General features: G+C 58.0%; 40 protein-coding genes and 1 tRNA gene (1 of these 41 only partly in view). 22 read left to right on the forward strand and 19 right to left on the reverse strand.

Features of this window, described 5'->3' with window-relative positions:
- Positions 1 to 694, forward strand: partial view of an AAA family ATPase gene (locus tag RISK_RS17295; protein WP_047815547.1) — the 3' portion only. Its footprint begins 524 nt before the window's first position; only the last 694 of its 1,218 coding nucleotides appear in the window; its start codon lies beyond the left edge, outside the window; it ends in the stop codon at positions 692 to 694.
- 272 nt (positions 695 to 966) lie between these two features.
- On the opposite strand, the gene RISK_RS17300 is transcribed toward RISK_RS17295, so the two are convergent.
- Positions 967 to 1,257, reverse strand: a complete 291-nt coding sequence (locus RISK_RS17300; RefSeq protein WP_150122607.1) for a hypothetical protein — start codon at positions 1,255 to 1,257, stop codon at positions 967 to 969.
- Between the two features lie 306 nt (positions 1,258 to 1,563).
- On the opposite strand from RISK_RS17300, the gene RISK_RS17305 reads away from it, so the two are divergent.
- Positions 1,564 to 3,303 (forward strand): hypothetical protein, encoded by a 1,740-nt coding sequence (locus RISK_RS17305; RefSeq protein ID WP_047815549.1) that lies wholly within the window; start codon positions 1,564 to 1,566, stop codon positions 3,301 to 3,303.
- A gap of 8 nt (positions 3,304 to 3,311) precedes the next feature.
- A complete protein-coding gene (locus RISK_RS17310) occupies positions 3,312 to 6,290 on the forward strand; it encodes a GlcNAc transferase (protein WP_236696394.1) in 2,979 nt (992 codons plus the stop codon).
- 136 nt (positions 6,291 to 6,426) lie between these two features.
- Here the strand turns inward: RISK_RS17310 and RISK_RS17315 are convergent, their stop codons facing one another.
- Entirely contained in the window at positions 6,427 to 7,047 is a 621-nt protein-coding gene (locus RISK_RS17315; RefSeq protein WP_047815551.1) for a DUF937 domain-containing protein, read from the reverse strand.
- Positions 7,048 to 7,161: 114 nt separating this feature from the next.
- Entirely contained in the window at positions 7,162 to 8,001 is an 840-nt protein-coding gene (locus RISK_RS17320; protein WP_047815552.1) for a purine-nucleoside phosphorylase, read from the reverse strand.
- Positions 8,002 to 8,104: 103 nt separating this feature from the next.
- Between RISK_RS17320 and RISK_RS17325 the strand changes: the two genes are divergently transcribed.
- Positions 8,105 to 10,567 carry an ATP-binding protein gene (locus tag RISK_RS17325; protein ID WP_047815553.1) on the forward strand — a complete coding sequence of 821 codons (2,463 nt, stop codon included), beginning with the start codon at positions 8,105 to 8,107 and terminating at the stop codon, positions 10,565 to 10,567.
- Positions 10,568 to 10,743: 176 nt separating this feature from the next.
- Here RISK_RS17325 and RISK_RS17330 read toward each other — a convergent pair whose 3' ends face one another.
- Both RISK_RS17330 and RISK_RS17335 read right to left on the reverse strand, forming a co-directional pair.
- A complete protein-coding gene (locus tag RISK_RS17330; RefSeq protein ID WP_236696406.1) occupies positions 10,744 to 11,424 on the reverse strand; it encodes a glycine zipper domain-containing protein in 681 nt (226 codons plus the stop codon).
- A gap of 214 nt (positions 11,425 to 11,638) precedes the next feature.
- The gene (locus RISK_RS17335; protein ID WP_047815555.1) at positions 11,639 to 12,325 is read right to left on the reverse strand and encodes a DUF2293 domain-containing protein; all 687 of its coding nucleotides are present in this window, start codon (positions 12,323 to 12,325) and stop codon (positions 11,639 to 11,641) included.
- Positions 12,326 to 12,548: 223 nt separating this feature from the next.
- Here RISK_RS17335 and RISK_RS17340 point away from each other — a divergent pair, with 223 nt between their 5' ends.
- The 7 genes from RISK_RS17340 to purD all read left to right on the forward strand — a co-directional run bounded on the left by RISK_RS17340 (position 12,549) and on the right by purD (position 22,824).
- Positions 12,549 to 14,186, forward strand: a complete 1,638-nt coding sequence (locus tag RISK_RS17340; protein WP_083435019.1) for a sulfatase — start codon at positions 12,549 to 12,551, stop codon at positions 14,184 to 14,186.
- An 11-nt stretch (positions 14,187 to 14,197) separates the two neighbouring features.
- Positions 14,198 to 15,202: an AAA family ATPase gene (locus RISK_RS17345; RefSeq protein ID WP_047815556.1), complete on the forward strand. Its 1,005-nt coding sequence runs from the start codon at positions 14,198 to 14,200 to the stop codon at positions 15,200 to 15,202.
- Positions 15,203 to 15,275: 73 nt separating this feature from the next.
- Positions 15,276 to 15,995, forward strand: coding sequence for a zinc ribbon domain-containing protein (locus RISK_RS17350; RefSeq protein WP_047815557.1), 720 nt, complete (start codon positions 15,276 to 15,278; stop codon positions 15,993 to 15,995).
- Complete coding sequence (gene coaE / locus RISK_RS17355; RefSeq protein ID WP_047815558.1) at positions 15,995 to 16,648, forward strand: dephospho-CoA kinase; 654 nt, start codon at positions 15,995 to 15,997, stop codon at positions 16,646 to 16,648. The genes RISK_RS17350 and coaE overlap by 1 nt, the downstream gene beginning before the upstream one ends.
- A 614-nt stretch (positions 16,649 to 17,262) precedes the next feature.
- Positions 17,263 to 20,796, forward strand: coding sequence for a hypothetical protein (locus tag RISK_RS17360; RefSeq protein WP_047815621.1), 3,534 nt, complete (start codon positions 17,263 to 17,265; stop codon positions 20,794 to 20,796).
- A 29-nt stretch (positions 20,797 to 20,825) separates the two neighbouring features.
- Positions 20,826 to 21,518, forward strand: a complete 693-nt coding sequence (locus RISK_RS17365; protein WP_047815559.1) for a 3-keto-disaccharide hydrolase — start codon at positions 20,826 to 20,828, stop codon at positions 21,516 to 21,518.
- A complete protein-coding gene (purD, locus tag RISK_RS17370; protein WP_047815560.1) occupies positions 21,511 to 22,824 on the forward strand; it encodes a phosphoribosylamine--glycine ligase in 1,314 nt (437 codons plus the stop codon). Before RISK_RS17365 ends, purD begins: the two co-directional genes overlap by 8 nt.
- 131 nt (positions 22,825 to 22,955) lie before the next feature.
- On the opposite strand, the gene RISK_RS17375 is transcribed toward purD, so the two are convergent.
- Positions 22,956 to 23,540 carry a hypothetical protein gene (locus tag RISK_RS17375; RefSeq protein WP_047815622.1) on the reverse strand — a complete coding sequence of 195 codons (585 nt, stop codon included), beginning with the start codon at positions 23,538 to 23,540 and terminating at the stop codon, positions 22,956 to 22,958.
- Between the two features lie 125 nt (positions 23,541 to 23,665).
- Positions 23,666 to 24,700 carry a peptidylprolyl isomerase gene (locus RISK_RS17380; protein ID WP_236696396.1) on the reverse strand — a complete coding sequence of 345 codons (1,035 nt, stop codon included), beginning with the start codon at positions 24,698 to 24,700 and terminating at the stop codon, positions 23,666 to 23,668.
- A gap of 348 nt (positions 24,701 to 25,048) precedes the next feature.
- On the opposite strand from RISK_RS17380, the gene nadC reads away from it, so the two are divergent.
- The 9 genes from nadC (at position 25,049) to rpiB (ending at position 35,879) form a co-directional block, all read left to right on the forward strand.
- Positions 25,049 to 25,984 (forward strand): carboxylating nicotinate-nucleotide diphosphorylase, encoded by a 936-nt coding sequence (gene nadC, locus RISK_RS17390; RefSeq protein ID WP_047815562.1) that lies wholly within the window; start codon positions 25,049 to 25,051, stop codon positions 25,982 to 25,984.
- 57 nt (positions 25,985 to 26,041) lie between these two features.
- The gene (locus tag RISK_RS17395) at positions 26,042 to 27,550 is read left to right on the forward strand and encodes an undecaprenyl-phosphate glucose phosphotransferase (protein ID WP_047815563.1); all 1,509 of its coding nucleotides are present in this window, start codon (positions 26,042 to 26,044) and stop codon (positions 27,548 to 27,550) included.
- A gap of 24 nt (positions 27,551 to 27,574) precedes the next feature.
- Positions 27,575 to 28,150, forward strand: a complete 576-nt coding sequence (locus RISK_RS17400) for an NYN domain-containing protein (RefSeq protein WP_047815564.1) — start codon at positions 27,575 to 27,577, stop codon at positions 28,148 to 28,150.
- A gap of 153 nt (positions 28,151 to 28,303) precedes the next feature.
- Positions 28,304 to 30,373 carry a prolyl oligopeptidase family serine peptidase gene (locus RISK_RS17405; protein WP_236696397.1) on the forward strand — a complete coding sequence of 690 codons (2,070 nt, stop codon included), beginning with the start codon at positions 28,304 to 28,306 and terminating at the stop codon, positions 30,371 to 30,373.
- A 235-nt stretch (positions 30,374 to 30,608) separates the two neighbouring features.
- Positions 30,609 to 31,130 (forward strand): hypothetical protein, encoded by a 522-nt coding sequence (locus RISK_RS33095; RefSeq protein WP_236696398.1) that lies wholly within the window; start codon positions 30,609 to 30,611, stop codon positions 31,128 to 31,130.
- A 164-nt stretch (positions 31,131 to 31,294) separates the two neighbouring features.
- Positions 31,295 to 32,275 carry a DUF1559 domain-containing protein gene (locus RISK_RS17415; RefSeq protein ID WP_102017617.1) on the forward strand — a complete coding sequence of 327 codons (981 nt, stop codon included), beginning with the start codon at positions 31,295 to 31,297 and terminating at the stop codon, positions 32,273 to 32,275.
- Positions 32,276 to 32,972: 697 nt separating this feature from the next.
- On the forward strand, positions 32,973 to 33,956 hold the full coding sequence (locus RISK_RS17420; protein WP_047815565.1) for a lipase family protein: 984 nt from the start codon (positions 32,973 to 32,975) through the stop codon (positions 33,954 to 33,956).
- 10 nt (positions 33,957 to 33,966) lie between these two features.
- Positions 33,967 to 34,995, forward strand: a complete 1,029-nt coding sequence (locus RISK_RS17425) for an AAA family ATPase (RefSeq protein WP_047815566.1) — start codon at positions 33,967 to 33,969, stop codon at positions 34,993 to 34,995.
- Between the two features lie 410 nt (positions 34,996 to 35,405).
- Positions 35,406 to 35,879, forward strand: a complete 474-nt coding sequence (rpiB, locus tag RISK_RS17430) for a ribose 5-phosphate isomerase B (RefSeq protein WP_047815567.1) — start codon at positions 35,406 to 35,408, stop codon at positions 35,877 to 35,879.
- Positions 35,880 to 35,937: 58 nt separating this feature from the next.
- On the opposite strand, the gene xerC is transcribed toward rpiB, so the two are convergent.
- The 3 genes from xerC to RISK_RS17445 form a co-directional block, all read right to left on the reverse strand.
- Positions 35,938 to 36,840 carry a tyrosine recombinase XerC gene (gene xerC, locus RISK_RS17435; protein ID WP_047815568.1) on the reverse strand — a complete coding sequence of 301 codons (903 nt, stop codon included), beginning with the start codon at positions 36,838 to 36,840 and terminating at the stop codon, positions 35,938 to 35,940.
- 28 nt (positions 36,841 to 36,868) lie between these two features.
- Entirely contained in the window at positions 36,869 to 37,114 is a 246-nt protein-coding gene (locus tag RISK_RS17440) for a hypothetical protein (protein WP_047815569.1), read from the reverse strand.
- Positions 37,115 to 37,187: 73 nt separating this feature from the next.
- Positions 37,188 to 38,504, reverse strand: coding sequence for a hypothetical protein (locus RISK_RS17445; RefSeq protein WP_047815570.1), 1,317 nt, complete (start codon positions 38,502 to 38,504; stop codon positions 37,188 to 37,190).
- 748 nt (positions 38,505 to 39,252) lie between these two features.
- On the opposite strand from RISK_RS17445, the gene RISK_RS17450 reads away from it, so the two are divergent.
- Positions 39,253 to 39,339: transfer RNA gene (locus tag RISK_RS17450), tRNA-Ser, on the forward strand.
- A 78-nt stretch (positions 39,340 to 39,417) separates the two neighbouring features.
- Here the strand turns inward: RISK_RS17450 and RISK_RS17455 are convergent.
- The 8 genes from RISK_RS17455 to RISK_RS17490 form a co-directional block, all read right to left on the reverse strand.
- The gene (locus RISK_RS17455) at positions 39,418 to 40,359 is read right to left on the reverse strand and encodes a CNNM domain-containing protein (protein ID WP_047815571.1); all 942 of its coding nucleotides are present in this window, start codon (positions 40,357 to 40,359) and stop codon (positions 39,418 to 39,420) included.
- Positions 40,356 to 41,564 (reverse strand): CNNM domain-containing protein, encoded by a 1,209-nt coding sequence (locus tag RISK_RS17460; RefSeq protein ID WP_047815627.1) that lies wholly within the window; start codon positions 41,562 to 41,564, stop codon positions 40,356 to 40,358. The genes RISK_RS17455 and RISK_RS17460 overlap by 4 nt, the downstream gene beginning before the upstream one ends.
- A 35-nt stretch (positions 41,565 to 41,599) precedes the next feature.
- Entirely contained in the window at positions 41,600 to 43,483 is a 1,884-nt protein-coding gene (locus RISK_RS17465; protein WP_047815572.1) for an ABC-2 transporter permease, read from the reverse strand.
- A gap of 89 nt (positions 43,484 to 43,572) precedes the next feature.
- Positions 43,573 to 44,301, reverse strand: coding sequence for an adenylyl-sulfate kinase (cysC, locus tag RISK_RS17470; RefSeq protein ID WP_083435020.1), 729 nt, complete (start codon positions 44,299 to 44,301; stop codon positions 43,573 to 43,575).
- 178 nt (positions 44,302 to 44,479) lie between these two features.
- Positions 44,480 to 45,949, reverse strand: a complete 1,470-nt coding sequence (locus tag RISK_RS17475) for an SMI1/KNR4 family protein (protein ID WP_047815573.1) — start codon at positions 45,947 to 45,949, stop codon at positions 44,480 to 44,482.
- A 132-nt stretch (positions 45,950 to 46,081) separates the two neighbouring features.
- Complete coding sequence (locus tag RISK_RS17480) at positions 46,082 to 47,449, reverse strand: DUF1501 domain-containing protein (protein ID WP_047815629.1); 1,368 nt, start codon at positions 47,447 to 47,449, stop codon at positions 46,082 to 46,084.
- A gap of 44 nt (positions 47,450 to 47,493) precedes the next feature.
- Positions 47,494 to 50,601 carry a PSD1 and planctomycete cytochrome C domain-containing protein gene (locus tag RISK_RS17485; protein WP_236696402.1) on the reverse strand — a complete coding sequence of 1,036 codons (3,108 nt, stop codon included), beginning with the start codon at positions 50,599 to 50,601 and terminating at the stop codon, positions 47,494 to 47,496.
- A 226-nt stretch (positions 50,602 to 50,827) separates the two neighbouring features.
- A complete protein-coding gene (locus tag RISK_RS17490) occupies positions 50,828 to 51,931 on the reverse strand; it encodes an AAA family ATPase (protein ID WP_390173945.1) in 1,104 nt (367 codons plus the stop codon).
- Between RISK_RS17490 and RISK_RS17495 the strand changes: the two genes are divergently transcribed.
- Positions 51,843 to 54,443, forward strand: a complete 2,601-nt coding sequence (locus RISK_RS17495) for a DUF4159 domain-containing protein (protein ID WP_047815631.1) — start codon at positions 51,843 to 51,845, stop codon at positions 54,441 to 54,443. The genes RISK_RS17490 and RISK_RS17495 overlap by 89 nt on opposite strands.
- A 42-nt stretch (positions 54,444 to 54,485) precedes the next feature.
- Here RISK_RS17495 and RISK_RS17500 read toward each other — a convergent pair whose 3' ends face one another.
- Entirely contained in the window at positions 54,486 to 56,336 is a 1,851-nt protein-coding gene (locus RISK_RS17500; RefSeq protein WP_047815575.1) for a phospho-sugar mutase, read from the reverse strand.
- Positions 56,337 to 56,663: the final 327 nt, after the last annotated feature.

Genomic DNA, 56,663 nt, shown 5'->3' on the forward strand with positions numbered 1-56,663 from the left:
CAACTCGATCCCCGGTGGAGCGGTCGCCTTCGATGCAACCTCGCGACTGGCCCGGCCAACCGTTCGATCGATCTCCAACACACTCACCGAAACACGTCAGTCGGTCGACCGAGTGGGCAACCACCTGACCAAATGGAACGATCCCGTCCGCGCCTTCATGACCATGGACCAATCGCTCAGCAAGTTCGAAAAGAAACTCGCTCCCGCGGAAAAGACCGCCGCCAAATTGCAAAGGACGCTGGGCAAAAAACTCTCGATCAAAATCCCGTTCTCGAAGAAGACCGTTTCCTTCAGCATTCGCGAAATCTTGGAAAAACCGGGCAAGGTCCTCGGCGTCGTCTTGAAGCCACTTGAGAAGCTTGCCGACAAAGTGCTTCAACCAGTCCTGAAAGAATTGAAGCTAGAAATCAAAGCCCCCAGTGGCACTGCCAACTTGAGCAGCGAACTGAATCAACTGCCGTCGATCGAGGCCTCCCTGCGACGCGAAGCCAATCACTTGCAACAACAAGTCACCATGCGGTTGCAACAAGCCTTCCAAAATTGGAATCGCGTTCAACCTGGTCTGCCGCGGCATTTGACATCAAAAACTCAACCACCGAAGCGTCCCGTCGTTCAAGAACGCCCGGCACAAAATCCCCCCGGCTCGCGACCAGGATTGGTTCGCGAACTGCCAGCGATGTTCCTCCAGTTCTAAGGCAAAAACAGGTCAACGGCTGACAACGTTTGTGCTGCCCCATTCGTTTGGATGAAGGCAGCACTGGTTCGTGCCACACCAAGACCAGGCAGTCAGTCGCCCCAGTCGTCAGTCGGAGCGGCTTTCGCATCATCTCTTCGACCGATTGGGCTGCGAACGGCTAACGCCGCGAACGGCGAGCAAGGTACGCGGCGTACTCTTCGACCGTGATGATTCCATCATGATCGACATCCGCGGATGCGGGACTCATCAACATCGGCTGCCACTCTTGCTCAACGAGCCAACCGGAACCGATCGAATTCGTTCGGCAGCTGAGCACAGGCGATCAACGCGTTGCGACGGATCGAGTTCGATGGGTCACTGACGGCCATTTCGAAAAGCCGATCGACGATCTCGCTGGGGAACTGCGTCGCATCCGCCTCGACGTTCTGCTCCGCGGGCTCCTGCCCCTGGATCCCATTGCTAGACGTGGAAAGAGCCACCACAAAAACGACGGTGCCGACGATGAAGTGTTTCCACATGTCCAAGATCCCATGGGGCAAGAAAATGATCCATTGAGCCATCAGCTTGTCCCATTTGAAATCGCAACGACTGGACAACCAACCGTGGCGAAGCCAGGGGCTTGCTCGGATTGACCCGAATTTTCCTTGGTCAGCCCAACTTTCCCTGCTCGATTTGAAAGATCCTTCAACAGTGAAAAACACGGTTTTCAAACGAAACCGGGGTTCTTTTTCGCGTGGAAGTGACTCGCAAAAGCCCGTTTGGGAGTTTCCCCCCTCATCAGCTAGAATGATCCGGTGGTGCCCACGCGGTGTCTACGATCAATTGCTGATGATGATTCGCAATACATTGGACTTTTGGATGACGGCATGACGGGGAAGACCATTCACGAACTGCTGGAATTGCCCGAGCACGTCACGTCGCCGCATGCTTACCAAGTCTTTGGGCTGAATCCGGGGGAGTCCAATGCTGCCACGATTCACGAAGCCATCGCGCAGCGAATCAACCAGCTGAAAACAGCCAAACCCGCGACGGCGCCTGAAACCTGGTCCCGGGCGGCTCAGGTCTTGCAAACCGCTCAGCGGACGCTAACCGATCCCAAGAAGAAAGCCAAACTGGACGCCCGGTTCGGCATCGTCTCGATGGACGCCTCCACTTCGGCCCCCGCAGCCAACACCACTCCAAACTCCGCGCCCGCGGCACCGGTGGTGGATCCTTTGGCTGCATTGCTGCCGACCAGCCCTTCGCCGAGCGCTGCGACGCCACAACCGACTGCTCCGACCAGCGCTCCCGCTCCAGCGCCCGCCACCGAACCTGTGATCGCGGAAGTCGTGGAAGCCTCCGTTGTTGGTGGACCAGTTTCAAGCGCCCCCGCGGTCGATCAGGTGCGCGTCACTCCGGGGCCGGCCCCGGCTACAGACCTTGGCAACCTTTCGACGACGACCGCTTCTTCGCCCAACCCATCCCCAGCACCACTGGTCGTGCAATCTCGATCGCCGTCCGCTGCTCGTGCGCGTCGCCGCCAGAGTTCCGGCGGTTGGTTGATGGGCGGATTCCTGTTGCTGGGGTTTGTCATCGTTGGATTCTTGGCCGCGTTCTTCTTCTGGGGACCAGGCGAAGTCCAAGTCGTTCGCAGCAACGATGGCATCACGATCCGAACCAAGAACGACAACGCGAATCGCCCCGGACAATCTCAATCGACGGTGGTCGATCGAGCCGAACCAGCTCGGCAAGGCAAACCATCCAGCGACGGAATCATGAAACGACCGGGCGCCGGTCAAGCTGCCTCGGGGGACTCGTTGGGCAATTTCTTGTCCAATCCTGATTCGATGCCCGACGCTTCCATCCCTGATGCTGGGCCGACTCCCGGGATGGGGATGCAAGCCGACGCAACCGACAACATGCAACCCAGTGGTCCCCAACCAGGCGTTGGCGGCATGTCCCCAGCCACATCCGGCATGCAGCCCGAAGGGATGCAGCCCACCCCCGAGACATCCCCCCCAGATCCATCCCCACCGATGGGAATGACACCAGAGACACCTCCTGAAGCGACGCCAGAAAGCATTCAGGCAGGCGAAACCGCCATCACCGCCGCAGAAAACGCAATCCGCCAATCCGATTGGTCAACGATGAAGACCTTGGCGGAAACCGCTGAGAAAGCCGCGGCAAACGAGGAACAAGTGACGCGTGCCGAAACCGTTTACCAAATCACCGACCTGGCGACGTACTACCGCGGCGGCGTTTCTCGAGCGATGGCGAATCTGAACGCGGGCAACGAGTTCAACGTGACCGACGCGATTTCGCTGTTGGTGGTCGAAGCGAGCGCCGACCAACTGATCGCGCGCCGTGGAGCCCGCAACTACACCTACCCGCTCAACGAAGTTCCGTTTGTGGTCTCTCAAGCCTTGGCCGCGTTTCAATTGCCGATGGAATCCGAAACCGGGCAAGCCGCTCAGGCCGTCTACGAGTCGATCGCCTCCAAATCCACTCCCGAGGTCCGCGCGGACGCGGTGAGCATTTTGCGTTCGTTGCAAAATGTTGAGGGTGCCGACGTTCAACGGATCGCAGAGTGGATTGAAACCCGATACACCCCCAACACTTCGCAGTGACCATCACCTTGAGTACCAAGCTAGCGTTCGCAATCGTTGCCGGGTGCTTCATCGCCTGCATGACTCCCGTTCAGCTTGCCTGGAGTGTTGACCAAGAACCGTCCACTCCGGACATGCCCTCGCCCCAAACAGAGATGCTGGCCGCATCCGAATTTGATGATCGAGTCCAGACCACCCTGCGATGGTGGAGCGACCGCGATCAATGGCGATCCGATGTGATCCAGGCCACTCGCCATCCCGATCCCGAAATTGCAGACCGTGCTCGTTGGGTCCAATCGCAATGGCAGCGAGGAATTCTCACTGACACACCGACGAAACTGGTGAACGTCCTCGCGAAGGTCACTCCCGCCGAAGCAATCGAAGTGTTGCTCGAAGCGGGTCGCTTCAATGCCGCCACGGTGGCGATCGAAGAGGCCTCCGGGACAATTGAATACGAAGCGATTCTCGCGCGAGTCTCGTTGGTCGTGGAATCTCGTTACCCGATCTACGCTCGAATCGCGATCCTGCAGGATTCGTTGCCCGACTTGATCGCGTTTCTCAACTTGGCATCCGCCAACAAGAAAATGGCATTGTGTCGCGACGACCTGATTCGACGTCCAGGCGATTCGCCCACACTTCCCGCGTCCGCTGAAAACTGGCGTGAGGACCAACGCGCCGAAGCCTTGTGCGTGATGCACTTGCTGCGAGGCAACCACGACGCCGCCACTGAAATCGCCCAACAACACGACGAACTTGCCCAGCAAAATCTGGCCGGCACCGACGAAACGAACTCTTCACGGCACTCACTCAATCGAGTCGTTCGGATGGTGATATCCGATTGGAATGCGATCGCCGAAGAATCCTCTCAAGCAGCCAAGCGGCTCGAACAATCGGCTCAAAAAGGAACGCCCGTCAGCAAACTGAATGCGCGCGACGAAGCCATTCGACATTGGTCCGACACGTTGATCGCCGCGACACGATCCGGCAACACCTCACTGCGTCAAGAAGCCATCCAAGCCTTGACACGAGACAACTCGAAAAGCTTGTCACCATCCTACGAAACGCTGCGTTGGCGATCGTTGTTGATCCACGGCGAAGTCGACACGGCGATCGACATCCTGGAAAAACAATCCCCGCGTGAGGCAGCCTCAGTTGCAATCAAGACCTCTCGGCATGCACGTGGTTTGCAGTTGCTGGGCTTCGACGCAGAGCAACTGGACACACACCTGGAACAATGGCTCGATGAAGCCATCGGTCAACAACGCAGTGTCCCGGAAAAGGAACTGACCTCTGGTTCGGATGTCGCCCCCCAAGACAAAGTCTTGGATTGCCTCGCGTTGATGCGCGTGGCAATCGACGTGGGGCGGAACGACATCGCCTACCGGATCGCAACGCAACTCTCCGATTCACGGCTGTATGTCAAAGCCAGCCCCGGTCGCGAATCGGTCCTGACGCGGCACTTCGTTTTGGCAACGTTGGCTGCCACCGCGAAAACGGACTGGATCTTCGAACTGGCTGCACCAGAAAAACCCAGCCTCCTGTCGCGTTTGTCACTCCGGCTGGTTTCGCGGGTGGTGGATCCAACCAGCGAAGAACTCCTGTATTACCTGAACTGGTTTCTCTTTCAACATCGCCCGGACTGGTCCACCGAGCAATGTTTCCTCACAGCCTGCGAGATCGCGAGAGCCGAGCCGAAAGACGTGCGTCGACATCGTGAATGGATCGATTTGCTTGGCGAGCACCTTCGTTCGGGGGAATCCGAAAGCGATCTCCAACTACGCACCAAAGTGGATGAGTACACCTTGTCCGAATCGGATATCCCGTCGTCCGAACAATGGAAACTGCTCTTTGAAGCACACGGACGCCCCGACCTCGTCCGCGCGATCGTTCGCGGCCAAGCGAACAACGGCGACTTGCAGGCTCAACTGAACTTGCTCACCGATCGACATCGTGATGAATGGCATGCTCCCACCCCGGAAGACTTCGAAAGCATCTGGCAAGAACTGACCAGCGAACCGCAAACGGTTTTGAATTCGGGACTTCGCGATGACGCGATGATCGGCTTCGAGATCGTCCTGCAGCAATTCTTGTTCGCCCAGCGTGATGGCGATCAACCACTGGCCGATCAACTTGGAGAACAACTGCGGGTCATGGCAGCTTCCCCATCGACCGACATGCGACAAAAAATGGCGGACGCGTTGGCTGGCGCGGGCATGTGGGATCTGGCCGAAGATCTCTATCAATCGCTGCTGCTGGTCACAGCCTTCGAATCGGACGAAACGCTGGCCTTGATGGACATCGCCCGGGCCTACAACCGGTTTGTTTTGCGACGCACCACGGCCACCTCTCCCGACGAAGGCAACGCTGCCGAAGCGGAACTGGAACGCTTGCCATCCACCGTCATTGAAAAACGCCAGCGAGCCATCTGCTGGTACGACCTCGGTTTCGCGGGAACCTTGGCCGCCTCGGACTATCAAGAAATCAACTACGTCACTCTGCCCCAGTTGATCTTGAGGAATCAATTGGAACTGATTCTTCAGTCCGATCAGCAGCAATTGACCTCCGAGGAACAACAAGAAGTCAAGCGTCTCTTTGAGTTGCTGCTTCGCTTGGAACCCATCGACATCCACTCCGCGGAATTGATGCTGCCACGAATCAAGCAGTTGGGCATGACGGAATTGGCCGACGAATGGCTCAACCGAATCGTGGACGCGGGCCAGCAGCACATGCGTCAATTCCCGCTCGATGCGACCGCCGCCAACAATGTGGCTTGGTGTGCCGTTCGCAACCATTCGCGATTGGATGACGCGCTCGATCTGTCACGCCAAGCCGTTGCGATGGAACCGGACAGCGCCGTGTACCGAGACACACTCGCTGAAATCTTGGCTCAAAGGGGCGAAATCACCCAAGCCCTGCAGCTGGAACGAACCAGCCTCTTGGATGATCCGGGCCAATGGCACCTGCACCTGCAAATCGACCGCTTCGAGTCGATGAAGCAAGCTGAGTAGCGCCTCGCTCATCCCGTTGGGAAGCTGCGTCCATTGAGGCCGATGGTCAACGACCAAGTTCCCCCCACAGCCTCGTTTCAGGAGAGGTGCAGCGTACGCTTCCGCCGGATGAGACAGAAATGGAACGTGTCCTTCCTCACTTGCGACCGAACAACCGCCCCATGCCGAACTGGACGACATCCATCATGTCAAAGTCGCCGTCGCCGTCTTGGTCAAACATCCGGCCCAACATGCTTCCACCATCGGCCGATTGCTGAACCGACGCCTTTTCTTGCCGAAGCATGTCACCCAGGCCATCGGGCGACAAACCTTTGGACTTTCGCTGCTGTCCTAGCACGCCCATCAGGACCGGCGCCAACATCATCATCAACTTGGTGGATTGTCCCATCGAAAGTCCGCTCGCGGCGCTCACACCATGTTCGACGCGTTCTTTCTTGTTGCCCAGGATGTGATCCAAGATCGCGCCGCCAGCGGTGGTCTTGGACGTCACGCCCGAATTTTGCGTTGCATCATCGGATCCAAACAATCCGCCTAAATGATCCAGCACCGAACCGTCATGATCACGCTCCAACGCGTGATGCAGTTGAGCCGTTTGAGTGGGATCGTCGGCTTGACGCGTCACCGCGCCCAGCAAGGTTGGCAACGCGGCACTGACCGCATTGCGAACCGCAGACTCATCCGCACCCAGCGATCGACTCAGGCTTGAGATTCGCTCGGGTGTCATTTGTCGACCGACTTGTTCCAACAACTCAGACATAGATCAATCCTCGAGACGGGCTTTCAGAAAAGAATGGGGGGGTGCCTGAACGATTGTATCTTTCGCCACACCACCTTGGCACCCGTCACGATCACCCCATCGCGACTGAATCGATCAAGCGATCCGAACTTCGCCGCACTCTTCGACGATGCCTCGAACGATGGTTCGCAACTTCGGTTCGGCGGCATTTGCTGTCGCAATGATCTCAGACACATCAGCCGGTTTCAGAGCGTCCGGTAAACACATGTCGGTGATCACACTCAATCCAACCACTTTCATTCCGGCGTGCACGGCGACGATCGTTTCCGGAACGGTACTCATTCCAACCACATCGGCACCGATCTGACGGAGGTAGCGATATTCAGCGCGTGTTTCCAAGCATGGTCCCGCCACGGCCACAAAAACACCTTTGTGAGGATAGATATCATTGCGTCGAGCGATGGCCAACGTGCGGTCGATCCAAGTTTGGTCGTAGGGTTCGCACATATCGGGAAAACGTGGCCCCAAGCGGTCGTCGTTGATCCCGATCAAGGGATTGCCGCCCATCAAGTTGATCTGGTCCTCGATCACCATGATGTCGCCGTTGTTGAAATAGGGGTTCATCCCCCCGCAGGCATTGCTGACGACCAGCAACTCGGCTCCCATCGCCTTGAAGACACGCACCGGCAACGTGATGTCCTTCAAGTCATAACCTTCATAGAAGTGGAAACGACCCTCCATCGCCAACACAGGCACGCCGCCCATCCGGCCGATAATCAAGCGTCCCGCGTGGCTGGTTGCGGTCGACTTCAGAAAGTGCGGCACCTCCGAGTAATCCAGCGAGGCTTCGACTTCGATGTCCTCGACCAAACCTCCCAGTCCGGTCCCCAGGATGATGCCAACGCGCGGTGTGTCGCGGGTGTGACGACGGATTTCTGTGCAGGCTTCTTCAATTTTGTCGTGCAGATCGAGCATGGATCAGGTTGAGTTGGAGTGCCACCGATGATTGAAACTGCCGAACGTTGTATGTTACCAACCGCTTGGAATCCACTCGTCTGCTCGCAACATGATTCGTCGCATGCCTTCATCTTCTCCCTCTCAAACATCCGCCACACCGTCTCCCGACGTGTTTGAAAAGCTGGCCACGTTCTATTTGGGACGCGAGTACGATCTCGCAAACGGCAAAGCACTCGACAATTTGCTGCTCTACGATGCGAAGGACCTGTGCACGCATGCGATGTGCGTGGGCATGACCGGCAGCGGAAAAACCGGGTTGTGCCTGTCGTTGTTGGAAGAAGCCGCGATCGACGGCATCCCGGCGATTTGCATCGACCCCAAAGGGGATTTGGCGAACCTGATGCTCGCCTTCCCCGACATGAAACCTGATGATTTCCTGCCGTGGTTGGAACAAGGCGAAGCGTCTCGCAAAGGCATGACGCTGGAGGAGTACGCTGCGAAAACGGCAGAGACGTGGAAAAACGGCTTGGCCTCCTGGGGGCAATCCACCGACCGCGTCGCCCGATTCAAAGCCGCCGCCGACGTCGCGATCTACACCCCCGGCAGCAACACCGGGATTCCACTGACCGTCCTGAAGAGCTTTGACGCGCCACCCCCGGAGGTCCTCTCCGACACCGACGCGATGCGAGAACGTGTCACGGGTGCTGCCTCGGGATTGCTGACGCTGCTGGGAATGGAAGCCGACCCGCTGCTTTCCCGCGAACACATTTTGATCAGCTCGATCTTGGAGCATTGTTGGCGGGACGGACGCGGTGTCACGATTGGTGATTTGATCGGCTTGATCTCCGCACCGCCAATCACCCGAGTCGGTGTGCTCGACCTCGACACCTTCATGCCGCCCAGCGAACGAGCCAAGCTGGCGATGACGCTCAACAATCTGTTGGCCTCGCCCGCGTTCTCGTCGTGGCTGGAAGGGGAATCGCTTTCGATCCCCGACCTGCTGTACACCAAAGAGGGCAAACCCAAACTCTCGATCCTGTCGATCGCACACCTCGGCGATCAAGAACGCATGTTCTTCGTCACGATCTTGCTCAACGAAATCGTCTCCTGGATGCGAACGCAAAGCGGCACCAGTTCACTGCGAGCGATGCTGTACATGGACGAGGTTGCCGGTTACTTCCCACCGGTCGCCAACCCGCCCTCCAAACCGCCGATGCTGACCTTGCTCAAACAAGCCCGGGCGTTTGGACTGGGCGTCACACTTGCGACTCAGAACCCAGTCGACCTGGACTACAAAGGCTTGTCCAACATCGGCACCTGGTTCCTCGGCCGATTGCAGACCGAACGCGACAAAGCTCGGGTGCTGGATGGGCTGGAAGGCGCCGCCGCTCAATCCGGCAAACCGTTCAACAAGGCTGAGATGGAACAATTGCTCGCGTCACTGGGCAGCCGCGTGTTCCTGATGAACAACGTTCATGACGATGGCCCGACCGTGTTCCAAACCCGCTGGGCGATGTCGTTCCTGGCCGGCCCTTTGGCTCGCGACCAAATCGCCATGTTGATGGCGGACCGCAAAGCGGAACTCGCGGCTGAACAAGCTGGCGAACACGAATCCGTTTCCAACGAAGTCTCCTCGCCCAGCCGCCCGGTCTTGCCAACCGGAATCGGCGAAGCGTTCCTGGTTCCGACCCGGTACCCCAGCGGCGAGGGTCGCCGTGTTTACCGAGCGGCGCTACTGGGGGAAGGCTCCATGCACTTCGTCCGCAGCAGCGCCGGGGTGGACGAATGGGTCGACGCCCGCCGAGTCTTGCGATGCGGCCAGGGAGTTCCAGAGGACGTTTGGGAATCCAGCGAACCTTTGGATGTCGATGCCGAATGGGTGTCCGATCCAGAAGAAGGTTTCGACTTCACCGATTTGCCCGACGACCTTCGGGGAGCCAGCAAGCTGAAGTCGATTCAAAAGCGATTGAAAGACTATCTCTACCGACATCATCCCATGGAGCTTTTCAAAAGCCCCGCCCTGGGTGAGTACGCCCCCGCAGGGGCCAATGAAGTCGAAGCACGACTGCACTTCCAACAAGCCGCTCGTGAAGAACGCGACTTGCAAACGGAAAAACTGCGTGACAAATACGGCTCCAAGATGAAGTCACTCGAAAGCAAAATGCGAACGGCAGAGGAGCGAATTGCCCGTGAAGAAGGGCAATACGAATCCGCCAAGATGTCTTCCATTCTGTCCTTCGGCACCTCGCTGATTGGTGCGTTCATGGGACGCAAGATTGCCAGCCGAACGAACGTTTCCAAGATGTCGACGGCAGCACGCGGCGCGTCACGCGCCGCTCAACAACGCGGCGATGTCAAACGCGCTGAAGCGGCGTTGGAGCAACTGCACATCGACATGCAAGAACTCGAAGACGAACTGCGTCACGAGATCGATCAGCTCGGACAGGAATTCGACATCGAAAACCTGGAGCTCGAAACGGTGACGATCCCACCGCGAAAAAGCGACCTGAAGATCGGCGATCCCGTCATTCTCTGGACGCCTTGGCAAGTTGACTCCACCGGCGACGCCACCGCGTTGTTCTAAGCCCCGCGTTGTTCCTGGTATCGTGTTTGGTTGGGTTCCCGCAACAACCGCTCCTGAAACGAAGTTTGTGGAGAGGTCGAGCGACGCCGTTCAGGCGCACGCGAGGGTGAGGGCCGGGCAGGGATTCGGATTGCATGGCCCTCCCCGGTTAAGAGTCGGCCCGAAACCGCCTCGGATCAGCGGCCGTAGTGGATATGAAATCCGCTGCTGTGACCATGACGAGGTGGTGCACGGTAAACCGGACGAGCCCTGTAAACAGGCGCCGGCTGAACGTACACACGTGGCGCGGGCACATACACTGGCGTTTCGACCACCGCCGGTGCTCGGACGATGACCTGGTCACCGACGGGAGCGTTCTGCATCGCTGAGATCACCACTTCGCTGACGCCTTGTTGGTGCAACGTGATGATGTCTGAAACGACAGGGCGTCGCTGAACACCGCGGGATGCGATTTGATTCAGCACCACACCTTCGCTGACACCGCTGCGGCACATCGCAACAACATCGTTGAACGAAACTGCCCCGGCGGGAACCGGAGCCGGTGTGTAAGCGGGAGTGGTCTGGGCGTAGGTGGATTGCCCGTAGTACTGCTGAGCTCGCAGCTCTTTGTCTTTCGCGTTGCCCAGCACCCCACCAGCGACCGCGCCGACGGCGCCACCGATGGCGGCTCCGGCACCCGCTTCGCCGTTGTTGTCTCCGATGATCGCACCTGCGATCGCACCGGTGATGCCGCCCCAAGTTGCACCGCGTTGGGTATTGGCTTGGGCCATGGCACTGTTGGGGGAGAAGACTCCCGATGCCAACACGGCGGCACCGACAAGAATCAAACGGACGCTAAAGTTGAATTGGGTTTTCATATTCAATGCCACCTCAAACGGGGCAAACGAAGGGAACGCGAACGGAAAGGTTTGCTCGCCTCGGCTGCGACAGAAAACATCCGTCGACCATCTATGCTTTTAGATCGGCAGTCCCTTCAACGACAACGCCAATTTTTTGTATCCACTTCACAACCGCGCGCAATCACCCGTGAAACTGCTCTGTGAAACCGCGTGACGAAACTCTGCCGCGAAACTATCCCCGCAGCGCCTTGGCCAACGGGCAACCGACCATCGCGTTTTCCTCGCCGGAACGATACTTCTGCAGCAGTTCGCGAGATTTCGCGGCCAGCTCGCGACGAACTTCTCGGCGGCGGCCTTTGACACGTTCGATTTTCATGTTGTCGTAAGCCGTTGTTTGATGACGCATCCAAGCGATGACGGCGGATTCGGCTCGCCGCTCGATCGGAATCCGTTCGGTTCGAGCGACGGTGCCGCTGCCGACCGGTGTCGCGTGCTCGGTCACCGCCTTGGCGAGATGCTTGGCAACGGCGGAGTAATCCGGTGCAAATTTTAGAAAATCACAGACGGCTTGGAAGAAATCCTCCACGTACTCGCCCTGCTTCTCGTCTCGCCGCTTTTTCGCGGCCGCCTGTTTCTTCGCGTAGCCGGCCGTTGACCGAGTCGCTTCCATCGATGCCTTGGCATCCGCGATCTGCTTGGAATCCGCCCAGAGCCCCTGCGAAAACTCTCGCCGGCCTTTTTTCTCCTTGACCGTCCAGGTCGGCCCCGCGGCTTTGACGCGGCGAGTCACGCCCGCATCGCCTGGCGGTAACAATTCCCACCCGCTCGGGACTTCGCAGACCTCGCCCGACGGCAACCGAACCGTTCGTTCTTGTGGCCCCAGCGAACCGGTCAATGTTTCAGTGGATCGATCCGCCATCGTTGTCTTTGAATGGGGTGGTGACTGTCCTTCTACGAGCTCAATATCGGCATGCGATCATCCATCCCCCAGCCCAGTCATGGCACCTCGATTTCCGCCAGAATCGTCATAACTTCCCATCAATCGCGGCATCGGCTCCCAACCTGCATTCCTCCACAGGTTGGAACCCGATGCCACTGACAAGGAGCCGAACCACCACCGAGTGCCCGTGGATTGGGCTACAATGACGCTCAGTCCGATCCTCGATCCGGCTCTGCCAATCACTTCTTTGCTTCACTTCTTGTGCCGTCAAATGCTGCGATCTCTTTTCGCTGTCCTCTTGCACCCTCGTGCTTCATCGAACCTGGTGGCCACGACCCTCTGTTTGCTTGCAACGATCACCTCGTTCGCCAACCAGCCAACACTCGCCGCGGACGAACCTGCGCCTCAACCATCACGCCCCAACGTTTTGTTGTTCCTGGTTGATGATTTGGGGTGGGCAGACTTGGGATGCTACGGCAGCACCTATCACGAGACCCCACAAATTGATGCGCTGGCAGAATCGGGAACGCGATTCACCAACGCCTACGCCGCCTGCCCCGTGTGCTCTCCCACGCGAGCGAGCATCATGACGGGACGCCACCCGGTTCGTGTTGACATCACCGACTGGATCCCCGGCATGTCGACCGACCGCGCCCAGAACCCTCGGTTTCAGCACGTCGACGATCGTGAAAACCTGGCCTTGGACGAGGTCACGCTCGCCGAACACTTGCGAGACGCCGCCGACTACCAAACGTTCTTTCTTGGCAAGTGGCATCTGGGCGACGTCGGGCACTTGCCCACCGACCAAGGGTTCCAAGTCAACATCGGCGGCGGCCACAAAGGCTCACCACCAGGCGGTTACTACTCGCCTTGGAAGAACCCGTATCTGAAAGCGAAGCACGACGGAGAATACCTGACGACTCGCTTGACCGACGAAGCCATCTCGCTGGTCGACGCCGCCTCTCGTGAAGACAAACCGTTCTTCATGATGATGAGTTACTACAACGTTCATTCGCCCATCACCCCTGACAAGCGAACGATCGATCACTATCAAGAGAAGCAAGCGAACACGCCGGAACTGCAGGGCGACACACCGACGATTGCGGAACACGATGCGGTCACCCGAGGCCGCCAAGACAACCCGGCTTACGCGTCCATGGTCAAGGCCGTCGACACCAGCGTCGGTCGTATCCTGCAAGCATTGAAGGACCACCAAGTCGATGACAACACCCTGGTCGTGTTCTTTTCCGACAACGGCGGCCTGTCGACACTTCGCAAATTTGGGCCCACTTGCAACTCACCCCTGCGAGCCGGCAAGGGCTGGTTGTACGAGGGCGGCATCCGAGAACCGTTGCTGGTTCGTCTGCCCCAAACGATGGCCGGCAAAACAACGGTCCAGACAAGTTCCCTTGCACCGAAGACCGTCGACTCGATCGCGTGCAGCACCGATTTGTTCCCGACCATTCTCGATGTGGTCGGATTGCCACTTCGTCCCGAATTGCACGCCGACGGCATCAGCTTGCTCCCCGCGATCACTGGCGAGGAAGCCACCAACGCTGGTTCCTCCCCCCGCGAACTGCACTGGCATTACCCGCACTACCATGGTTCGCTGTGGCGTCCCGGTGCCGCGATCCGGCGAGGCAATTACAAATTGATTGAGTTCTACGAAACCGACACCGCAGAACTGTATGATCTATCCGTCGACATGGGCGAAACCACCGATCTGTCGCAAACCGAGCCAGAACGCTTCGCCGAACTGCGTGACGCACTTCGGCAATGGCAAACTGAAATGGGAGCCAAAATGCCCGTTCCCAACCCCAACTTCCACTCTTCGAACTGACACAGAAGCTTATGAGCACCACCGTCGATGCGATGCGAGCCGACGCGGAACTATTTCGCCAGCGATATGTCGCCGTCCGTGAAATGATTGGTCGCGTGATCGTGGGTCACGATGACATTGTCAGTGGGGTTTTGACATCGATGCTCTGCGGTGGTCACTGCTTGCTCGAAGGCGTGCCGGGCCTCGGCAAAACGATGCTGGTCCGGACCTTGGCTGAAGTCCTGGAACTGCAGTTCAATCGCATTCAGTTCACACCTGACCTGATGCCCGCCGACATCCTGGGCACCAACATGGTGGTGGAAGACGAATCCGGTCGCCGCAAATTTGAGTTCCAAAAGGGTCCGGTCTTCACCCAAATCTTGCTGGCGGACGAAATCAACCGAGCGACGCCAAAGACGCAGTCGGCCATGCTGGAAACAATGCAGGAAGGCACCGTGACCGCGGGCGGGCATCGCTACACGCTCGACCAACCTTTCTTTGTGTTGGCCACGCAAAACCCGATCGAGCAAGAAGGCACCTACCCGCTGCCCGAAGCACAGATGGACCGGTTCCTGTTCAAATTGGTGGTCGGTTACAGCAACCGGGACGAACTGGCGACGATAGTGGACCGAACCACACGAGGCGAACGCCCGGAAATCGAAAAGGTCATGGACGGCGAAGAAATCCAACGCTGGCAAAAGTTGGTTCGCGAGGTCATCCTCGCCCCACACGTCCAAGATTACTTGGTCCGACTGACCATGGCGACTCACCCGGATGGGCCTTACAGCGTGCCAATCACCAATGAATACGTGCGTTGGGGCAGCAGCCCGCGTGGTGCCCAAACCCTCGCATTGACGGCCAAAGTGCAGGCTTTATTGGACGGCCGGTTCAATGTTTCCTTCGAAGACATCCGGCGAATGTTCTTGCCCGCGATGCGTCACCGGGTGCTGCTGAACTTCGAAGCCCAAGCCGAGGGCATCGACACAGACCGCGTTTTGCTGGAAATTCTAGAGAAGGTTCCAGAAAAAGGCGATTGATCGGTGCTTGCATCCGTCTCACAATCCCGCCCCCACTTTTCAATTTCATTCTTTAACTTCTGCATTCTGCCTGATGGCTTCGCATTCCTCGACGATTAAATTTTCCAGCGTCCTGTTGCGTACGTTGCACAACACATTGCAACAACGCACCGATTTGGAGGGTCAGCTACGACGCGGCCCGCTTCAAATCAAGGCCGTCCAATCGATGGTCGATGAGGCTCAAGCCCAGGTGAATGCCGCAGCAAAAACGTTGAAAAAGACCCGCATGACCGCGGATGAAAAACAACTGCAACTGCAGTCCCGCGAAGCTCATGTGAAGAACCTGCAGGGCAAACTGAACACGGCAGCCTCCAACAAAGAATTCTCGCTGCTGAAAGATCAAATCGCCGCAGACGAACAAGCCAACAGTGTTCAAAGCGATGAAATCCTGGAAGTCCTCGAACGAATCGACTCCTGTGAGGCGGACCTGAATCGGTCCCAGAAAAAACTCGAACAGGCCCAGGAAGACCAGACCAAACGCTTGAAAGAAATTGAGGCTCGGCTCGAACAAGTTCGTCAAGACCTCGCTCGCATCAATGAACAACTCGCCGTGCACGAAACCGACATTCCCGCGGCAGTGAAAGCGGATTATCGACGACTGGTCGATGCCCGAGGCGACGAGGCATTGGCACCTATCGAACAGGACTCCTGTGGTGGTTGCTACCAAACCTTGACCACGCAAGTCCTCAACCAAGTGATGCTGTCGACCCTGACGCATTGCCCCAATTGCAACGCCTATCTGTACCAGGCTTGATGGGCCCTGAGACCAACAACGATTCGCAATCGGCGTCGCTCACGCCAATCATCGGCGTCATCGGCCCCCCGTGCAGTGGCAAATCAACCGTCGCCCGCCACTTGGAATCCTTGGGTGGCGTGTGGCTGAACGCCGATGAAATTGCAAAAAGCCAACTTCATGAACCTGAGGTCATCGCGGAACTGAGGTCCTTGTTCGGCGACTCAATCCAAACGACCGACGGTTCTCTTTCGCGACAGCGATTGGCGGACCTGGTCTTCGGCGACGACGAAGACTCACTGGCCCGCCTTCGACAACTCGAGGGTGTGCTTCATCCGCGAACGCGGACGATTTTGCAAGCGAGAATTGCCACTGCGAGGACGGAAGGAAAACCGTTTGTGATCCTCGATGTTCCGCTGCTTTTGGAAAGCGGTTACCGGGACACGTGCGACGAAGTGTGGTGTCTGCAAGTCGATCCGGAACGGCACCTTGAGTTGCTCGGGTCTCGCGGTTGGGACCTGGCCGAACTGGAGAGGCGAAGCGCCCGGCAGTGGTCCTGGGAACGCAAACGAGCGGCCAGCACTCGCGTGCTGTCCAACAATGGCACCCCGGATGATCTCCGTCGACTGGTGGAGTCCGAACTGGCGGTCCTTCAACATCGAGACGGAGGGTAGCCACAACCCAGGGTAGTGGACGAGGTCACGAGACCTTGGAAGTGGGTGAGAAACGAGGGACTCGCAGCCTCGTCCACCACCACGGCTCCTCATTCTGGGCGTTGACGCACCACTGGCGTATGCCCTTGGCTCCAGGTGACCTGTTCGCGGCGCCGAGGACTTGCCCAACCCGATTCGCCGGGTTTTCTTTCGCAGTCCGCGTGTTTGAAACGATTCAACCTTCGCTCCCCCGACTGACCCTGGGTCGCCCGACAGGGCAGTCTCTTCGCGTGTCCCAGCACAGCAAAGCGACTGACAACACCGCCACCCTAGAACTGAGAGGCAATTCGCAACATTAACCGCTCTTCCACCGGTCAGTCCAATCGATTCGGGCCCTGAATCTCGTTGGAGTTTGCCAGATCAAACGAATCGCGTCCGATTCAAATTCGGCCGTGATTTGCTAAGCTTCCATCCACCCAAGCCCGCCCTTGGTTCCAGCGTTCTTCGCGTGACAGTTGTCACGTGTGAATCGCAAGGTGCCAATTGCATTCCGTGGTCCTCAGCGTCACCGCTCCGCCATTGTTCCGGCTTGGATTTGCTGTCCCCTCATCCATGTTCGAACCGGAGAACTTGTCATGGCCTTGCTGCGAGAACCCACAGAACTTCAACGCGCCTTGAGCTGGGACCGGATGCTTGCCGCCACTCCGGAACAACGACAACGACTCCAGAACTATCTCTCGTTCCAATTGGCGCTGGCTGGATTGATGCCCCCGGGCGAAGAAGACCAGGAACGTCCCGACGCCGCGTTCCCACGCGAAATGCTGGACAGTTTTCGCGAACGCAACGCGATCCTTCGGCAGCATCAGCCGCCAATTGACCATCGCATCGAATCGTTTTTGGCGACCTACTTCGCGGACGAAGTCGGCAGCGAACCATTGACGCTCCCCAGTCGTTCGTTGAACCTCGACCGTCACGGGATGGCTCGCGAATTGAGTTTGCCACTGGGTGGCAATTGCTTCGAGAATGAACAAGTCAAATCGTACCGCTGCTTCAACGGTGTCTTGAACAACCCACGAGCCGACCGTCGCACCACGGCCGGAACGTTCCACGTGGTGGAAGGCGGATTGCCGATTCCAGGTGACAAACGCGTGGTCCCCAAGAACGTGTTTGTCAATCTGTTCCGCGCCGCGATGCAGCCCCCCGCTGCCGACATGGAGTTGCCCTACACCCACAACTCACCCCACCCCGCTGAATCGTGGGTGTCCTTGATGCTGCGACCGCTGGTTGCCCCGGGCGTTCCCGGCTACAGCGAATCCAAGTCAATGGAAACTCGCTTTTTCGTGCCGGGCAACGATGTCAGCAACCTGGACTTTGTCGAATCGATCTTTGGCAACGCGGGTGATCCGTTGATCGCCGCTTGCGACGCTGGCTTGGACGCCAAGCACTGGAGCGGTCACACCGGGTGTGTGATTTTGGCGACTCACCTGACTCAACTGACGAAAAAAGAACTCGGACTGCCCCACTACGATGATGCAACCGAGCGGCAACGACACGACCGGATGTGCTGGCAATCCGAAACAGAACTCTACAACGACGGAGGTGCGTTCAAGGCCACCTGCCGCAACAGCGATGGCGTGATCGTGACTCTGATCGCAGACAACTACTACGGTTACTGCAAAAAAGAAGTCAAAACCCAACTCAGTTACGCCGCGAACCTGATGGGCAACGCCGAGGAAGAGCACTCGGGCGGAGCCATCGCGTTTGCCTCGTATTCGTTGGGCGATGAATTCCAAGTCAACAGCCGCTTGTACAACGGCCAAACCTTTGCCGACGTCGCGAAACGCTATGGCGATTTCATCGACGTTCAACCGGCGGGCTACGGCATCGACCGCACTCATCCGAGCGTGATCTACATTCCCGAAGACGCCCTGGCAACACTTCGCGAACGCTGCATTCGCTGGACCGATGTGACTGGCAGACAGCAATCCATCCCGTTGTCGCCGGATGAAATCTACATCGCGCCGAGCGGTTACAAAATCCAACTGCAAAAACACCCCTCGGCACCGAGTTGGCGTTTGGTCGGCACGGTCGGCGAAGGTGTCTTCTGCCACAAACCCTGCACGGTCAGTGGCGGCGGCAAGAGCGAAATCAGCAAGAGTCTTCGAGATTACATGCTGTACGGACCGATCTTCGTCAAAGACCACGACGTCGATTTCCAATTGGTCGACGACATCTTCTCCAAAGACTACGGCACACGCTGGTCTGATTCCTACACCGGTCGCACGGACTACACCGAACGCGACAGCCGCAAGGTGCTTGATCCCAATCGCTCGCTGGGCAGCGTGATCAAGTTGCTGACCCCCAGCCCCGAGTACAACGACGACTACAACGCGTGGCTGAAGAGCATTCCCGAGCACGTTTACGCTCTGGCATTGATCATCAAACGCTTCGCTGCACCCGGCATGAGCGCCGATTGGCGAGAGACCTTTGGCGTCGACATCGTCAACGGCTCGCCGGGACACGAACTGAAAATGGGCAGCCGCCCGTTGGTGGGAACTTACCTGCGGGTGGGACTCGAAAACTCGCAGTGGCGGACCTTCAAACTCCGCCAGGACTTCATCGCTTCGTCCAAAGTCCAACGCGAAGATGACATTTCTGCCAGCATCGTTGTTCCCGCGGGCAGCATCGGTGACGTCGGGTCTGCGGTCGCAGAAGCGACCAGCTACAAGTTCGTCGAGAACTGCGAATACCGTTTGTTCCAACGTCCCGACGATGCCATCCATCGTGGCTTGGACAAACAAACCGAAGCGGACTTGGCTGCCCCCGGCAATTTCATCAGCAACTTCGAACCGCTGACCAGCAAGCAAGCACGCGACATCATGCGTGATGCAATCGAGTTCGACAAATTCACTGGCCCGATGGAAGAGTTGCTGCAAACCGCTGCCGAATCCGAAGACGGTTACGTCGTCAGCACCGCCAACCCGCGTTTGGTCGATGGCAAACCGACCAAGAACCCCCGCTACCTGCAGGATCGCCCTGACATGGCGTACCCTCGCGAAACGTACGTGGCGATGCGAGGGATCCAGCTGCATCGCAGACTGGCTGCCGACGAAGCCGTGCTGACACCGGTTGGCGCCGTGCTGTCCGGCCGTCGCAACAATCCACCAGACGCCGAAGCTGGCATCCGCTCGCTGGCGGTTTACTCGCCGCTTCACTACCAGGAACTTCCTGAGTTGGTGATGGACTACGTTTGCTCCCTGACGGGCAAAAGCCCCAGCACGACCGGTGCAGGCAGCGAAGGCGCGTTGACGAAGGGCCCCTTCAACGCCCTGCACCCCGCGATCGATTTGAACGCCGTGATTGTGTCGATGATCCTCACCGACCTGGGTGGCTTCAGCACGCCAGCCGGCCATATCGGCCCCAACCTGGAAGTCGGACACGACATCTCACTGTTGATCCCTGAGGTGTGGTGCCGGATGACCGCCGAAGAACGCGACCCCGGTTGCATGATCGAAGCGGGCATGCTGGAAAAAGTCGAGGACTTTGAGCAAGACGGTCAGAAGATTCCCGCCAGCCGACTCGGCTATCGAATCACCGACAAGTTTGTCCGCACCTACTTGGCTCGCGTTTTCGACAACCCGTCGAAGGTCTTCCCTGAACCGATTTTGCGTCCTGAAAAACAGGACCAAGAATCGTTCGCCGATGGCGTGTTGCAAATCGCGGAAGCACAAGCTCGCGTGGCGCAACATTACCTGAAAGACTCCGGGTACGAGTTGGCTTGCCCGCCGCTGCGTGCTGCCCTGGACATCATGGTGCATGGCAACCACAACGGGAAAACCATCGACCATCCGGACGTCCGTCATCTCTTCACACGCGAATCCTTGATGAGCAGCGAGTGGTATCGCCGTCGCCTGGACGCCAAGCAACAGCGTGACATCGCTCACTGGAAATCGATGCAGCAAAGTTTGCAGACGTTCATCGAAGATCCACTCAACGCCGATGCGACCGAACGACTGAACATGAAGGCTCAGTACGAATATGCCATCCAACAACGCCAATTGGCTGAGTCGGGAGACTATATTGCATCGTTGCAGGGAACTTTGGGCGTCGACCCGATGTCTCCCTCACCCAATGACCCTGTGATGCTGGACCGGTTGGCCAGCGTCTAGCCCGCCATCCCCGCCCGCTGAGTCAACGCATGTTCCGTCCCCGCCTGCTGATCCTATCTGCCGTCGCTGCCTTGTTTTCCGCCCTCTCGGTCACCTCGATCGCGATGGCGGATGACGCCCCCCAGAAACCGACAGCAGATGAAACGGGATTCGTTTCGCTGTTTGACGGCGAATCGCTGGACGGCTGGAAGAAGTCAACCGAGAATCCAGACAGTTGGAAAGTCGTCGATGGGATGCTGGTTTGCGAAGGTGAGCGATGCCACCTTTTCTACACCGGTGAACTGGCTCCCCTGAAGAACTTTCACTTCCAAGCCGACGTGAAATTGATGCCCGGAAGCAACGCCGGCATTTACTTTCACACCAAGTATCAAGCAACGGACTGGCCCAAGCATGGCTACGAATGCCAAGTCAACGTCAGCCACAAAGACCCCAAGAAAACCAGTTCGCTTTACGGGGTCGAGAATGTCGACGCGGAAACGTTGGCAGCCAACGGAATTCGCGACAACGAATGGTACACCCAAGAAATCATCGTTCGCGGCAAACACATTGAACTGAAAGTCAACGGGAAGACCCTGGTGGACTACACCGAACCGAGCGAACAAGAAGCGTTCTCGGATCGCTTCGAACGCCGGTTGGGCGAAGGCACGTTTGCCTTGCAAGCCCACGACCCACAAAGCAAAGCCTACTTCAAGAACCTGCGAGTCAAACCACTCGATGAGTAAATACAACGTGCTGATTGTCGGCTCTGGCGGACGTGAACATGCCCTGGCATGGAAAGTCAAACAGAGCCGTCACGTGCAAACCGTTTTCGTTGCCCCCGGCAACGCTGGCACCGGAATGGATGCGACCAACGTCGACTTGGATCCCGCCGATCACGACGCCGTGATCCAATTCGCGAAAGAAAACCACGTCGGTTTGGTCATTGTCGGTCCCGAGGCTCCTTTGGTTGCTGGCTTGGTCGATGCGTTGACCGACGCGGGACTGCGGGCGTTTGGCCCCAGCAAAGCGGCAGCGGAACTGGAAGGCAGCAAAGTCTTCTGCAAAAACCTGCTGCGGTCCGCCGACATTCCCACCGCGGACTACCGAACGTTCCGAAACGCCGACGACGCGTCGCGTTACATCAAGGATCGATTCAGCGAACCGACCGATCCTGTGAACGTCGTCGTCAAAGCCGATGGCTTGGCCGCCGGCAAAGGCGTCGTCGTTTGCGACACTCGCAGCGAAGCCCTGGAAGCGATTGATCGCATCGCGGCTCGCAAAGAGTTTGGTGCCGCCGGCAAAGAACTGATCATCGAAGAACGACTGACCGGTCCGGAGGTCAGCGTGCTGGCCATCACCGATGGCGAAACGATCGTCACCTTGCCACCGGCTCAAGACCACAAACCAGCCAACGATGGCGACACCGGTCCCAACACCGGTGGCATGGGAGCCTACTGTCCCGCGCCGGTTCTGGACGAAGAAACACTGGCCAAAGTGGAATCCAGCATCTTGGTCCCGATCGTGCACGCGATGAAGCGTTCACGCCGGCCATTCAAAGGCGTGTTGTACGCCGGATTGATGCTGACACCCGCCGGTCCCAAGGTCCTGGAATTCAACGTTCGCTTCGGCGACCCCGAATGCCAACCGTTGTTGATGCGATTGAAAACGGACCTCGTCGATGTCATGCAGGCCGTGGTGGATGGCAAACTCGAAGAAACCGGTCCCCTGGAATTTGATCCACGGCCTGCCATCTGCGTCGTCATGGCCAGCGAAGGCTACCCGGCAGACTATGAGAAAGGCCACGCGATCACGGGGATCGAAGCCGCCGATCAAATGAAAGATGTCAAGGTCTTCCATGCCGGCACTCAACGCGTCGATGGCGAAGTCGTCAACACGGGCGGACGTGTTTTGGGCGTGACCGCAATGGGCGATTCCATCAGCGCCGCCAAACTGCAGGCCTACAAAGCCGTGCGAGAAATACGCTGGCAGGGTGCCTGGTGTCGCAAAGACATCAGTGACAAGGCCCTGGTCACCGCCGAAAAAGCATAGCGTTTCGTCAACATCGAGACTGAGGGTAGTGGACGAGGTCACGAGTCCGTTCAAGTGAGTGAGAAACGAGGGACTCGTAACCTCGTCCACTACGACAAGTCCCTGGCTCCGGCAGCAGAGTTTCCCAACAATCAGTGGTTGAGCAGGCCAGGCGTGTCTTTCTGGGTGACGCGGCGAAAGATGTCCTGCAACAGGATTTGTTCCAGCGTCGTGTCTCGGCCCAAGGGAATCCAACCAAGCGTTTGCGGGTTGTCATCGAAGTCATCCACACGACTGGTTCGAGAACCGTCGTGTCGTTGGCCTGCGGTGGTTTCGGTGGCGTACTGCGTCCGATCCGTGTCTTCCAAGTCCTTTTGGACAATGATCTCGACCGCGTACCCATTGGAGTGCGGCCGAACATGCACAATCGCTCGACGGCGAATGGACTGCAGCGTGCTTTGCAAACGTTCAAAGCCAGGGGAACTGTCTTTTCGCCAGGGTTCCAAGATGGAACCGCCGACTCGGTAGCTGGTCTCGAGCCTGCCCTCCAGCACCGCACCGGGCTGATTGACCACCGGTTGCTCTCGAGAAATCCGAAAGACATCGTCGACTGAATCAACGACTTGCGACCAGAGAAAATCAGCCGGAACGGGCGGCAGATCCAGCGGATTGGGAACGTACTGAGACGGAAAATCGGTTCCGAGCCGATACGCGAGTTGACCGCATCCGGCCGACATCAATGCCAATCCACAAATGGCCATCCACCGCACCCCAAAACCGGAATGTCGAGGCGAGGTTCGGTTTCGAGAGACGTGCTGACTCCGAAGGGGGCGATGCCGTGCTGCGCAATCGGTCATGCCGTCTACCTTTGCATCGCCGGTCGAGCGGAAACCTGAGTCAACGGTTTTGCTCCAGGGAAGTCGTCGGGGTAATACGACCAAACCGGAACACGTTGCCGAACTTCCACCATCACGCTTTGTTGGGCTTCGAGGACCTTCTGTTGACGAAGTATCTTTGAAATTTTGTCTTGCAGTTCCCCGACGGGTGACACACCGGCGTCCTCGCGTTCCAAGACTCGAATGATGTGGAACGCGTCGGTGTCTTCGATGATTTCACTCATCTTGCCAGTTGGCAACGAAAAGATTTGCTGGTCGAGAATCGTCGATGCCAAGGAACCTTGATTGGTCCAGTCGTGCAGACCGCCTGAACTCGCAAACGGCTCTTCACTCTTCGCTTTCGCGACCGCTTGCATGCTGCCCCCGTACAAGGCTTCGCGGCCCATTTCAGAGACCGCTTTCATCGCGGCTTCGCGCGTTGGATGATTGCTGAACATGACCGTCAACTGCTCCCAACGAGCACGTGCCTTGTGTTCGTAATCCGAACGATGCTCTTGGTAGTACAGGACGATTTCTGCCAGCGAGATCGACGGGTCTTTGTTGACTTTGCCGCGGATGTACAAGTGCCCGAGCATTTGATCCATGAATTCTCGTTGGCGAAGAGCGAGCGACGAACCTTCCTTGCGAAGAAGCTCATCCAGCTCGGCAGTGGAATCCACTCCCGCCTTCTTTTTCAGGCCGGGCAACTCCGTTTCGAAGAACATCTGACGAGCCTTGGCGGCCATCGTCGCTTCCGCTTCCCGACGTTTGTCCGCTGCCTGGGTGCCGACTTGATCGAGCAAGAATGCTTCGCGAAGCATCCGGGTTTGAATGGTTTGAGCCAGCAGGCTGCGCGTCATCCGCAACTTCACGTAGTGCAGTTCAGCCTCCGGCACTTCGGTTTTGGCCTGGGCGAGCATCCGAGTGAGTTCCGAATCGACCTTGGGTTTCAATTCACCCAGCAGAATCCGTCCCTGTCCAACCACCGCCAACACGGTGGCCGGGTCGGTTGGAAGAGGCATGCTCTTCGCTGCTTCCACTTCTGCTCGGGAGGGCAACTGCGCATGCGCAGGCGGCAAAGCCATGACGGTCACCCCAATCACCAACGCAACCCAAGCGAAACAACGAGGGACGACGAGATGGCAGGGCGAAGGCATGGTGACCCCAATTCGCAACGGAAACAAATGAACAAGGTCGGCTTGTAAAGAAACCGAACCCACGTTGGCAACCGCGATTTGGTGACAATCAAGGGATGAGCCACGGTTTTCCAATCCCAAACCCCTGGTGACGCATTGCTGGCACCGCCGCCAGCCGAAACAATGCGGGAAACGCTTTCCGTGAAACTGCTCCGCTTCGATTGAATCAACGCCATGGATTATCGCCCCGTTCAACTCGACGACGCCCTGGAAAATGACCTGCGGCAATTGGTGCGTCTCTCAATCGCAGAAGACTTGGACATCGCCGTTGACTGGACCACCGTGGCGATGATCGCTCCCGAACGCCGCGGAGCATGCCAAATCGTCCCACGTTGCACCGGGATCGCCGCCGGAATCGCGTTGGCCCCGTGGATCGTCGATGAATTCGATGCCGACCTGAAAGTGGACGTTTTGATCGAGGAAGGCGCCCCGCTTGTTCCCGGCCAGCCGATCGTGCGTTTGTCCGGGTCCGCTCGAGATTTGCTGACCAGCGAACGAGTGCTGCTCAACATCCTTTCGCGTTTGTGCGGCGTGGCGACGCTGACGGGACAGTACGTTGACGCGATTGGCGAACACCCCGCCCGTCTGTATGACACTCGCAAGACCACCCCCGGTTGGCGTCGGTTGGAAAAGTACGCCGTTCGCTGTGGAGGCGGCCACAATCATCGAACGGGGCTCTACGACGGATTCCTCATCAAAGACAACCACCTCGCACTCGGACGCAGCGAGCACGATCCGTCATCGACGTTGACCGCTGGCGAAGCCGCCACCCGGGCCGTGGCGATGCGAGGAGCCAGCGTCAATCAGCTGGTGGCACCGTCGATGATCGAAATCGAAGTCGACACCCTGGAGCAGTTCGAGCAAGTCGCCCTGACCGGCATCGATATCGTGCTGCTGGACAACTTTTCGCTGGATGACCTGCGTCGCGCCGTGGCACGGCGAGATGAACTGGGGGTGGCGGTTGAGCTGGAAGCGTCGGGCAACGTCACGATCGATACGATCGGCAAGGTCGCTGCGACTGGTGTGGACCGGATCAGCAGTGGAGCTTTGACCCATCAAGCCACTTGGTTGGACCTGGGAATGGACTGGCTGGACGGGTTCGCAACCTAGTGTTGGGGAAATCAGGCCGTTGGTAGCGGTCATTCACTTCCTCTTTGTACACCGACCATGCCGTCACCTCACTCGGACGCCTCTTCCGCATCGTCGAACTCTGCGAATTCAGCTCAATCCGTTTCGATTTTGGGCAGTCGTCATTGGTACGACTTTGTTCAACCATGCCTGGATTCCGCCTCGATTTTGGCTTCCTTGGTGCTGGTCAAGTTCGCTGCACGAGGCCATGTCGACGACGCCTCGTTCGCAATGGGGTTGATTGCCGTGATCGTGTTTTTCCTGAGCAGCCAGCTCACGGGACTGCAACGAGGTGACCGTCGTGGTTGCACGGACAGCGAAATCATTCGCGTTCTGGCGACCTGGACGCTGACGATCTTGGTCCTGAGTGTCCTCGCCTTCGCAACCCGCTACGGCCCATACTTCTCCCGCTCTGTGATTCTGTCCTGGTGCGTGCTTTGCCCCGCGATGATTGGGCTGACTCGAATGTGCTTGCGAATCGTGCAAGTTGGCTTGCTGCACCGCGGTGTCGGCACGCGGCGTGTCGCCATTGCAGGCTGCAACACACTCGGACACCAAACTCAAACCAACATTGAATCGGACTCGTCACTCGGTCTGCAATTCGCCGGTTTCTATGACGATCGCAATTTGTCTCGGGACGCCAATGCTGCGGATGAAACTGTTTCCGTTGACAACAGCTCAAAGCAAGCCTCCACGGCGACGGTCGCCGCGAGCACCTTGCAGGGCGACCTCAACGACTTGATCGCAGCGGCGCGATCGGGCGAGGTCGAAACCGTGTTGGTGACACTTCCGATGCGAGCTGAAAAACGGATTCGTTTTCTCTTGGATGAGCTGAGCGATTCGACGGCGTCGGTCTACATTGTCCCGGACTTCTTCGTGTTCGAACTGCTGCATGCTCGCTGGACACAAGTCGGTGGTTTACCAGCCGTCAGCGTCACCGAATCACCGATGTTCGGCATCGATGGGGTCGCAAAACGCGCGGCGGATCTGATCCTCGCAACCGCCGGTTTACTCGCCATTTCGGTTCCCATGTTGATCATCGCCGCGGCCGTCAAGCTGACTTCGCCCGGTCCGGTGTTTTTTCGTCAGCGTCGATACGGGCTGGACGGCCAAGAAATTCGAGTCTGGAAGTTCCGCTCCATGACGACCTGCGACGATGGAGCGGTCGTCAAACAAGCCACCGCCAACGATTCGCGAATCACTCCCCTGGGAGCAATCCTTCGGAAAACCAGCTTGGATGAGCTGCCACAATTGTTCAACGTGATCGAAGGGTCGATGTCCTTGGTCGGTCCGCGGCCTCACGCCTCCGCCCACAACGAACAATATCGCGGTTTGATCCGTGGTTATATGATGCGGCACAAGGTCAAACCGGGAATCACCGGCTTGGCTCAAGTCAACGGCTGCCGCGGCGAAACAGAAACGGTCGACAAAATGGAACAACGGATTCATTTCGATCACCAATACATTCGCTCTTGGTCGCTGTTGCTCGACATCCGCATTCTGTTCCGGACACTGCTCGTCGTTTGGAAACAACCTGAAGCCTACTGATTCAACCCCTCGCATCGATGTCACATGTTCCCTTTGCTGCTCATCGATGGATACAACGTGATCGGGCCAGTGGCCCCTCCGTCACGTGGTGCGTCGGCGAATTGGTTGCATGACGAACGTCAACTGTTGCTGAACCGACTTTCGGAACATCTGACCGATCCCATCCGCAGTCGAACATGTGTGGTCTTCGACGCACGCAACCCGCCACACGGCGTGAACGATCGGATGTCATTTGCCGACATGGACGTTCGTTTCGCCGTCGGCTACCCCGAAGCCGATGATTTGATCGAAGAGATCATCTTCGCGCACCCCACGCCAAAGTCACTGACCGTGATCTCGTCGGATCACCGATTGCAGGCGGCCGCCAAACGCAAAAAAGCGTTGCCACTCGATTCCGAGGAATGGCTGGACGCTTTGCTGGAAGGGGAAATCCGCATGGTCAAAATCCCCAAGGCGACATCGAAACGCAAGTCGAAAAAGAAGCCCAGCAACCCATCGAGTGAACGACCGGACGCCGCGCCGCCGAGCGGCCCCAACTTGGATGCGATGCTCGACACCGATGAACTTCAGAAGTGGCTGGAGCAGTACGGTTCTGACTGAGAGCGAGGCGGACGCGACTTCCGTCTCTTTCACTCTGTGTATGCTGTTGGCTTTTGTGAACCGAAAACACTTTCTGATTTTGCACTCTTGGCGGATTTGGCTCGAATGATTCTGTCGTTGACTCGTGGACTTGCTGCGTGCGGATGCCTCGCGATGGCATCCGTCTCCCCTTTGCTAGCCGATGGACCGGCTGACAACCAAGCTGAAAACGTGCGTCCGATCCCACCACCCGGAATCGACCTCGACACCGATCCACTGGACTCGCTGCGATCCAAGGCAACCTTGGTTCGTGACCGTTGGCAACAACTGGTCGAGGCCGCAGCCTCCCCCAAACCAAACACCACCGAAATGGCCCGGTTGCTGGACCTCGAACCCGAGGTCTTGGTGTTTCCACGGGCGGTCGAGATGTCCATCGAGCAATCGATTTTCTACTCACCGAAAGCATTGGCCGACGCGGAGCGATTGCTAAACATGGCCAACGATCGCATTGATCGAATCGCGGCCGGTGCCTCCTGGGCCGAGGTGGTGGGACTGGAAACGAGCAACAAAAACCAACTGATTGCAGGTGGCTATCGATCCAAGATCGACGATTCGTTTCAACCCTACGGTGTCGTCGTCCCAGCGAACGTGAATGCCGTTGACGCGCTGCCCATCCGCTTGGACATCTGGTTGCACGGGCGAGGCGAAAAGTCGTCTGAGTTGGCGTTCTTGAGCAAACACAGCAACGATCCGGATCGCTACCGGGCCGGCAATGAACCGATGCCCGAGTCCGCGATCGTGGCCCATCCCTATGGTCGCTACAGCAACGCGTTTAAGTTTGCGGGAGAGATCGATGTCCTCGAGCTTCGCGATTATTTGCAACGCCGCGTTGCCATCGATGATCGACGCATCGCGATCCGAGGGTTTTCGATGGGTGGCGCGGGATGCTGGCAATTCGCGACGCACTATGCGGATCAGTTTTTTGCGGCCACGCCCGGCGCTGGTTTTTCAGAGACGCCATGGTTCCTAAAAGTGTTCCAAGGCGAAGACGCGGCCGGGACCGCTCCCTCCCATCAAAAAATGTTGTGGCAGCTTTACGACTGCCCGCCCTGGGCGAGCAACCTGCGGAATTTGCCAACGATCGCGTACAGCGGCGAAATCGACCGCCAGAAACAAGCCGCTGACGTGATGGAATCAGCGTTGTCAGAACAAGGAATCGACTTGGTGCATTTGATCGGTCCACAAACCGCTCACGAGATCCATCCCGATGCTCAACAAGAAATTGCCAGACGGCTGGATTTGATCGAACGACAGGTTGCACCTGGTGTCCCCCGCAACGTCCACCTGACAACGCTGACCTTGCGTTACTCGCGGATGCACTGGATCGAAGTCACTGGAATGGAGCAGCACTGGACGCCAGCAACGATCGATGCATCCGTGCTGACCAAACCCGCTGGTGACGACGATCAGATCATGATCGAGTGCGAAAAGGTGACTCGATTGCGAGTGAACTTTGATGCCGGCCAATGGCCGGGAAAACCATCTGGACGCATTGGCGTGATGATCAATGGCAACCAAGTCGTTGATACCAACACCGGTCCAATGGTGGGATCGGATCGATCGCTCGCGGCTGAGTTCATGTTCGACGGAACGTGGAAGGTTGCCACCGATGATTCCGCATCGATTCGCAAACGACCTGGTTTGCAGGGTCCCATCGACGATGCCTTGATGGATCGATTTGTGTTTGTGCTGCCATCAGGAACCTCTGAAGATCCCGTCGTCGAGCAATGGATCCAGGATGAATCCAAGCACGCGATGGACCATTGGCGACTGCACTTCCGCGGCGACGTGCGTGTCGTCCAAGACACCGATGTGAACGCAGAGATGATGGCGGATCAAAACGTGATTTTGTTTGGTGATGCCAGCAGCAACCAAGTGATCGCCAAACTGTTGCCTCAACTGCCGCTGCAGTGGACCAAGGACAGAATCAGCATCGGCACCAATCAGGTCAGCCGTGCTGGACATGTGCCAGTGATGATCTATCCCAACACAGAAAGCCCGAATCACTACGTCGTGATCAACAGCGGATTCACGTTTCGCGAGTACGACTATTTGAACAATGCTCGCCAGACCCCCAAGCTACCCGACTGGGCGTTCTTGGATGTCAGCGAAGGTTCCACGTCCCGCGACCCTGGCAAGGTGATCGCGGCGGGCTTCTTCGATGAATCATGGCAACCGAAGTGACGCGCTGCAGTGTGAGGGTTTGATGACCATCTCGTTGGGAACGCACGAAAAACCGCTCGTTCGAGGCCTCCCGATTGGCGTTCAAAACCCCAGTGAGTATGGTGACTGCCGTCCCCAGATTCACCTCCCAATGCCTGTCGGTTGACTCACGGTTTCTTCGTTGCACGTTCATCACACCTTCATCCGGTCTCCATCTCGCTACTGGATGGCGTTGGGATTGGTGATGCTTGCATGGGTGAGCGTCGGACTACAGTGGGGTGAGCATCACAGCCACCCGATCGCGCCGTCGACCGATTCGATTCCACCTCCATTGGAATCCAACCTTCCTGCGTCGCGTCTCGCTGAATTGCCTTCTCATCCACATTCGCATGGCCACGCTCATTCGCATGCTGGCGGGCACTCGCATCACGGCGGGCATTCGCATTCACACGATGCCTCCCATTCTCACGAGACGGAAACGTCGCACGTCGAAGGCGAAATCGTTGGCAGTCATCTGCACTCGCACATTCGTTTCTTCGGCATGGAATTCATCGTGCTCACGACGACGGAGCAACACGAACGAGACTCTGTCTCCATGGGACTCCACCAACGCACGAAGAACCTCGTTCTTCGGGTGCTTCTGATCCGAAGTCCGCTGCCACCGACTGGCGATCATTTTCTGCGATCACACCAGAGCGATTGGATGTTGCTTGCCAATTCGCTCGTCCCAGGATGCGAACACGCGGAACCCTTGGTTCCGCCTCCTCAAGCGATTTGACTGTCGCTTTCTTTCGTGTCCCTTGGGGTTGATGGCATTCGATTCGTTGATGCCTCAATCTCACCCTGCGTGTTCCGTGTTTTTCGCGATCCGATGCCGCATGCTCTGTGCGTTGTCTGGGTCGGCGTGCGCGAGCGTGCAATCTCAAACAAGCACTCAAATACATGTCCTTCTTTCACCGAAACCACTCTCGTCTCCGCCCCCGCAGTCGATTCCATCATGGCAAGCAAACCGGATTCACCCTGGTCGAATTGTTGGTCGTGATCGCCATCATTGGCATCCTGGTCGGGCTCTTGTTGCCAGCCGTGCAGGCTGCCCGCGAAGCTGCCCGGCGAATGTCGTGCAGCAACAACCTGAAACAACTCGCGTTGGGGCTCCACAACTACGAATCGAGCTTCCAACAGTTTCCGCCGGGATACCTGCACAAATTCGGCGAACCAGGAGCGATGTATCTTGCCAACCACCAAGGTTTTTCTTGGGGAAGTGCGATCCTGCCCCATATCGAACAAGCAGCCCTGTACGACACGATCCACTTCGATCGACCCACCTTTGACATCGAGAACTTGTCTGCACGAGAAACATCGCTTCCCACTTTCCTATGTCCGTCGGACACCTATTCCGAAGGAGAGTTTGTCGTCCGTGATGACACCCTGACACCGATCCTTCAATATGCCGGTGCGTCGTATGCGGCGAACTGGGGTCCATCCACTGCAGCGGTCAATTTGGACGACACGCCGCTGGAAAGTGACGGGGTGTTCTTTCGCAACAGCAACTTGAGGCATGCGGACATTCTTGATGGGCTGTCCAACACGTTGGCGTTGGGGGAACGAACCAACGGCCCGCTTCCCGTCAGCACGCCATCCCCCGGCGGACACAGCCATTTCGAAACCGCCTGGTTCGCTGCCGTGCACGACCGAGATGAGTTCGAAGACGACCATGGTCACATGGTACTTTTCGAAACTCAATTTCGTCCGAACCAACTCGATGGCGATGACAAGGGGCTCTCGGCTCCTCATGTCGGTCTCGCTCAGTTCGCGTTGTGCGACGGCAGCGTGCGTGCGATCACGCAAGAAATCGATGCAGAAATCTATAACGCCCTCGGCAGCCGGAATGGGGGTGAAGTCATCGATTCCAACGGTTTCTGAATCGTTCTGCGAATGGTTGGGATTCGTTTTCATCCGATTCGAATGACCAGCCAAGCAGGTACGCAGGAATGATTGGGCATAATCATGTGAGCCGTTTGGGCGTTAGGCTGGGCTGCGAAATGTTTGATGTTGGCGTTCGGATAGCGAATGCAATTTTTCTTCCGGCTCGCTGTCTTTCTTCATCCCGGTAGGGATGTCAGATGGTAGCCGGGGGTTGCTGCGTAGCAGCGTACCCCCGGAAACCGAGCGTCCCCAAAAACACTCTCCATCCCGCCGTGGCCATCGGCCACGGCGGGATGGAGAGTGGCGGCGTGGGCTACAGGTCCGTCGGTGGCGCGATCGCTTACCGACGGCTACCATCTGAAATCCCTACCGGGATGAAAACTTGCGTAAACGAATGCGTTCCGTCACACCAAATATTTCGTAGCCCAGCGTCAGCCCCGGTTTTGCGTGGGAACCGTGGCGAACGCCAAACGGCTCACTTGCCCGATGACACCTGCGTAACTGCTTAGGGTTTTCTCAACCCGTGTGCTGAAAACGAAGCGAATGGGACACTCGGTGGAATCAAGTCCGCGACAGCGTCGTCGATTCGATTTCGCTCTCGCGCCGGATGGCGGGCCCACGATTGTCAGCGCAATGTGAAATCATCCGATCTGAGCTGGTTGCCATTTGAAAGCCTATCCCGCTGGGCGAATCCATGTGGCACAATGAGGACGCTGATCTTTTCATTCGAAATGGAGTTTCTCAGATGAGCGAACCATCTGATGCACTGGAACTGAAGCCTATCGCTGGCGTTGTCCAGGATCCCAACGAAGTCCCGGTGGTCGTCCACAGCGACGTCAAAGGGGCAATCGAGGACATGACGTTTCTCCAAAAGTCACTGCTCTTCGCTGAGCTTGCGATGGTCGCTTACAACGATCGGCGTGAAGCCACTGTCGCAGCGGCGATGATCGGCTTCCCCGATGTCACGTTCTTTGATCACGACGGTTCGCAGGCATACCGCTTTCGCAACGATCAAGATTGCGTGATTGCCTGTCGCGGCACCGAACCGAACGAATGGAACGACATTCGAGCGGACGCAAACGCCGCCTCGGTCTTGGCTGAAACAGCTGGCAAAGTTCACCGCGGGTTCAAAACCGAGGTCGACGACCTGTGGCCGATGCTCGAGACTGCGTTGGTCGGCAATGAGCAACCGGTTTGGTTCTGCGGCCATTCGCTGGGTGGTGCCATGGCAACCATCTGTGCGGGGCGATGTTATCTGTCCCACATCCAATCGGTACCACGAGGGTTGTTCACCTACGGGAGTCCCCGTGTCGGTGACAAACGATATATCAATTTCGTTCAGTTGCCCCACTATCGCTACGTCAATAACAACGACGTTGTGACCCGCGTCCCACCCGCTTGGATGGGTTATCGGCACTGCGGCACGGAAGTGTATATCAATCGAAACGGGCGGATCGGTCACTTGGGGATGATCCGAAAACGACGGGACCGCTGGCACGGGTTCTTGCGTGGCCTGAGGCGGTTTCGAATCGATCACTTCAGCGACCATCCGCTGCACAACTACATCGATCCCATCTTGGAAGCCGTTCGCGACGAGCAGGATGCGATGGGGCGTGGCGAAAGCCCCGTCGATGCTTCAGACTTGACGGGACAAAAATCTGAAACCGAAGCCTCCTGACGGACACCCCATGAATTCGCCTTCGCCGAATCCATCCGAAAACCGCCCTTCGCAACCATCCGCCTCCGATCGCTTCGCACGCGAACCGGAGGTCGTTCAAATTGGCGGCGTCGAACTCAAACTGGCTCATCCCTATGAGGCGGCCAGTGACTGGATTGGCCAGCACGAACTGCTGATGCAGTTGCTGGCGTGCTGGTTGACGGTGGACGAATCGGATCTCCCGCTCACCCCTCGCTTGATCGGTTCCCCAGGGGTCGGCAAGACTCAGCTGGCGATTGCCGCCACCAAACGCCAGGGGCTGCCCCTGTACATCTACCAGTGCACCGCGGACACACGCCCCGAGGATTTGCTGATCACCCCCGTGCTCAGCCGCGGTGGCGAGATCGCCTACCACGCATCGCCACTGGTCACCGCCATGATCACGGGCGGCGTTTGCATTCTGGACGAAGGCAACCGCATGAACGAAAAGTCATGGGCCTCGCTGGCACCGCTTTTTGATAGTCGCCGCTATGTCGAATCAATCGTTGCGGGAATCACGATCCCCGCCTCCGACGAATTCCGTTCGGCCGTGACGATGAATCAGGACGAGTCGACATTTGAGATTCCCGACTACATCCTCAGTCGGCTGCAACCAACGCTGCAGGTAGGGTTCCCTAACAAGCAAGACGAGATGGCGATCCTGCAGTACCACCTGCCGTTCGCCGAGCCAGAAATGCTCGCATTGACCGTCGATTTCTTGCAGCGGTCCCACGAGCTGAAACTGGATTTCTCTCCGCGAGACGGCATCAACCTGCTGCGATTCGCGATCAAGCGGATGAAACAAAACCCATCGCACCCGGTCGCCCACGATGCCGCCTGGCAAGAAGCCCTGGAGAAATGCCTGGGCGACGAAGCCGTTGACTTGGAATCCCTCGCAGAACGCCGCAAACGCACCCTCGGCGGCGACGCCGTCCCCTTGGGGCTCGCAGACCTCTTCTTCGACGCCGACGACCCACTGCACCCCGATCGCGAAGACGAGGACGACGACGACCTGATTTAGCTAGGCGACGTTCCCCACGACGGCCCCGTCCGGGACCGTCGTGGGGATGTCGATATAGTCCCTCGCTCACGGCGTCGGGTTGCGATTTCGCCGGGCTTGGCAGCCCATCTGTCGTGCTCGACTGCCGACATCGCCCCGGACGGGGCCGTCGTCCTTAGCTCGGGGCGGAAGCCCCGAGATGGATGTCAAAAAAACAAATGGTCGCCCCGGAGGGGCCGTCGTGGGGATGTGGTCTGGTTCCTCGTTCACACGTCGGGGTCCATTCTGTGTGGACGAGCACCTTGAACGAACCGACCTGCCTCAACCACCTCGCCCCCAAGCCCCGGTTACGAATCGCCGCCGAATGACTATCTTGTGGCGTCTTCAAGACTTCTCTTTTTTGGCTCGTTCTTTCGTCGGTGTCTGGTCCTATGTCGCAAAATGCGGAATCCGTCTCGCCCATTCGCCTGGCTGTTGGTGGCGACCATGCCGGTTTCGCTCTGAAACAACTCGTTGTCGAGCGTTTTGGATCGCAGGTCGCCAGCCTGATCGACTGCGGGACCGATGACGAGACCTCCTGTGACTACCCCGATTTCGCCGTCGAAGTCGCGGAGCGAATCAACAGCGGAGAAGCCGACCGCGGCCTCCTGATTTGTGGCAGTGGTGTCGGCGTCAGCGTCGCCGCCAACAAGATCACTGGTATCCGGGCCGCCATCTGCCACGACACCTATTCCGCTCACCAGGGCGTGGAGCACGACGACATGAACGTGCTGTGCATCGGCGGCCGGATCATCGGCAGCGAACTGGCCTACGAGATCATCTCATCGTTCCTGAAGGCCAACTACACGCCCGAAGAACGTCACCAACGTCGCCTCAACAAAATCCTGGCACTCGAGTGCGACTGATCCGGACTGGAGCGAGACGTCGCGAACAACTCCAATGCGAGCGTTCGCGAACGAACCGTTATGCCGAGCGAGGGTGAGCCTTCTCATAGACCTGCCGCAGATTCGTCGCGCTGACATGCGTGTAGATCTGCGTGGTCGTCAGCGACTTGTGGCCAAGTAGTTCTTGGACACTGCGAATGTCCGCGCCGCGATCAAGCAAATGAGTCGCGAACGAATGACGCAACGTGTGAGGACTGGTTCGGGCATCCAACTCCGCCTTGGCGATGTATTTCTCCAGCATCCGCCCCACGCTGCGAGTGGTCAGGATGTTGCCAAACCGATTGACGAACACCGGCGCTGATCGGCCCAGCTTCTCCGACTCCGGCGATCGACTGCGACGACCGGCATAAGCCTGGATCGCCTTGATCGCGAAAGATCCCAACGGGCTGATGCGTTCCTTGCGACCTTTCCCGCGAACCCGCGTGATCCCTTGCGAGAAATCCAAGTCACCATCGCGCAGCCCCACCAATTCGCTGACCCGCAGGCCTGACGAATACATCGTCTCCAGGATCGCTCGGTCGCGAAGTCCCGCTTCGCTGATTGCCGGTGGTGCGACCAACAATCGCCCCACCTCGTCACTGGTCAAGACATGCGGAAGCTTCCGATTGCTGCGTGGATTCCGCAGCGGCTTGGCCGGGTTGCTGCTCGCCAGCCCTTCCCGCATCGCGAACTTGAAGAAACTTCGCAGCGAAGCCAGTTTTCGAGAGATCGTGCTGCGAGCGTAACCCGCCTGCTGAAGCGCTGCCTGAAATTTCCGCAACTGCTGCGGTGTCAGCGAGTCCAGCTGGACCCGACCGATGTCTGACTGACCGATCCATTCCGCGAAGGCGAACAAGTCTTCCCGGTACGCTTTGATCGTCAAATCTGACGCGTTGCGTTCGGTCGCCATGTGCTGCAGAAATCGAGTGATTGCCGTGCGCAAAACCGAGGCTCACTGCTGACGGAAAGAATCAAACAAAGTCATCGATGGAAAGCGAATCGAACTCGGCACTGGCCGACACTTCGTCGTCCACCACAACGGTTTCGCGAATTTTGCGAGACAACATTGCCGCGTCGTACCACGAAAAGTCCAGCTCGGGGTGGGCAGCAAACCGCGCCAACTGGCGCAGGGTCTCGTCACGGTTCTCGTCGTCGAACAAGAAGATGAAACGTTCTTCGCCTTTGACCAAGGCCAACACGTTGACTTCCTTTTCCATCGTTTGATCGTCCTGAGTGCGAATGTCGCGGGTCCGGAGAAACTTCCGTTGGCGGAGTTTCCCGCGATGCTGCTCAGTATCGGCTCACGGGCCAGCGCAGAATGAGGTCGCTTTGGTCCCGACCGCCCCGGGACTCCAACATTTCGACGATATGCAAGTGACAACAGAAACGAATGAAATCATCGCTACGTTTGACATAACCCTGCCAAGCCATCCCGCGTGCGTCATCCCCCGTCTCAACGTAGTCTTCCAAACGCTGCGTGAAGTACGGATCATCCCCGCGATACAACCGAGTGTGTGAGAGCACCGGGTCATGCTGGGCGATCATCGGAGGTGGCGTCATGGCGGGCGGATCCGGAATCAAATCGGTCGGATCAGGCCAAGCCGGTGGCAGTGGAGCAACGCTCGCAAAGCCTTCGGAACCGCACGACTCTTCGAACATCATTCCATTGGGATCCATGACGCTGAGATTCATGGCACTGCCATCCACGATTCCATCGCCTTCCCAGTCCAAGTCCTCTTCCCAAACAACGTTTCCGTCGTTGATCGATGGTGCCAGGTTGGGACTGACCACCTGATGCTCAGCCACTTCGGCCTGGTACGAGTGATGATCGACCAAGCGAATCACTCCGGCTGATTCGGGGTCTTTTGACAAATTGTCCTCGCCGAACGGATCCACGCCCTTTCTCAGTGGGTTGGAATTCGCAAATTCTGGCTCAGCCGAAGCGTCTGACTCCGTCGTCTGCTCAACCGGTGAAGCTTCCGAGATCCGCTGGGGCGTTTGCGTTTTCAGTTGGCTGCGAGCCAGTTCGAATTCCGCTTCCCGCACAATCCGAGCTGGAATCTTTTCTTCGCCTTCCGTTCCCCAAGGCAAACCGTAGCCGGGCGGGATCGCGTGAAACCCTTCGTTGGCAGCGTACCAATGGACGGTCATTCCCATTCGCGGTGGGTAATACGCGTCGAAGTCCGTGATCGATCCAACCACAATCGCTTCGACGTCCATCATCTGGGCCAATCGTTGGAAATCCGCTCCCACACGAGGTTCGCCGTACTGCATCGAATAGGCACGGTACTGCGTCGAGGTGACGCCCACCGGCAACACTTCAAAACCGGGAATCGCTTGCAAAGCCGCGTAGTACGAACGAGCAACCTCGTCACCATCCACGTTGGGTTGGTGGCTTTGGTTGTAGAACGGCAGCACCGCCACCCGCTTCATTTGCGGAAACGGATTGTGCAGTGTGTCTCGCTGGCGCGTTTCCGGAACCAGCGTGCAGCCACTCAGCAGCGAAACGCTCAGGCACACGCACACCGTGGTGATGCGAGTCCAAGCGGACGCGAATAAGAATGTCATTTGGCGAGCCATGTGTTTCACGATCGACCCCTCGGTCATCGCGCAATGTCTCCACCCCCACCACTCTTATCGGCCCACTGCCCGCCCTCTCTTCACCCCAATCCGAAAATTCCACGCATTTCCCCTCACCGGTCGATTTCGCGGATCGGAGCCGAGACTCAACCGAGGCGTCGTCGCTGCTTTCCAATGAGTTCATTCGCCCCTCGTCCCCAGGCTCTGCCTGGGAACGCACTGCCCTCGAGGCTCCCGCCTCGCCACCCCACCACTCGCCAGGCAGGAGCCTGCCATTCATCGGGTGCCCAGGCAGAGCCTGGGAACCAGCCAAAAAGCCCTCATCCCTCGTCCCCAGGCTCCCGCCTGGGAACGCACTGCCCCCGAGGCTCCCGCCTCGCCACCCCACCACTCGCCAGGCAGAGCCTGCCATTCATCGGGTGCCCAGGCAGAGCCTGGGAACCAGCCGAAAAGCCCTCATCCCTCGTCCCCAGGCTCCCGCCTGGGAACGCACTGCCCCCGAGGCTCCCGCCTCGCCACCCCGCCACTCGCCAGGCAGAGCCTGCCAATCATCGGGTGCCCAGGCAGAGCCTGGGAACCAGCCGAAAAGCCCTCATCCCTCGTCCCCAGGCTCCCGCCTGGGAACGCACTGCCCCGAGGTTCCCGCCTCGCCACCCCACCACTCGCCAGGCAGAGCCTGTCATTCATCGGGTGCGCAGGCGGAGCCTGGGAACCAGCGAAGACGCTCAACCTCGTCTGGGCGAAGTCGCGGCGGCCTGCTAAAATCCGCCTCGCCGGATGGGTGGCCGAGTGGTCGAAGGCTCTAGTCTTGAAAACTAGCGTAGGGGAGACCTTACCGTGGGTTCGAATCCCACCCCATCCGCTTCTTCTCTCACCGCTCGCGGCGGACAAACGGCCGAGACTGTTCTCGGCGGGTCACGCGAACCGCATCGGTTGCGAATCAGACCAGCAGCGGCTGCAACAATTGCCGCCGGGTCACCACGCTGCCAATCTTGCCACTTGGTTCGTACAGCACCGCGACGTCGCTGTGAGCGTCGTACAAACGCAGCAGCAACCCCAAGTGCCGGTCCGTCAAGGAACCGCGAACGATTGGCAGCGGCGTGGGAACCTGATCCTGGTGCACCAAGTCCGCGTAGCGATAAAAGCCGATGATCCGCCCTTTCCGACGCACCAAGATGATCGGGTGATTCTGCCGGCGAGCCTGACGACGAGCAAGTTCCAAATCCACCGGGGAATCCACCACCGCCAAACGCTCCGGCCGCACACCGAACTGAACCGCGGAACCGTTGCCAACATCAAACACGTTCTGAGCCAAATTCCGTTGACCCGCAGCGAGAATCCCGGCGTCCTGGCCCGCTTGCAACACCTGGTCCAAGTCACCGCGAGCCATCGAGAGCCGCAATCGAAACGGTGTTTCGCCCGTCAATTTCTGAAGCGCAGTCCCCAGCAAACTCAACAGCAGCGAGATTGGCGCGAACACGATCGTTGCCAACAACAACAACCACCGCGTGCCTCGAAGCAATCGATACGGCGCCTGATAAAACAGATGCTTGGGAAGCAACTCCCCAAACACAAACACAACGGGCGTCATCATCACCGTGGCCGCCAATTCAATCGCTTCCCCGCCACCAACCAACGTCCCGACGAACATCACGATCGCCAAACTGGTCAAGTAATTGGCCAAGTTGTTCCCCACCAGCGTCGTGGCCACGAAGATCGCAGGATGATTGATCATCCACACCAGCCCGCGACCCGCGAAGGAACCACTCAGTCCATCCAGCACCAACCGTGTTCGCGAAACACGATACAGCCCGGTCTCGCTTCCACTGAAGAAGGCCGACAGTGCCAACCCGATCAAAAAGATTCCCATTGCCATCATCATGAGGAAGGTCGCTCCGATTCGGGACCCAACCAAGCTTCGATCCAAATCCCGTCTTCGTCCTCCTCCGTGACCACCAATTCAAACTCCGCCAACGGAGCCACATCGCCAGCCCGTGGCACACGTTCGTTGTGACGTTGGATGTGCCCGCCAACCGTCGCGGTGCGTTCCTCCGGCAGATCAATCCCCAACGTTTTCGCGAGCGCTCGCAGGCTCGTCGAACCTGGCATCCGAAAGTGATTGCCACCCAAGCGTTTGATTTGGTCTTCCGCTGCGTCCAACTGATCCGTGCTGGCCAGCACACCTCGCAAGATGTCATCGACGGTGAGCGCTCCGACAACCTCGCCGAATTCATTGACAACGACCGCCACACTGATTCCCTGCTCGTCCAACTGGTCGTAAACCTGCGCTATTTTGGCGGACCACGGGACGTGCAACACCTGCTCCACTGCAGAAGGCAAATCATCGATCTGCTGTGGCCGCAGCAACCGCACTGCGATCGAACCAAGAATCGTTTGCCCCGAAGTGTCCTCTGGATCCGCCACCATCAGATAGCCTCCCGGGGGCGAACCTTCACCCAACAACGAGGTCTCCAAAGGTGGCGAAACAATCATCAGTTTGCTGCGTGGACGCATCATCTCATCGGCTTGAATTTCCGCCATCATCACCAAGGAACGCAGCGCCAAACGTTCCCGCCGAAGCAGCGTTGCGTCATCGGTCCCCAACTCAATCGCGCGTTCGATGTCCGTCAGCTCTATCTCGGGCTCTGGTTCAAAGGATGGCCACAGCAAACGGCCCGCCGCCTCGTTGGCCCATTTCACAAACGGCAAAATCGGCGACACAATGCCCACCGCAATCGTCATCGGCACGCCCACTGACAGGGCAATGCGAGCTGGCGTCATCACCGCAAAACTCTTGGGCAACATCTCACTGAAAAAGATGATCGTGAGCAAACAGACCAACGTGAAAACCCCCGGCCGCGACAGGTCCGCGGAGACGATCGCAACCAAGGTGAAGTACGTCATGTTGATCAGCAGATTCCAAAACAGAATCGCTGCCAGCAATCGATCCGGCTGGGAAAGCAAATGAGTCACCACTCGACCCGAAGCCCCATTCCGCCCAATCCGCTTGCGGTCGCGTTCCTTCAGCGAGAAGAGCGCCGCTTCACTGCCACTGAACAGTCCGCTGGCCACAATGAGAATGAGCATCGCAGCCAAAAAGGGCCACTTCGACACCAGCTCGTTCAATTCGTGGACCCCGGCAACGCCTCGGGGGGATCACCCGTCGTCCGCGTGGTCTCGTTCCCGCGGTCCGGTTCCAAGGAGACATCAAATTCGCTCAGAGCTGGAATCATCATCGCCGCGGTCGTGAACCCATAACCAGCCAACAAGCTGAACACGACCCACAGGTGATCGGTCTGCAGCAGAAACTGCGTGATCGCATAAAAGGTGATCAACGGCAACGCGAACGATGCGGCAAAGATCGCGGACGATGGATTCCGCCACCCCAGAGCCGCGAACAGGGCCAGCCCACCCCCCAGGATCATCACCAAGAACGGTGCCAACTGAAGCTGAAACGCCCCGCGAAAACTCACCATGATCGTCATGCAAATCGCGATGCCGACACACAGAAAGAACACTGTTCCGAGACTGGCCAGCGTCGCCGTTCGGCCCGAAACATAGTTCAGCCCCGAGTGAATTCCCAGCATGGCCACAAACACCACCAAAGCGAAACCGCCCACCAACGCGTAGACCATGTTCTCGAGCGTCATCACACCGGACAGCCCCAAGTAGATCGTCAACAACATCGGCAAGATGATCATCTCCTTGGCCGCGTACATGACTCCCCACAATTTGCCAAACACAAACTCGCTGGGACGAAGGTCCGTGACCAGCAACAGATCCAGTGCCAGCCCATCACGCTCGCCAGTCACCGCGTTGACGGCCAACGCGTTGACCAGCACCAAGCTGATCACGCCCAAAGCTGCCATTGGAATGGTGACCGCTGGCAAAGCACGTCCGATGCGACCGGCGGGCTCCATCGCGACGCCGCTTTCCACCTGCAAATAGATCGCTGTCGCAATGATTGCAAAGATCAAGACAAAGACCGCCCGAATGAGGATGATCTTGCGACCATAGGCCCAGGTTCGGATCTCTCGCCAAAGGATCGGATTGTCCCAAACCGGGCGTGGCTGACGGACTTTCCAGGACGTGGGGTCTTTCTCGCGATCACGCTGAAAGGCTTCGCTGGCAAACTCTTCGCTGGTCTCTGGATCCGGTGCCTTCAAACGAACTTCCCGCGAAGGGTTCCAAACGCGAACCTTCGCGATTCCGATCGCCAAGATCACTGCCGACAACACACTTCCGACGAACACAAACAGCCCACCGCCGTCGCTCAGAAAAGCTCCCCATCCAGCGTCCGCGTTCGTTGCTGCCAACAACGCTCGTGGGGCACTGATGGCGATGGCCCATCTCGAGTCGTCCCCGCTTATCGACGCCGCGATTTCCCCCGCCGCAACCAACAGCAACAACACCAAGACCGTCAACGCGATCGACTGAAACGTTTTCTCGCGCCACAACGCGACCACCACTCCAACCGCGGCGGACACGACCACACTGACAATCGTGACCGCAAAAACGGCAAAGACTTGCCCTGGTGCGACCCCGCCCAACAACGGCAACGTCAGAAACAAAGGCAGCGAAATGACGCACAAGGCGAAAGGCGACAGCAATGTGGCAGCCGCTTTTCCCCCCACGATTTCGAAGCCAGACAATCGAGTCATCAGCATCAGGATCAGCGTTCGGCGATCCTTTTCCTGAGCCACGCTGCTGGCTGCTCCCACCGCCGCCAAAGCCGACAAGATCACCAACTGAAGCGGAGCGAGCAAACGAAACATCCAGCCGCCAAACTTGGCCGCGTCCGCGTTGGCTGCCAGAGAACGCGAACCGTCCAGCACCAAATAACCCGTGCACAGCAACAAAAACAGTGCCATCAAATAGACACTGCGAGTGACATAGGTTGCCGGTCGCTTGGGAACGACGGAGGCTTCTCGTTGAAAAACGGGGCCGAGCATGACTGGGATCAAACCGTGAGGCGATTGCCGAAAGAGGGTGCCGAGTGGATTCACGTGCGGACGCAGTCTAATGCATCACCACCCAATCGAGAATCAAGTCGGTATGCATTCACCCCGAGAATGGTTCGATTCGGCATCGAAATTCACCCCTCCGTGGACTGCAGGACGCCGCGCCGCTCCATTTCAGCGATGATCTGAGACGCCTGATCATGCGGCGTCTGGTCTGCCTGCCATTTCAGGTGGATCTCGGGCGAGGGAGGCACATCGTAAGGATCGCTGATCCCCGTGAAATTCTTGATCTCGCCAGCCATGGCTTTCTGATACAGCCCCTTGGGATCTCGCTGTTTACAAACGTCTAGCGGCGTGTCGACGAAGACTTCCAAGAAATCACCAGCCCGACCGCTGCTCTCAATCGTCTTCCGCACCCGATCTCGATCCCGTTGGTAGGGACTGACAAAGGCAGCCAACGTGATCACGCCCGCGGACGCGAACAGTTCCGTCACCGCTCCGATTCGGCGAATGTTTTCTTCCCGATCCGTCGGACCGAATCCCAACCCAAATCGATCCGCGAATTCCTCGCCATGCTCGCTTTTCAAAACCGCAGGAGGCGCACACAAACCATGACGCACATTGTCGCCATCCAACAGCGTGCAGGTCGCGCCACGCTGAATCAACAATCGATCCAACTCATTCGCGATCGTGCTCTTCCCACATCCGCTCAGCCCAGTGAACCAAACCACCACCCCTCGTTGCCCCAACTTCGATTCCCGGTCTTCGCGAGAAACGGTCTGCGTGTGCCAAACGATATTCTTCTGAACATCATCCTTGGCGTCGCTGGTGGCGGAAGGTTGGTCCGTGTTGGGCTGGCTCATGAATCGGTTCGGAAAGTTGGATCGATTTGGAAAGAAAGGCGAGTCAAGCAGCTCCAATTCGCTGGGGGCTATTGCGAGCCGGCACGTCAACATCGCCTTCGCATGCGTTGGACGCCGCCCCCATCTTAACTGGACAGCGATACTTTCGTGAGCGGCGAGACGTGAGCCGCTGGATGAATCAAGTGCCGTAACGCTTTCGGAAGCAATCACGATGCATCCGAGCCAGAATTTCATGGGATGTCCACCCGGCAACCTGAGTGAGATTGACCAATCGCCCCAGCAAATCGGCGTACAACGTCATCGGTTCTGTCCCCAAATCCCAACCCGCCGCGTACAGACATCGAACCGCTTCGGCATGCTGACCGCTAGCAGTGTTCTGGTCCGCACGCTCCAGAAAGAAGGTGGTCAAACGACTCCGCACCGAACCACCCTCCCGGTTCTGCAAGCAGTCGAGGTACTCGGACATAGAAACCGACGCGGGCACAGCATTGGCAGGTGGTTTGGCCTTGGACTGATCGATCGATGTGTCCCCTGACTCGGGCCGCAACTTGCTCTCGTGAGACATCCAATAGGCACCAAACTTGGCCATCCCTTCGGCTCCCGACGTTGCCCAGTGAGTCCGCAACCGGACGCTCTGGTCAGTGAACACACTGCACCGCATCGACGCCCAAAACGCCACCGCCGCGCCACTGAAATCCTCGCGTTGCATGCGGCAATACCCCAGCAACTCGGCCGCCCAAGCCAACTCCGGTGCCAACGCGTGAGTGCGTTCACAAAGGCTCTCGATCCGCGACCAATTCTGTTGGGCTGGGTCCATCGCGCCCGGCTGAACGGCCCCTTCGTCTTGCAACCGATTGGCGATCTCCACGGGCAACGTCCGTAAATCAAACCCCCACCGCATGATGTCATTCCAGGCGAGACCCATTCGGTTGGCATCAGCCGGCATCAAGTGCCGCGTCAATTCGTTGCTCAACTCGTCGATCACCAACTGGCAACCGATCGCAACACCGCACACACCCGCGTTCAACAAATCGTCGATCCAGCCCGTGCCTTCGGACTGCCAGCGTTGCTCCTGGGCGATCGGACGCACCCCCTCCGGCAACCACCGTGTCATCCAATCCTGCCAAGCATTCGTTCCCGGCTGAACCGAACGAGCGTTGTCCATCGGCGAAGGAATCGCGTGCCGATGATCGCTGGCAGGCAAAAACGGCAAAATCTGATCGAACAACAAGGCCTCGGCCAGAGAGTTCCCCCAGGGCAGCCAATCGCCGCCACCGTGGTACCAATGACACAAATCGTAAGCAGCTCCCCCCGCCGCGTTTTCCCCGTCAGACAGTCGCAAGCAGAGCCAATCCCCCGCATGACTTCCCACCAAAGGCAGAAAATTGGGAGGCATCAAGGGCGGCCAGACCGGATCAGGAACGGACTTGAGCAACGTTTCCGGCGAAACGGCCACGACGAATTCGCCATTTCCGGGAGACCGCCACACCTCGTCGTCAAACCAGGACGCCAAGTCCGGCTGCAGCGTCACCGCAAATCGTTCCTGCAGTTGATCGGACCATTTCGGCGCAGCATCAAGCGACTGACCTGATTGAACCGAAGCGTTCGGGCCAGAGGGTGTCTCGGCATCATCCAAAGGATCAGACACAGATTGCGGAGTGCGACAGCAGAAAAGAGGAGAAAAGAAAGGCAATGCAAATTGTAAAGCATCTGGCCTTCGCCCAAACACTAACGCTCGACTGGAAGTCACCGCAAGAGCGTCGGAGCTAGTTCGGCCCCACTACCCCTGCAAGACGGCCTCGATCACGTGTCCCTTCACATCGGTCAATCGCATGTCGCGACCGCCAAACCGGAACGTGGATCGCGTGTGATCGACGCCCATCAAATGCAACATGGTGGCGTGCAGATCGTGAATTTCCGTTCGGTTTTCCACTGCTTTGTAACCGAATTCATCGGTCGCCCCGTAAGTCATCCCCGGCTGAATCCCGCCTCCCGCCATCCAAATGGAGAACCCAAAGGGGTTGTGATCGCGGCCATTGGCACCTTGCGCAAACGGCGTTCGCCCAAATTCCCCAGCCCAAACGACCAACGTCTCATCCAACAAACCTCGTTGCCGGAGATCCTTCAGCAATCCCGCAATCGGTTGATCCACCGCCAGGGCGTTGTTCTCGTGCCCTTTTTTCAGGTTGCTGTGTTGGTCCCAACGATCGGCACCGACATTCGGGCAAGTCAGCTCGATGAACCGCACGCCCCGTTCGATCAGACGCCGGGCGATCAAGCATTCCGCGGCATAAGTCTGCGTGGGTTTGTACTCCGCATCCAACCCGTACAATTTGCGAATGTGCTCCGGTTCGTCCTCGATGGACATCAAATCCGGGACCGCGGCCTGCATTTGAAACGCCAACTCATAATTTGAAATCGCAGATTCGATCGCGTCATGCCGAAGCCCATGACGCATCGCTTCGGAATCCAACTCGCCAATCAGATCCAAATGCGCTCGTTGGCGTCCAATGTCCGGCTCCGGGGACTGGATGTTCGCGACCGCGGTGCCATGTGGCTGGAAGACCGATCCCTGATAAGTCGCCGGCAAGAACCCGCTGCCAAAACAATCCAGACCGCCAGGAGGAATCAGGCCTCCGTTGAGTGCCACGAAACCAGGCAGGTTGTCGCATTCCGATCCCAGGCCGTAATTGACCCAGGCCCCCATGCTTGGTCGTCCCTGCAAACCACTTCCCGTGTGCAAAAAGTAGTTCGCAAACGTGTGCTCGGAAAACTCCGAGACCATCGAACGAACCACCGCCAATTCGTCGACGCATTCCGCGACATGCGGGAACAAACTGCTGACCGGAATCCCGCTCTCACCGTGCTGTTTGAACTTCCAAGGGCTGCCCAGAACCTTTCCGTTGTTGTTGAACTGGGTCGGCTCGACGCGAAACAAATCGCCCGGATCACGCCCGTCCATCTTGGTCAGCAAGGGCTTGGGATCGAACGTGTCGATCTGCGACGGCCCCCCATCCATGTAAAGGAAGATGACGTGCTTGGCCCTGGCTGGATGATGCACCCCATGGCCGGCATGCTCCGCAGCGGCTTCGTTCATGAGCGCCGCCAAAGCCACGCCACCGAACCCCATCGAGGTCTGAGCCAACATCTGCCGACGACTGATGGCCTGACGACCCAAAGTTGAAAAACCACTCATGGCACAAACACAAATTCTTTGGTGTTGACGATGGCATGAGCCACATTGGCCCACAACGAAACATCTTCCATGGTTGCCCCCGAGGCCTGCCCCCAGGCCGTCAGGTACTGACGAATGGATTGCAACTCAGACGGTTTCGCAGGGCGTCCCAACGCATTCCAGATCATCCAATCGATTCGGCGGTCCACCGTTGTCTCCCCAGACAAACGAGGTGACTCGCCCATCCCGGATCCCGGCTCGCGAGGCACCTCCCGCATTGCACGCTCGGCAAACAAGTGAGCCTGCTCTCGCACAAAGGGATCGTTCAGCATCACCAAGGCTTGAGCTGGAACATTGGACGCGTTGCGACGGCCCATCGTGCTGAATGGAGTCGGCGTGTCAAACACGCTCATCATCGGCGACAGGAAATTACGACGAACCGCAACGTAAATCGAGCGTCGCCGGTCACCATCCATCGGACCACTCTTCGCTGGACGACCTCGCCCCTTCATGAACGAGGTCAAATGAATCGGCACAGAACCGCCTTCCGAAGATCGGTCCAGCTGTCCCGAAATCGCAAGCAAGCTGTCACGAAGGACTTCGCCCTCGAGCCGTTGCAGGTTCCGTTGATGCAGCCGTTCGTTCTTCGGATCGACCGTGGATGCCAACGCCGAGATCTCATCCGATGCTCCCTGCATTGACATCTGATAAGTGCTTGTCAAAGCGATTCGCCGGATCATCCATTTCAAATGCCGACCGTGACGATCAAAGTCCGTGGCCAAGTGATCGAGCAATTCCGGGTGGGTGGGCCGCATCCCCAAAACGCCAAAGTCATCCGTCGTCGGCACGATGCCGCGTCCCATCAAATGATGCCACAACCGGTTCGTGATCACCCGAGAGGTCAGTGGGTTGTGCGGGTCATTGATCTCGTCGGCCAATTCCAAACGCCCGCTTCCTTGTTCATCGCCAAGGCGTTCGCCGCCCGTGATCGCGGTCAGGAAATGTCGCGGCTCGATGTCGCCTTCGCTGGACGAATTGCCGCGAATCAAGATCGCTGCGTCTTCCCCGCTCCCGTCAATCATTCCGATCGCCACACGCGATCGCTTCTGTATCTGAGCCACCAACTGCTGACGCGCTTCGAACCATTCCGTTTGCCAAGCGGCGACCTCCGAACGAAGCCCTGCATCCGCCGCCACGCGTGCTCGGAGTTGCGTTTCCAACTTCTCGATGCGTTTCGCCTGCTCGTCCAACTGGCCCTGAATCTGCTTTCGAGTCTCCGCCACATCGGCCTTGGACGACTGAGCCACACAAAGAATTTCAAGGCTTTGATCTTCCGCAGGAGTCAGCTCCAAATGCAGTCGATGCCCAACGTACCTGCCCAGATTCAACTGAACCCAGCCATCCACTTCCTTGAACTGAACGATCGTTTCGCCATGCAACGGCCCCTCGACCAATCGATGAGAATCCACGCAAGCAAAGATGTTTCCTGATCCACGGACTCGGATAGAAACCATCGGCTCTGTCAAAGCAAACGTTGGCAAACGAAGCGTTCGACCGGCCCGAGGATAAGCTCTCAATTTGCCTCGTGCGTTGGTTGCATTGGAACGAACGGATTCCAATCCGTTCCATGAAACATCGTTCTTGGCCGCGGCGTTCCGAGCCAACGAGACCAACTTGTCGGCCGCTGGTTCCGAAGCAGCGGGCTCCATCAACTCCGGCTCCCCAGATCGCATCGGCTTCGCACCAAAGATGAATCCGTTTTGGCGATAGTCGCCTGCATCAAGCTGATCGAAGGCGTGCACGACCGAATCAGGCCAAGCGATGCTTTGGCCCGACCGCTCCACCGCGTCGTAAAGCTCCTCAAAAATCGCCTCAAATTTTTCGCGATAGCTCTCATCCAGCTCCCGAATTTGCTTCGCAACCTGACGATTGTGCTCGATCGAATCGAATCGAATCTCCGCGTAATCGCTGCTCTGCAGAAACCCAGTCAGCGAGTAGTAATCGGCGGTCGAAATCGCATCGAACTTGTGATCGTGACACCGAGCGCAGGCAACCGTGACTCCTTGGAAGGTTTTCGACATCACATCGATCATGTTGTCGATGCGGTCCGATTCGTCTTTGCGAATATCAACCGGCGAATGAACCCACTCACCCAAATGCCAAAACCCAGTCCCCAAGATCGATTCATTGAACGGCCTGCCGCCTTCGCCGTCATGAAAACTCATCCGCGGCTGAGTCATCAAATCCCCGGCGATGTGCTCCCTGACCCATTGGTCATACGGCACATCCGCATTGAGCCCTCGAACAACGTAGTCGCGGTACCGGTCCGCGTTGGGGATGTCCGCGTCAAACTCGTGACCACGAGATTCAGCGTACCGAACCAAGTCCAACCAATGACGTCCCCAACGGTTTCCAAACTCGGGTGAAGCGATCAGCCGATCCAACAAACGCTGCATCGCGTCGGGACGCCCATCACCTTCGAAGTTGACGACCTCTTCCGGCGTGGCTGGCAATCCTGTCAGTGCGAACGTCAAACGCCGCACCAACGTGCCACGATCCGCGGGTTGAGCAGGGGACAGCCCCGCGTCTTCTAAACCAGCCAAGATGAAACGATCGATCGTGTCCCGTGACCAAGCCGAATCGCTGACCTCGGGTGCCGTGTGATCTTGGACGGGCTGCCAAGCCCAATGCGTTTCCCGTCGGTCGTCCAAATCAAATGACTTGGCTTCGCCCTCGGCCCCTTCGGGCAGAGCTTCTTCCGGCCAGTAGGCCCCCTCCGAAACCCATCGTTCCAACGCGCCAATGTCCTCGTCAGACAGCTTGCCCGACGGTGGCATCTCATACGATTCAAAACGAACCGCTTCGATCAGCAAACTCGCATCCGCTTCACCTGCAACGATGGCCGGGCCCGAATCGCCACCGCTCAGCAAAAACGATCCATGATCAACACGCAAACTCCCTTGTCGCTCATCGAAATCCGCGCCGTGACACTCATAGCAATGCTCGCTCAGCAAAGGCCGAATGCGATTCTCAAAGAACTCCCGTTTCCCCGACTCGTCATCCGCCCAACAACTCCCCGCCACCAACACTCCCCACAAAAAAGGTGTCAGGTACCTTTTTGGCAACCTGGGGAACTTCGGTCTGCCGCAAAAAAGGTACCTGACACCTTTCTGTTGACTTGTCAGCCCTGAACTAAAACACCCTAAACTACCAAAAAGGTACCTGACACCTTTTATGCGGGGGCGGGTGGACCGGTTTGGAAATCGAGACGACATGGGCTGCGTGGGTCGGGTGGGCATCTGGCAGGAGTGATGCAGTTGTTTTGCCGACGCTTTGGTGGCTCGACATCTGTCACTTGGAACGTTCCATTTTAGCTGGTTCCGGTACAGGGATGTCAGTCAATAGACGCTGAATCACCGAATCCGTGTCCATCCCCTCGGCTTGAGCTTGGAAGTTGGTGGCGATGCGGTGCCGCAACACGGGCAGAGCAATCTTTTGAATGTCACCGGGCTCCACGCTGAAGCGTCCGTTCATTGCCGCGATGGCCTTGCCACCCGCAATCAGGTTCTGTCCCGCTCGCGGGCCCGCCCCCCAATCGACCAGTTCCCGTACATACTTGGGGGCCGATTCATCGGTCGGCCGAGTCGCTCGAACCAACTGAGCGGCGTAACGAATCACCAGCGGCCCCGCGGCGATGCTGCTGACCAATCTCTGGCAATTCAGGATCGCTCGCGCCGAAAGGATTTTGTTGACCGACACCGATTCGCCCCGCGTCGTCGCCGTCAGAATCTTCTCTTCCTCTTCCGCCGAGGGGTAATCGATTTTGATATTGAACATGAATCGGTCGAGCTGTGCCTCCGGCAACGGGTAAGTCCCTTCCTGCTCCACCGGGTTTTGCGTCGCGATCGTGAAAAACGGGTCCGGCAGCGTGTGGGTCTCTCGCCCCACCGAAACCTGCCGTTCTTGCATCGCCTCGAGCAACGCGGCTTGCGTCTTCGGCGGCGTCCGGTTGATCTCGTCGGCCAGCAAAATATTCGCGAAGATTGGGCCTTCGACAAACCGGAAACTTCGCCGCCCCGATTCGTCCTCTTCCATCACTTGTGTCCCGGTGATGTCCGACGGCATCAAGTCCGGCGTGAACTGAACCCGTTTAAACGAAACATCCAAAATATTCGCTAGCGTGCTGACCATCAAAGTCTTCGCCAGCCCCGGTACACCCTCGAGTAAACAGTGACCTCGGGTAAAGATGGCTGCTAGCAACTGTTCGATCGTGTCGGTTTGGCCCACAATGACCTTTGCCAGCTCATCCCGCATCTTCTTTTGGTGTTCCGAGAACTCTCGCAACACGTCTGCCAAATTGCGGGGCTTGGACGCATCACCCGAACTCGCACTGGACGCGGCATTGCCTGCCGTGGGGTTCATCGGTGGAGGGGTCGGAACCGAAGGATCAGCCATGAATCACAGTCCAAATCACATTGTTTCGAGTCGCACGGGTTGCTTCCGCATGAGTCACATTCGCGGTGTCTTGGATCCAAACCAATCCGACCGAGCGATCGCGTGCGGGAGTCAACGCAGTTTACGCCTTGCAGCAAGCAAGCGATATCGGTGTGCCATCATCGCTGTGCTTTGCACGTTGACTCTGCTTGCCACTGCACCCCAACGCGGTGCAGCACAAGACAACCGAGGACGCATCGATGCCCCCACGGTTCAACGAGCCATCGATCGTGGGGTCGAATACCTTCGCAAGTCTCAAACTGACCGGGGAGGATGGGATGAATACACAGGCCAATCCTGCGGGCTGTCGTCACTCTGCACGTTGGCTTGGCTCAACGCCGGCGTGTCACGCAACGATCCGGACATGCTCCGAGCCCTGCACTACCTCCGCCGATTCGAGCCCACCCAAACCTACGCCGTCAGCCTGCAGACCCTGGTTTTCTGTCACGTTGGCGCCCTGGAAGACCTCCCCCGAATCCGACGCAATGTTGCTTGGTTGACTGCCCAACAAAAAGCAGCCAACTCGAGGAATCCAGGAGCCTGGAACTACGGGGACCAAGCAGGTCAGGGTGATCCCTCCAACAGCCAGTTCGCGTTGCTGGCTCTCGGGGAGGCGGTCAACCGAGGTGTCGAAGTCGACCCGGCCGTGTTCCAGCGAGCCCAAGCCTACTGGCGGAACCTCCAATTTCGCCGCGGTGGTTGGCCGTATCGATCCAATGACCCGACCGGCAGCATGACCTGCGCCGGCATCGGATCGCTGCTGATCGCTCAAGACGCGTTGAGCACGCTTGACCACGATCAAAAAAGCCTGCGGTGCTGCGACGAGGAAGCAGGCGACCCCGGGATCGAAAAAGGCTTCCAGTTCCTCTCACAAATCTTCACCGTCGAAACCAACCCTGGCAGCACGCTGTCGAGCGATTTCTACTACCTGTACGCCATCGAACGAGTCGGACGCTTGTCCGGTCGCCGTCTGATCGGCGGGCACGATTGGTATCGCGAGGGAGCCGAACACCTGATCGGCCTGCAAGATGCCTTCCGCGGATTCTGGAACGGATCGGGCCCCGCCGAAAGCAAACGCGACGTCGCCACTTCGTTTGCCTTGCTGTTTCTCTCAAAAGGCAAACGACAGGTCGTCGTTGGGCAACTGGATCATCCCTCGCTTCGAACCTTGGACGCGAACAACAACGCGTCCCTTCCGTTTTCAACTTCGCTCAAGCAATTGGTCCGTCACGTCGAACGCGATTGGTCGCAAGAACTGACCTGGCAAACCATCCAAGCCGAAGGCGCAACGGTTGCCGATCTTCTGCAAGTTCCCGTGATCGTCATTCGAGGATCGCAAAGACTTCAGTTCAGCAACGAACTGATCGCAAATCTGAAACAGTACATCGACCAAGGTGGCACGATTCTGTTTGACGCGATCGGGGGCGATGGCTGCGGCGACGCAAAAGGGTTTCAAGACAGCGTGGTCGACCTCAGCCAACGTTGGTTCCCCGGCAGCCAGCTGGAGCGATTGCCTCCGTCCCATCCGGTTTGGTTCGCCGAACGCCCAGTTGATCCCGCTGCGATCGGCCAAGACTACTGGGTCTACGGAGTCGGAGCGTGTTGCCGAACACCGGTGTTCTATTCACCTCGCAGCCTGTCATGCCGATGGCAACACAGCGGCCCCTTGCTTCGCAACGCCGACATGCCCGCGGCAATTCGCCCGCAGATCGAAGCCGGAATCTCGATCGGCGAAAACATCATCGCTTACGCCACCGGCCGGGAACTCAAAAACAAACTGGACGCGGCGTCGATTGTCGATGGATCGACCGCACCCCCGCCGACACGCGGAGCCATCCCGATCGCCGTTGGTGCCCTCGGAGCTGGAGAGAAACAAGTCCTGCGAGCACTCCCCAACGCCGCGACCCTGATTCGCGAAAAGTTGGCGATCGAAGTCATCGCCGTGAACGATCCAATCGAGTTGACCGAAGAGTCACTGGCCCGCGTCGGGGTGCTGTATCTGCACGGACAAACGGCGGTCCAACTGAAACCTTCTGAACGCGATGCCCTGCGAGCGTTTGCCTCGCGAGGCGGCATCATCATCGCCAGCCCCATCTGCGGCAGCGAAGCCTTTGGGAACTCCATCCGCACTCAACTCGCCGAACTGTTCCCCAGCGAATCGTTCGAGTCCATGGAAAAAGAGCATCCCGCGTGGACGACTCGCTTTGGCGGCTATGACCTCAGCGACGTCACGATTCGTCGCCCGAATCAAACGGGCGAACGTCAGAAAAACCAAACCCTCAAAATCAGCCGCGTGCGATCGACACCGATCGTTGACCTACTGCAAGTCGACGACCAAGCGGCGGTGTACTACTCCCCGCTCGATCTCAGCTGCGCACTGGAGTCACAAAACTCGGTCCAGTGTCCCGGTTACAACACCGCGGACGCCGCCCGCATCCTGGCGGGCTTGATCCTCCACTCGCTCAATCGCTGAGCGGGCTGAAAGCATACGCAGGATGCAAACCGACGCTGTGAATCAAGAGTGCAATCGGGCAAAGTCGCGGACGTCTTCTTCGATGGCACGCATTCGATCAGACAACTTCACATCTGCCGCATCCAAGTCCTGCGACTCGGCGGCTTCCAAGCGAGTGAAAACATAAAACTTGACTTTGGGCTCGGTGCCGCTGGGCCGAACAGCGACGTAGTTGCCGTCCATTTCCAAATCCATGATCACCAAGTTTCCACTGGGCCCTTCCAGCGGCGAAGTGGAACCATCAGCAACGTTCAAAGTGGTTGCACTGCCGTAGTCTCGTACTTGAGCCACTGCGATTCCGCCCAGCGATTTTGGCGGTTCGGCACGGAAAGCTTTCATCAAGCTTTGCATCGCGGCCATCCCTTCGCTGCCTTCCATGAAGACGTTGATCAGATTTTCGCGGTGCATGCCGTGCTTGCGGTACAAGTCCGCCATGCACTCGTGCATCGACTTGCCCTCGGCTTTCAACTTCGCCGCCAACTCGCCCATCAACATGCAAGCGACCGCGCCGTCTTTGTCACGAGCGTAGGTACCGACAAGGTAGCCGTGCGATTCCTCGCATCCGTAGACAAAATCTTCGGGGCCTTCGCGATCCATCGCCTCAGCAATGTATTTGTATCCGACCAACAAATCGCCAACGCAGCGTGCCCCGTGGGACTCCGCGATCCGGCGAACCAACTCGGTCGTCACCAACGTTTTGATGACGTAAGAGCGATCCGTCAGCTTGCCTGCTTTGGCGGTCTGCTCCAGCACATAGTCGGCCAACAAAGCCGCGATTTGGTTTCCGGTGAAGGTCCCCCATTCACCACTGGAATCGGTCGTCAGCGGGGCCGCCACACCCAAGCGGTCGCAGTCGGGGTCCGTTGCCAGAACCAGGTCGTATCCGCCAGGCCGCGCCGTCTTGATCGGAGCCTCGAAGACAGCCGGGTTTTCAGGGTTCGAAACGTGTCCGGGAACATTCGGGAAGTCACCACTCTTTTCGCGGTGGCCTTCGTACACATCGACTTGCGTGAAACCGTCTCGCTTCATCAGCGGGATCACGGCCTCTTCGCCGACACCGTGCAGTGGCGAGTAAAGCACTTTGACGTCCCGTGGCCCCTCAAAGCCACACTGCGAAGCAGCGTCCAAGAAAGCAGCGTCGATTTGTTCCGTCACGACTTCGATGCGACCATCGGCCATCGCTTCCGCAAACGGAGTCGCACGAATTTCCTGGCAACTCATCACGCGATCGATGATCGCTTTGTCGTGTGGTGGCAGAACCTGGCCGCCAGTGGACCAGTAAACCTTCACCGCATTGTCGCTCGGCGGGTTGTGGCTGGCCGTCACCATGATCCCGCAATCGCAGTGCAAGTGTCGCACGGCGAAGGACAACTGCGGCGTCGCGCGGTAATCATCCAGCAAATAAACCTTGATCCCGGCCGCGACCATGATGCCGGCACACAGTTCCGTGAAGTGACGAGATTTATGCCGCGTGTCATAAGCGATCGCACAAGACAATTCCTTGGCACCGCCGTGATACTCGACGACGTAATCCGCCAACCCCTGTGCACTCTCGCCGATCGTGCGGTCATTGATCGCGTTGGAACCGATCTCGTACATCCGTCCGCGGCGACCGCCGGTCCCGAACGGGATGACCGTCCAAAACACATCGTCCAGTTTTTGCCATTTCCCGTCGGCAATGTGCTGCAACGTTTGATCGCGATAGTCGCGGTACCGATCTTCAGTCAACCAAGCTCGAATGTTTTCCACCGCCCCCGCGGTCAATTTCTTTTCTTGGCAAGCTTGATCAATCGCAGCCAAGGCTTCATCGACGGTCAGGGAAGGGGACGAGGCAGGGTCAGAACCAGATGTCATGATGAAATCGCACCGGGGATAGCGGGGAGACAGGTCGGATCAATGGGCCCAGATTCTACGCCCCGAAGGACGGTCTCACCACCTAACGTCCGATCAATCCAGCCAACCGTCGCCAGGTCGTTTTTGGCCCCCAACCGAGTTCACCTCGGCCTCCCAACGCCGCATCTCGTGAGTGCCGCAAGAACGAGTGGACCTGGCGGGGTAACCCGACGCGTGACATCCGTCTCGGGGCTTCCGCCGAATGGCACTTACTTTAGATTGAGTCTTCAGCTGCGATAATCTTGGCACAGTTTTTGCGCATTCAGGCTTCCTTTCTCAAAAAGGAGC

The sequence above is a fragment of the Rhodopirellula islandica genome, from assembly GCF_001027925.1.
GTDB classification, from domain to species: domain Bacteria; phylum Planctomycetota; class Planctomycetia; order Pirellulales; family Pirellulaceae; genus Rhodopirellula; species Rhodopirellula islandica.

Coding starts and splice junctions, on each gene's coding strand:
- RISK_RS17300 (WP_150122607.1), bottom strand. CDS start 1,257: ATGGCTCAATGGATCATTTTCTTGCCCCATGGGATCTTGGACATGTGG.
- RISK_RS17305 (WP_047815549.1), top strand. CDS start 1,564: ATGACGGGGAAGACCATTCACGAACTGCTGGAATTGCCCGAGCACGTC.
- RISK_RS17315 (WP_047815551.1), bottom strand. CDS start 7,047: ATGTCTGAGTTGTTGGAACAAGTCGGTCGACAAATGACACCCGAGCGA.
- RISK_RS17320 (WP_047815552.1), bottom strand. CDS start 8,001: ATGCTCGATCTGCACGACAAAATTGAAGAAGCCTGCACAGAAATCCGT.
- RISK_RS17325 (WP_047815553.1), top strand. CDS start 8,105: ATGCCTTCATCTTCTCCCTCTCAAACATCCGCCACACCGTCTCCCGAC.
- RISK_RS17330 (WP_236696406.1), bottom strand. CDS start 11,424: ATGAAAACCCAATTCAACTTTAGCGTCCGTTTGATTCTTGTCGGTGCC.
- RISK_RS17335 (WP_047815555.1), bottom strand. CDS start 12,325: ATGGCGGATCGATCCACTGAAACATTGACCGGTTCGCTGGGGCCACAA.
- RISK_RS17340 (WP_083435019.1), top strand. CDS start 12,549: ATGACGCTCAGTCCGATCCTCGATCCGGCTCTGCCAATCACTTCTTTG.
- RISK_RS17345 (WP_047815556.1), top strand. CDS start 14,198: ATGAGCACCACCGTCGATGCGATGCGAGCCGACGCGGAACTATTTCGC.
- RISK_RS17350 (WP_047815557.1), top strand. CDS start 15,276: ATGGCTTCGCATTCCTCGACGATTAAATTTTCCAGCGTCCTGTTGCGT.
- coaE (WP_047815558.1), top strand. CDS start 15,995: ATGGGCCCTGAGACCAACAACGATTCGCAATCGGCGTCGCTCACGCCA.
- RISK_RS17360 (WP_047815621.1), top strand. CDS start 17,263: ATGGCCTTGCTGCGAGAACCCACAGAACTTCAACGCGCCTTGAGCTGG.
- RISK_RS17365 (WP_047815559.1), top strand. CDS start 20,826: ATGTTCCGTCCCCGCCTGCTGATCCTATCTGCCGTCGCTGCCTTGTTT.
- purD (WP_047815560.1), top strand. CDS start 21,511: ATGAGTAAATACAACGTGCTGATTGTCGGCTCTGGCGGACGTGAACAT.
- RISK_RS17375 (WP_047815622.1), bottom strand. CDS start 23,540: ATGTCGGCCGGATGCGGTCAACTCGCGTATCGGCTCGGAACCGATTTT.
- RISK_RS17380 (WP_236696396.1), bottom strand. CDS start 24,700: ATGCCTCTTCCAACCGACCCGGCCACCGTGTTGGCGGTGGTTGGACAG.
- nadC (WP_047815562.1), top strand. CDS start 25,049: ATGGATTATCGCCCCGTTCAACTCGACGACGCCCTGGAAAATGACCTG.
- RISK_RS17395 (WP_047815563.1), top strand. CDS start 26,042: ATGCCGTCACCTCACTCGGACGCCTCTTCCGCATCGTCGAACTCTGCG.
- RISK_RS17400 (WP_047815564.1), top strand. CDS start 27,575: ATGTTCCCTTTGCTGCTCATCGATGGATACAACGTGATCGGGCCAGTG.
- RISK_RS17405 (WP_236696397.1), top strand. CDS start 28,304: ATGGCATCCGTCTCCCCTTTGCTAGCCGATGGACCGGCTGACAACCAA.
- RISK_RS17415 (WP_102017617.1), top strand. CDS start 31,295: ATGTCCTTCTTTCACCGAAACCACTCTCGTCTCCGCCCCCGCAGTCGA.
- RISK_RS17420 (WP_047815565.1), top strand. CDS start 32,973: ATGTGGCACAATGAGGACGCTGATCTTTTCATTCGAAATGGAGTTTCT.
- RISK_RS17425 (WP_047815566.1), top strand. CDS start 33,967: ATGAATTCGCCTTCGCCGAATCCATCCGAAAACCGCCCTTCGCAACCA.
- rpiB (WP_047815567.1), top strand. CDS start 35,406: ATGTCGCAAAATGCGGAATCCGTCTCGCCCATTCGCCTGGCTGTTGGT.
- RISK_RS17440 (WP_047815569.1), bottom strand. CDS start 37,114: ATGGAAAAGGAAGTCAACGTGTTGGCCTTGGTCAAAGGCGAAGAACGT.
- RISK_RS17445 (WP_047815570.1), bottom strand. CDS start 38,504: ATGACCGAGGGGTCGATCGTGAAACACATGGCTCGCCAAATGACATTC.
- RISK_RS17455 (WP_047815571.1), bottom strand. CDS start 40,359: ATGATGATGGCAATGGGAATCTTTTTGATCGGGTTGGCACTGTCGGCC.
- RISK_RS17460 (WP_047815627.1), bottom strand. CDS start 41,564: ATGCTCATTCTCATTGTGGCCAGCGGACTGTTCAGTGGCAGTGAAGCG.
- cysC (WP_083435020.1), bottom strand. CDS start 44,301: ATGAGCCAGCCCAACACGGACCAACCTTCCGCCACCAGCGACGCCAAG.
- RISK_RS17480 (WP_047815629.1), bottom strand. CDS start 47,449: ATGTTGGCTCAGACCTCGATGGGGTTCGGTGGCGTGGCTTTGGCGGCG.
- RISK_RS17490 (WP_390173945.1), bottom strand. CDS start 51,931: ATGGCTGATCCTTCGGTTCCGACCCCTCCACCGATGAACCCCACGGCA.
- RISK_RS17500 (WP_047815575.1), bottom strand. CDS start 56,336: ATGACATCTGGTTCTGACCCTGCCTCGTCCCCTTCCCTGACCGTCGAT.